The sequence below is a fragment of the Azospirillum sp. genome, assembly GCF_035627195.1.
Taxonomy (GTDB): Bacteria; Pseudomonadota; Alphaproteobacteria; order Azospirillales; family Azospirillaceae; genus Azospirillum.
In genome coordinates, this window is sequence record NZ_DASPMG010000408.1 from 1 (window position 1) to 40,735 (window position 40,735).

Annotated in this window: 38 protein-coding genes, 3 pseudogenes and 1 other annotated feature; of the genes and pseudogenes, 17 read left to right on the forward strand and 24 right to left on the reverse strand. The window is 71.6% G+C overall.

Annotated features, from left to right (window positions below):
- Positions 1-3,337: pseudogene (locus VED21_RS35025) on the forward strand (hypothetical protein); the annotation flags it as partial.
- Between the two features lie 309 nt (positions 3,338-3,646).
- Positions 3,647-4,555: a calcium-binding protein gene (locus VED21_RS35030; protein WP_324890549.1), complete on the forward strand. Its 909-nt coding sequence runs from the start codon at positions 3,647-3,649 to the stop codon at positions 4,553-4,555.
- A gap of 132 nt (positions 4,556-4,687) precedes the next feature.
- Here VED21_RS35030 and VED21_RS35035 read toward each other — a convergent pair whose 3' ends face one another.
- Complete coding sequence (locus VED21_RS35035) at positions 4,688-4,957, reverse strand: helix-turn-helix transcriptional regulator (protein ID WP_324890550.1); 270 nt, start codon at positions 4,955-4,957, stop codon at positions 4,688-4,690.
- Positions 4,958-5,069: 112 nt separating this feature from the next.
- On the opposite strand from VED21_RS35035, the gene VED21_RS35040 reads away from it, so the two are divergent.
- The gene (locus tag VED21_RS35040; RefSeq protein WP_324890551.1) at positions 5,070-5,681 is read left to right on the forward strand and encodes a hypothetical protein; all 612 of its coding nucleotides are present in this window, start codon (positions 5,070-5,072) and stop codon (positions 5,679-5,681) included.
- Here VED21_RS35040 and VED21_RS35045 read toward each other — a convergent pair.
- Both VED21_RS35045 and VED21_RS35050 read right to left on the reverse strand, forming a co-directional pair.
- Positions 5,621-6,145: a thermonuclease family protein gene (locus VED21_RS35045; protein ID WP_324890552.1), complete on the reverse strand. Its 525-nt coding sequence runs from the start codon at positions 6,143-6,145 to the stop codon at positions 5,621-5,623. The two genes, VED21_RS35040 and VED21_RS35045, sit on opposite strands and share 61 nt — an antisense overlap.
- Positions 6,145-6,480 carry a ribbon-helix-helix domain-containing protein gene (locus tag VED21_RS35050; protein WP_324890553.1) on the reverse strand — a complete coding sequence of 112 codons (336 nt, stop codon included), beginning with the start codon at positions 6,478-6,480 and terminating at the stop codon, positions 6,145-6,147. The genes VED21_RS35045 and VED21_RS35050 overlap by 1 nt, the downstream gene beginning before the upstream one ends.
- An 82-nt stretch (positions 6,481-6,562) precedes the next feature.
- On the opposite strand from VED21_RS35050, the gene VED21_RS35055 reads away from it, so the two are divergent.
- A complete protein-coding gene (locus VED21_RS35055) occupies positions 6,563-6,937 on the forward strand; it encodes a hypothetical protein (protein ID WP_324890554.1) in 375 nt (124 codons plus the stop codon).
- A gap of 2 nt (positions 6,938-6,939) precedes the next feature.
- Here the strand turns inward: VED21_RS35055 and VED21_RS35060 are convergent, their stop codons facing one another.
- On the reverse strand, positions 6,940-7,890 hold the full coding sequence (locus VED21_RS35060) for a LysR family transcriptional regulator (RefSeq protein WP_324890555.1): 951 nt from the start codon (positions 7,888-7,890) through the stop codon (positions 6,940-6,942).
- A gap of 92 nt (positions 7,891-7,982) precedes the next feature.
- Between VED21_RS35060 and VED21_RS35065 the strand changes: the two genes are divergently transcribed.
- Together VED21_RS35065 and VED21_RS35070 are read left to right on the forward strand one after the other, a co-directional pair.
- Positions 7,983-8,603 (forward strand): hypothetical protein, encoded by a 621-nt coding sequence (locus tag VED21_RS35065; protein ID WP_324890556.1) that lies wholly within the window; start codon positions 7,983-7,985, stop codon positions 8,601-8,603.
- 63 nt (positions 8,604-8,666) lie between these two features.
- Positions 8,667-9,020 (forward strand): helix-turn-helix transcriptional regulator, encoded by a 354-nt coding sequence (locus VED21_RS35070; RefSeq protein ID WP_324890557.1) that lies wholly within the window; start codon positions 8,667-8,669, stop codon positions 9,018-9,020.
- 136 nt (positions 9,021-9,156) lie between these two features.
- Here VED21_RS35070 and VED21_RS35075 read toward each other — a convergent pair whose 3' ends face one another.
- The gene (locus VED21_RS35075) at positions 9,157-9,318 is read right to left on the reverse strand and encodes a ribbon-helix-helix protein, CopG family (protein ID WP_324890558.1); all 162 of its coding nucleotides are present in this window, start codon (positions 9,316-9,318) and stop codon (positions 9,157-9,159) included.
- A gap of 149 nt (positions 9,319-9,467) precedes the next feature.
- On the opposite strand from VED21_RS35075, the gene VED21_RS35080 reads away from it, so the two are divergent.
- From VED21_RS35080 to VED21_RS35105, 6 genes are all read left to right on the forward strand, one after another.
- Entirely contained in the window at positions 9,468-9,815 is a 348-nt protein-coding gene (locus VED21_RS35080) for a hypothetical protein (protein ID WP_324890559.1), read from the forward strand.
- A 204-nt stretch (positions 9,816-10,019) separates the two neighbouring features.
- Positions 10,020-10,358 carry a hypothetical protein gene (locus VED21_RS35085; RefSeq protein WP_324890560.1) on the forward strand — a complete coding sequence of 113 codons (339 nt, stop codon included), beginning with the start codon at positions 10,020-10,022 and terminating at the stop codon, positions 10,356-10,358.
- 216 nt (positions 10,359-10,574) lie between these two features.
- On the forward strand, positions 10,575-12,317 hold the full coding sequence (locus VED21_RS35090) for a class I SAM-dependent DNA methyltransferase (protein WP_324890561.1): 1,743 nt from the start codon (positions 10,575-10,577) through the stop codon (positions 12,315-12,317).
- Positions 12,314-13,639 carry a restriction endonuclease subunit S gene (locus VED21_RS35095; RefSeq protein WP_324890562.1) on the forward strand — a complete coding sequence of 442 codons (1,326 nt, stop codon included), beginning with the start codon at positions 12,314-12,316 and terminating at the stop codon, positions 13,637-13,639. Before VED21_RS35090 ends, VED21_RS35095 begins: the two co-directional genes overlap by 4 nt.
- Complete coding sequence (locus VED21_RS35100; protein WP_324890563.1) at positions 13,636-14,769, forward strand: Fic family protein; 1,134 nt, start codon at positions 13,636-13,638, stop codon at positions 14,767-14,769. Before VED21_RS35095 ends, VED21_RS35100 begins: the two co-directional genes overlap by 4 nt.
- A 54-nt stretch (positions 14,770-14,823) precedes the next feature.
- Complete coding sequence (locus VED21_RS35105; RefSeq protein WP_324890564.1) at positions 14,824-17,958, forward strand: type I restriction endonuclease subunit R; 3,135 nt, start codon at positions 14,824-14,826, stop codon at positions 17,956-17,958.
- Between the two features lie 646 nt (positions 17,959-18,604).
- Here VED21_RS35105 and VED21_RS35110 read toward each other — a convergent pair.
- The 15 genes from VED21_RS35110 to VED21_RS35180 all read right to left on the reverse strand — a co-directional run bounded on the left by VED21_RS35110 (position 18,605) and on the right by VED21_RS35180 (position 32,295).
- Entirely contained in the window at positions 18,605-19,567 is a 963-nt protein-coding gene (locus VED21_RS35110; RefSeq protein WP_324890565.1) for an LPD7 domain-containing protein, read from the reverse strand.
- Positions 19,568-19,611: 44 nt separating this feature from the next.
- Complete coding sequence (locus tag VED21_RS35115) at positions 19,612-21,732, reverse strand: type IV secretory system conjugative DNA transfer family protein (RefSeq protein ID WP_324890566.1); 2,121 nt, start codon at positions 21,730-21,732, stop codon at positions 19,612-19,614.
- Between the two features lie 11 nt (positions 21,733-21,743).
- Positions 21,744-22,775, reverse strand: coding sequence for a P-type DNA transfer ATPase VirB11 (virB11, locus tag VED21_RS35120; protein WP_324890567.1), 1,032 nt, complete (start codon positions 22,773-22,775; stop codon positions 21,744-21,746).
- The gene (gene virB10, locus VED21_RS35125) at positions 22,775-23,902 is read right to left on the reverse strand and encodes a type IV secretion system protein VirB10 (protein WP_324890568.1); all 1,128 of its coding nucleotides are present in this window, start codon (positions 23,900-23,902) and stop codon (positions 22,775-22,777) included. The genes virB11 and virB10 overlap by 1 nt, the downstream gene beginning before the upstream one ends.
- On the reverse strand, positions 23,899-24,750 hold the full coding sequence (locus VED21_RS35130; RefSeq protein WP_324890569.1) for a TrbG/VirB9 family P-type conjugative transfer protein: 852 nt from the start codon (positions 24,748-24,750) through the stop codon (positions 23,899-23,901). The genes virB10 and VED21_RS35130 overlap by 4 nt, the downstream gene beginning before the upstream one ends.
- Positions 24,747-25,478: a virB8 family protein gene (locus tag VED21_RS35135; RefSeq protein ID WP_324890570.1), complete on the reverse strand. Its 732-nt coding sequence runs from the start codon at positions 25,476-25,478 to the stop codon at positions 24,747-24,749. Before VED21_RS35135 ends, VED21_RS35130 begins: the two co-directional genes overlap by 4 nt.
- Positions 25,475-25,666: a hypothetical protein gene (locus VED21_RS35140; protein ID WP_324890571.1), complete on the reverse strand. Its 192-nt coding sequence runs from the start codon at positions 25,664-25,666 to the stop codon at positions 25,475-25,477. The genes VED21_RS35135 and VED21_RS35140 overlap by 4 nt, the downstream gene beginning before the upstream one ends.
- Before the next feature lie 51 nt (positions 25,667-25,717).
- Positions 25,718-26,779 carry a type IV secretion system protein gene (locus tag VED21_RS35145; RefSeq protein ID WP_324890572.1) on the reverse strand — a complete coding sequence of 354 codons (1,062 nt, stop codon included), beginning with the start codon at positions 26,777-26,779 and terminating at the stop codon, positions 25,718-25,720.
- Positions 26,780-26,785: 6 nt separating this feature from the next.
- Complete coding sequence (locus tag VED21_RS35150; RefSeq protein WP_324890573.1) at positions 26,786-27,205, reverse strand: EexN family lipoprotein; 420 nt, start codon at positions 27,203-27,205, stop codon at positions 26,786-26,788.
- Positions 27,206-27,207: 2 nt separating this feature from the next.
- Complete coding sequence (locus VED21_RS35155; protein ID WP_324890574.1) at positions 27,208-27,933, reverse strand: type IV secretion system protein; 726 nt, start codon at positions 27,931-27,933, stop codon at positions 27,208-27,210.
- 24 nt (positions 27,934-27,957) lie between these two features.
- Positions 27,958-30,345: a VirB4 family type IV secretion/conjugal transfer ATPase gene (locus VED21_RS35160; protein ID WP_324890575.1), complete on the reverse strand. Its 2,388-nt coding sequence runs from the start codon at positions 30,343-30,345 to the stop codon at positions 27,958-27,960.
- Positions 30,338-30,676, reverse strand: a complete 339-nt coding sequence (locus tag VED21_RS35165) for a type IV secretion system protein VirB3 (RefSeq protein WP_324890576.1) — start codon at positions 30,674-30,676, stop codon at positions 30,338-30,340. The genes VED21_RS35160 and VED21_RS35165 overlap by 8 nt, the downstream gene beginning before the upstream one ends.
- 97 nt (positions 30,677-30,773) lie before the next feature.
- The gene (locus VED21_RS35170; protein WP_324890577.1) at positions 30,774-31,109 is read right to left on the reverse strand and encodes a TrbC/VirB2 family protein; all 336 of its coding nucleotides are present in this window, start codon (positions 31,107-31,109) and stop codon (positions 30,774-30,776) included.
- A gap of 52 nt (positions 31,110-31,161) precedes the next feature.
- On the reverse strand, positions 31,162-31,881 hold the full coding sequence (locus VED21_RS35175) for a lytic transglycosylase domain-containing protein (RefSeq protein ID WP_324890578.1): 720 nt from the start codon (positions 31,879-31,881) through the stop codon (positions 31,162-31,164).
- Positions 31,882-31,914: 33 nt separating this feature from the next.
- Positions 31,915-32,295 carry a hypothetical protein gene (locus tag VED21_RS35180; protein WP_324890579.1) on the reverse strand — a complete coding sequence of 127 codons (381 nt, stop codon included), beginning with the start codon at positions 32,293-32,295 and terminating at the stop codon, positions 31,915-31,917.
- A gap of 469 nt (positions 32,296-32,764) precedes the next feature.
- On the opposite strand from VED21_RS35180, the gene VED21_RS35185 reads away from it, so the two are divergent.
- The 3 genes from VED21_RS35185 (at position 32,765) to VED21_RS35195 (ending at position 35,378) form a co-directional block, all read left to right on the forward strand.
- Positions 32,765-33,508: a ParA family protein gene (locus tag VED21_RS35185; RefSeq protein ID WP_324890580.1), complete on the forward strand. Its 744-nt coding sequence runs from the start codon at positions 32,765-32,767 to the stop codon at positions 33,506-33,508.
- Positions 33,505-34,506: a ParB/RepB/Spo0J family partition protein gene (locus VED21_RS35190; protein WP_324890581.1), complete on the forward strand. Its 1,002-nt coding sequence runs from the start codon at positions 33,505-33,507 to the stop codon at positions 34,504-34,506. The genes VED21_RS35185 and VED21_RS35190 overlap by 4 nt, the downstream gene beginning before the upstream one ends.
- A gap of 224 nt (positions 34,507-34,730) precedes the next feature.
- Positions 34,731-35,378 (forward strand): plasmid mobilization protein, encoded by a 648-nt coding sequence (locus tag VED21_RS35195; RefSeq protein ID WP_324890582.1) that lies wholly within the window; start codon positions 34,731-34,733, stop codon positions 35,376-35,378.
- A gap of 78 nt (positions 35,379-35,456) precedes the next feature.
- Here the strand turns inward: VED21_RS35195 and VED21_RS35200 are convergent, their stop codons facing one another.
- Positions 35,457-36,551, reverse strand: coding sequence for a relaxase/mobilization nuclease domain-containing protein (locus VED21_RS35200; protein WP_324890583.1), 1,095 nt, complete (start codon positions 36,549-36,551; stop codon positions 35,457-35,459).
- 439 nt (positions 36,552-36,990) lie between these two features.
- Here VED21_RS35200 and VED21_RS35205 point away from each other — a divergent pair.
- Positions 36,991-37,287, forward strand: a pseudogene (locus tag VED21_RS35205) (type II toxin-antitoxin system VapC family toxin); the annotation flags it as partial.
- 119 nt (positions 37,288-37,406) lie between these two features.
- Here the strand turns inward: VED21_RS35205 and VED21_RS35210 are convergent.
- The 3 genes from VED21_RS35210 to VED21_RS35220 all read right to left on the reverse strand — a co-directional run bounded on the left by VED21_RS35210 (position 37,407) and on the right by VED21_RS35220 (position 39,491).
- On the reverse strand, positions 37,407-38,219 hold the full coding sequence (locus VED21_RS35210) for a hypothetical protein (protein WP_324890584.1): 813 nt from the start codon (positions 38,217-38,219) through the stop codon (positions 37,407-37,409).
- Positions 38,220-38,723: 504 nt separating this feature from the next.
- The gene (locus tag VED21_RS35215) at positions 38,724-39,149 is read right to left on the reverse strand and encodes a hypothetical protein (RefSeq protein WP_324890585.1); all 426 of its coding nucleotides are present in this window, start codon (positions 39,147-39,149) and stop codon (positions 38,724-38,726) included.
- 75 nt (positions 39,150-39,224) lie between these two features.
- A complete protein-coding gene (locus VED21_RS35220; RefSeq protein WP_324890586.1) occupies positions 39,225-39,491 on the reverse strand; it encodes a PilZ domain-containing protein in 267 nt (88 codons plus the stop codon).
- 54 nt (positions 39,492-39,545) lie between these two features.
- On the opposite strand from VED21_RS35220, the pseudogene VED21_RS35225 reads away from it, so the two are divergent.
- Positions 39,546-40,735: pseudogene (locus VED21_RS35225) on the forward strand (IS3 family transposase); the annotation flags it as partial.
- Positions 39,830-39,946 (forward strand) — a sequence feature (AL1L pseudoknot). Its footprint overlaps the pseudogene before it by 117 nt.

The following is a 40,735-nucleotide window of genomic DNA, read 5'->3' on the forward strand; positions in this document are numbered from 1 at the left end:
CGGCAACGACGGCAACGACACCCTGTCCGGCGGGCTGGGCAACGACACCCTGCACGCCGGCGACGGCAACGACCGGGCCGACGGCGGGGCCGGCGACGACCTCGTGTCCGGCGGCACCGGCGACGACTGGGTCGGCGGTGGCGAGGGCAACGACACGGTGGACGGCGGCGACGGCAACGACACCGTGGTGGGCGGTTCCGGTGACGATGACCTCGCCGGCGGCACCGGCAACGACGCGGTGTCCGGCGAGGCCGGGACCGACACGCTGTCCGGCAGCGACGGCGACGACACGCTGAGCGGTGGCGGCGACGGCGACCGGCTGCTGGGCGGCGGCGGGGCCGACTGGGCGGACTACCGCGGCTCCGGGGCCGGGGTGGAGGTCAACGTCGGCACCGGCACCGGCCACTACGGCGAGGCCGAGGGCGACACGCTGGACGGTGTCGAGAACGCCTTCGGTTCCGCCTACGCCGACACCCTGATCGGCGGGATGCAGGGGGATGTCGGCAACGCCCTGGTGGGCGGTTCCGGCGACGACATGCTGATCGGCAACTTCGGCGACGATACGCTGTCCGGCGAGGCGGGCAACGACACGCTGTGGGGTGGCCGGGCCGAGGACCACAAGGACGACGATCCGGACGGTGCCGACGTGCTGGACGGCGGCGACGGGTCCGACCTCATCTACGGCAACCAGGGCAACGACACGCTGTCCGGTGGGGCCGGCGACGACTGGGTGCACGGCGGCAAGCAAGACGACGTGGTCGACGGCGGCACCGGCAACGACCAGGTGTACGGCGGCGAGAACAACGACGTCCTCTACGGCGGCGACGGCGGCGACACGCTGGAAGGCCACCGCGGCGCCGACACCCTCTACGGCGGCGACGGCGTGGACACCGCCGATTACCGCTCCTCGGAGGACAACACGTACGTCAACCTGGAGACGCACGTGGGCACCGGTCTCGGCAAGAGTCACGCGATTGGCGATCGCGTGTACGGCGTCGAGAACGTGATCGGTTCCGGCAACCGCGACACGCTGATCGGTGATGGTGGGGACAATCTGCTCGATGGGCGCGATGAGAGCGATCAACTGTCCGGCGGCGATGGCCGTGACACCTTGTCGGGCGGCAGCGGCCATGATCTGCTGAGCGGGGGTAATGGCAGCGATAAGCTGGATGCCGGTGATGATTCGGACACTGCTTATGGCGGCGAAGGTGATGACGAAATTTTGGGCGGAGTCGCCGATGACCGGCTTTTCGGCGAGAGCGGCAACGATTACGTCGACGGTGGTGAGCATCGTGACTTCATCGACGGCGGCTCCGGCTCCGACACGCTGACCGGTGGCTTTGGTGACGACACGCTGTTCGGTGGCGACGATGCCGATTTGCTGGTCGGCGGACTCTACACGCAGCCCGACAACCAAGGCGGCGACGGCGGCGAGACCGGCCGCGACGTGCTGTCGGGCGGCGGCGGCGGCGACACCCTGTACGGAAACGGCGGCGACGACACCCTCGACGGCGGCGACGGCTCCGACATCGTGGTCGGCGGCCAGGGCAGTGATATCGTCAGCGCGGGCAGCGGCGACGATATCGTCTTCGGCGGCCAGGACCAGGACACAGTCTATGGCAACGACGGCAACGATCTGCTCTACGGTGGCCTTGGCGCCGACCTCATCTACGGCAACATCGGCAGCGACCGGGTGCAGGGCGACCAGGGCGCGGACTCGCTGTGGGGCGGCCAGGGCGACGACACCATGTCCGGCGGCGAGGACGACGACCGGCTGTACGGGCAGCTCGGCTCCAACCAACTCTACGGTGACGCCGGCGACGACATCTTCTACGTCGGCAGCCGATTGGGGGGGCGCGACACCGTCTTCGGCGGCACCGGCAACGATGAGGTCAGGATCGAGGGGAACTCGCCGGCCGCTGACGAGAACTTCTCGAGTCGAGATGGCAACTATTCCGCGATCTGGGGGACCTGGAAGGAATGGAATTCCAGCGACGGTAAGGTCTCCGAATATTCCATCCACATCGACAGCAGCGTGGAATGGGTGAGCGCGGTCTCGGGCGGGACGTGGTCCTTCAAGGACCTGCGGGAGCGCTGGACCGGCAACCGCTACGACGATCCGCTGGTGCTCGACCTCAACGGCAACGGTGTCGAACTGGTCGATCGCACGGACACCGACGTCGCCTTCGACGTCGACGCCGACGGTACGGCCGACGATACCGGCTGGGTCGCAGGCGGCGACGCCCTGCTGGCCTGGGACCGCAACGGCGACGGCATCATCAACGACGCCTCCGAACTGTTCTCCGAATACACCTGGGACGGCGTGAGCAGCGGCTGGGAGGCGCTGGCGCGCCTGGACGCCAACGTCGACGGCGTGTTCGATGCCGCCGACGAGGCGTTCTCGGCGCTGGCGGTGTGGCGTGGCGACACGGCCTCCGGTGAGAGCGGCGGGCTGGCCTCGCTGTCGGCCTACGACATCGCCTCGATCAGCCTGACCGGCTGGGACCGCACGGTGACCGACGTCGGCAAGAACGCCGTCACCGGCCAGGGCGCCTTCACCTACGCCGATGGCTCCACCGGCACGATCGCCGAAGTCGCCTTCGGCTACAAGACTGGCACCCCGGTCCCGGCGGTGCCCGACGGCGATGCCCCGGCGCTCGATCCGCTGACCGGCCTGCCGCTCGACCCGTCGCTCGATCCGGCGGAGTCGCTCGATGCGGCCGGTGATGGCGCTGACGCCGCCGCCCTGGAGGACGACGAGGAGACACCCGTTGACGAGGGGGCGGCACCGGCGAAGGCCGCCGGGGATACCGCCCTGGCGGATGCCGATGCCGGGCTGAACGGCAATCCGCCCGGAGAGGCGTCCTCCAGCGCGCCGGATCCGGCTGTTCCGGCGACCGCGCCGGCCGGGGAAGCCGCGGTCACGGAGGATCCCACCGAGTGCCTCGCCGACACCGAACCGGACGCCGGGTCTCAGGACGATGCGGTTCCCGCCGCTTCGGACGGCGGCGTGGCGGCGCCGGACGACGCCGCGGCCGATGCCCCGTCCGACGCGCCGGACGGGGCCGGTGCCGGGGCGGAGGATGCCGAGGGCGGGACGGCGGTGCCGGAGGTCCCCGTGGGGACGGGGGCGGCCGGGGACAAGGCACCGGCCACCTCCGCCGTGCCGGACGACGGCACGACGGAGACCAGCGCGGCGCTGGACAGCCTGGTGTCGGCGATGGGCAGCTTCGACGCCGCCGAGAGCCGTGCGGTGGCCGAGGAGCCCGAACCCGCCCCGGCCCCCGAACCGGCGCCTGAGCCCGCCGCGTACGACGAGGTGAAGCAGCCGGGCTGACGCCGCGTCTTTCGGCGGTCCCGATGCATCCGGCGGGCTCTATGGCCCGCCGGATGCGGGGGCACGCAAAGCAGAGCAAAACGTTGCTGTCCGGTAATCCTCTCCTGCTTTGGCCAAAAACCAGACGGCATTTGAGAGAAGATCGAGGTACATCATGCCTTATATTGCATAACGGCATAAACTGTTGCTGCTGATCTCGGCGCTGATTGTCGATTTCCCCTCGCCGTCTGGTTTAGCGAAGTGCTATGGTGTGTTGACAACCGGGGCGTGCTTGTTGCCGCCGGGGATCGCACAGCAAGGATTGTCGCCATGAGCGTTGACCATTTATTCGCCGCGCGCGCCGCCCTGCCGGCCGGCCTCACCAAGGTGCAGGTCACCGGCGACTTGTTGACCCCCACCAGCAACGCCTACAGCTACGACCCCGACGGCAACGTCTGGGGTGCGGTGTGGGGCGGCAAGGGCCCGAACCTCTTCATCGGCTCCGAGGAACCGGAGTACCTGGACGGCCAGGAGGGCGACGACACCCTGTTCGGCGGCGCCGGCAACGACCGCCTCGACGGCTACTACGGCCGCGATCTGCTGTACGGCAACCAGGGCAACGACACCCTGGATGGGGCCGATGACAACGACACGGTCTATGGCGGTCAGGACGCAGATCGATTGCATGGTTACTACGGTGAGGATCTCCTCTTCGGCAACATGGGTAATGACAACATCGGGGGGGGGGCCGGGAACGACACCCTTTATGGCGGTCAGGGGGACGACGTGTTGTCCAGCGAATGGGGTGATGATCTTCTCTTCGGCAATCTCGGCAGCGATTCGCTGCGAGGCTACGACGGCAATGAGCTTCTGGATGGAGGTTCGGGGGATGACCAGCTCTGGGGTGGCTATGGCAACGACACGCTGGAAGGCGGTGCCGGGCGCGACACGCTGATCGGCGGTAATGGTGACGACGTGTTCGTCTTCCGCTCCAACAGCGGCCAGGACCAGATCGAGTTCCTCACCGGCTCGGGCGGGGTGGGCGTCAACGGCCACGACCGCATCCTGGTGGAACGCTTCATCAACGGCGCCGGCTACGAGACGGTGGAGGACCTGCTGGCCGACGCCGACTTCGGCGCGGACGGCAAGGTCGTCCTGCACTTCGGCGGCGACAACCAGGTGACGCTCTACTTCCCCGCCGATTATCTGCGCACCCCCGGCGTCATCGAAATGTTCTGACGCCCGGTCGCCGCCCACCCCTCTCCGCCTCCCGCCGCGCCGGTCCGGGCGGAGAGGGGCGCGGCATTTGCCTGTCCGCTTTCCCCAAACCGAAACACCACACCCTCCACCTGACGTCGCTCCAGCGCACCGTCAGGCGGCGCCCGGCCGCGCCGCGTGCGCCTGCTCGGCCGTCCTGGTCAGGCGCACGCCGGCGCCCTCGCCGTCGCTGGCGATGAAGATCACGCCGGCCGCTTCCAGCGCCTGACGCAGGGCGCGCAGGTTGGCCGGAATGGGCGCCCGCTCGCCCTTCTCGAAGTGCGCGATGGTGCGCAGGCTGACGCCGCTGGCAGCGGCGAGCTGCTTCTGGGTCATGTCGACGAGGCCGCGGGCGGCGCGGCACTGGGCGGGCGTCAGGCTCATCGCCGCGATGGTAGACCAGTGCCGAATTTGCGCAAGGCGGCACAAAATACGCTTGCACGTAAAACGCAAGGGTGCAAGAAATGCGCAGGCATTGTCCGCGGATGGAGCCGTCATGTCGCCACGGCCGCGCCTGCCGAACACCAGCCGGGCCTCGCGCCGCGCGACTCTGGCGGCCGCGGCGCGGGTGCTGATGGTGCAACCGGAGGAGGCCGCCGATCCGATGGTCGCCCTCTGGCGGGACTGGCGGCGGGCCGTGCGATTGGCGCGGCGGCTCGGCCGGCGGGCGGAGCGGCTGGAGATGCACCTCGTCGCGCGCCTCGGCGTTCCCGGCGTCGCCGTGCCGGTGAGCGATCCCGCGCAGCCGGCCGTCTTCGCCCGCGACGCGCGGACGATCGACGCGCTGCTGGGTGACGGCCCGGCCAGTGAGGGCGTGCGCCGCCGGCTGAAGGGCGAGTTGGCCGCCGTGCGGGCGCGCTGGGACGCCGAGGCGCGGGCCTGCGGCCTTGCCGACCTGCGCGCGCGGGCGGCGGCGGCCGAGCAGCGGGCCGACGCGCTGCTGCGCACGGCCGCCGTCACGCCGGTGCGCTCGCTGCGCGGCGTGGCCGCCACGCTGGCCATGGCCGCCGAATGGGGCGGCCCGGACATGGCCGAGCATCCCTGGCCTCATCTCTGGAAGGCCCTGGCGGCGCTGGCGGCGCTGGTGGCCGAGGAGCCGCCGACCTGATCCCCGGCGAACGGCCACGGCACCGGGTTGGCCCACAGCCCGGCCCGGCGGGCGACGGCGAGCCCCTGCTCGGCTTGGTACTGGCCGCCGCTGACCAGCGGCCGGTCGACGGCGTTGCCGGCCAGCACCTGCGTGGCGGCGAGGTCGAGCCCGGCGCTGACGCACTGCGCCGTCAGACCGTCCTCCGGCGCGGCCGGGCGGACGCGGCACTCCACCACCTGCCCGCGCGTCAGCACCTCCAGCATCAGGGCGGCGAGTCGGCCGCAGCGGACCTCCCGGCCGTCGGCGCCGGGGCACCGCTGATCGGCGGCCAGGGCGCGGATGCCCCACAGGCGGACGCGCGTGCCGGCGACCACCAGCGTGCCGCCGTCCTCGACCGCCTCCACGGTGCCCTGGATGACGTCCTGCGCCCAGGCCGGGCCGGGCAGCGCCAGGGCGAGGACGGCGGCGGCCAGGGCGCGCATCAGCCGAGCGCCGCCAGCACGCTGCGCAGCCGTGCCGACCCATGGCCGTCCGCCGGTGCCTCCGCGTCGCGCGGCGGCGGCGACGCGCTGCGGAAGTAGGTGACGACGAGCAGGCGCAACGCCGGCCCCAGCCCCTCATGGCCCCGCCGGGCGTCGAGGGCGGTGCACAGCGCGTCCAGGGTGACGGCCTCGCGCGCGCAGATATGCCGCAGCTGCTCCCAGAAGCCGGACTCCAGGCGCACCGCCGCCGGGCGGCCGGCAACCCGCACCGTCCGGCGCAGCCGGCGCAGCGGCGAAACCCCGTCCTGGGAAGCTGGCACCGGGAGGTTGGGCATGGATGGCTCGCGTATATGGAGGAACATGAATCCCATTTTATCCCATAGGCGCCTGCCGTCCAGCGCGAACATCCTCGCCGCCATGGGTGATTGGGCGAAACGGCTGAGCGGCCGCATGGCGCATCTGGGGCTGGCGAGCGCGGCGGTGGTCCGCCACGTCGGCATCGACCACAAGACGCTGCGCCGCTTCCTCGCCGGCACGCTGGGCCACGGCTTGCAGCCCGAGCAGTTCCGGCGCCTGTGCGAGATCCTGGCCATCACTCCCAACCAGGCGCTCGGGCTGGAGCCGATGGACGGCGCCGACCCCGTCCCGCCGGACGCCCGGGCGGCGGCGGTGGCGCGCGTGCTGGCCGTCGCGGAGGGCCTGGCGCCGGAGAACCGGGCGCTGGCCGCCGACCTGCTCGACCGTCTGGCCCACCACCGCGCCGGCGCCGGACGGCCCGAATCCGAGGGGTAGGGCTACTCCGCGATGAAGTCGCGCAGCGGCGTGTCGCCGGGCACGGCGGCGTCGAGGTCGAGCAGCCCGCCCTGGCGGAACAGGGCGCTGCGCAGGAAGTCGATCAGCGCGCGCATGCGCGGGATGTCCTTGGTCTCGCGGTGGCAGACCAGCCAGAACGACACCGGGGCCGAATAGCCGTCGAGGTCGAGCACGGTGAGCGTCGATTCGCGCCGGGCGATGGTCGTCGGCTGCATGCTGACGCCGTGCCCGAGCAGCGTCACCATGCCCAAGGTCAGCGAGGAGTTGGTGCGCAGCACCACCGAGCGGTGCCCGGCCACCAGATCCGCCCACGCCGCCCAGGCGCCGCCGCGCGGGTAGTGCAGGTGGTCGCAGATGGCGTGGTGCGTCAGGTCGGCCAGCGTGCGCGGCGTGCCGGCCGCGCGCAGGTAGCTGTGCGCGGCGGTGGGCTTGAAGACCATGCGCGCGCTGGCGATCGGCACGACGTCGGGGTGGGTGGGCTCGTGGTGGGTGACGACCACGTCGGCCTCCAGGCGCGAGACGTCGGGCACGTCGTGCGAGCACAGCATCTCCAGAGCGATGCCGGGGTAGGCGTGCTGGAAGCCGGCCAGCCGCGGCGTCAGCCAGTAGCCGCCGACCCCGTCGGAGGTCCACAGCCGGATGGTGCCGCTCAGCCCCAGCTCCGCCGCCCCCCGGCTGCGGGCGAGGCGCACCAGCCGCTCGATCTCCTCGGCCACGCCCAGGACCTGCGTGCCGGCCGGGGTGAGCACCACGCCGTGCGCCACCCGGCGGAACAGCGCCGTGCCCAGCCGCGCCTCCAGCGCCTCGACGTGGCGCCCCACCGTGGGCTGGCTGCTGTTGAGCCGGCGCGCCGCGGCGGTGAAGCTGCCGCAACGCGCCGCCTCCAGGAAGTAGGGCAGGTGGATCCAGTCGGCGGGGGCGAGGGCGCTCATGCGGATTTGAATGGCATCGGAACGGAATCGGGCGAGGCGGGGCGGACGGCGCCTGCCCTACAGTCCGCCCCGGCAGCAGGGGAGCCGGGGACATGAATGCGGACATGGGCATGGGGACCGATCAGCGGCCGGAAGGGCAGGGCGGCGCCGGCCGGGTGCAGGTGGCGGTGGTGACCGGCTTCGACGGCCTGCAGCAGGCGCTGGCGGTGCGCGCGGCGGTGTTCATGGGCGAGCACGCCACCCCCTACGGGCGCGAGTTCGACGGCAACGACCTGACCGGCACCCACATCCTGGCGACGGTGGATGGCGAGCCGGCCGGGGCGATGCGCATCCGCTACTTCGGCGACTTCGCGATGCCCGAGCGGCTGGCCGTGCTGCCGAAGTTCCGCGCCCCGGCGTTCGCCGGCAACGTCGCCCTGAAGCTGGCGCGCCAGACCTTCCGCTTCCTGGGGCGCAAGGGCTTCACCCGCTTCTACGGGCGCTCGCTGCGCGACGTTCTGCCGTTCTGGACGCTGTTCGGGGCGGAGCCGATGGAGGACGGCGTGTTCCGCATCGGCGGCTACGAATGCGTCGCCATCGCCGGGGTGCGCAAACGGCCGGTGGACGCGCTGACGCTGCATTCCGGGCACCTCCTGCTGATGCGGCCTGAGGGGCAGTGGGACCGGCCGGGCGTGCACGACCGGGCGGCCGGGGTGGCGGCGCCCGAGTCATGACGGGAATTCAAATCTGAACTTATCCCATGGCCGGGGAATGTCCAGCCCGAACATGGTGGGGGCATGCACGCGCTTGCGAAGCGGCTCCGGCGCCGCATGGACTTCCTCGGGCTCGGCGTCGACGAGACGGCGGCGCGCGCCGGCGTGAAGTACAAGGCGTTCAGCCGCTACATCACCGGCACGGCGAAGCAGAACCTGCACCCCGACGTGTTCGTGCGGCTGTGCGCGGTGCTGGCGATCACGCCCGACCAGGCGTTCGGGCAGGCGCCGATGGCCGGGGTGGACGCCGATGTGCCGACCGACGCCGCGACCCGGGAGCGCGAGCGCATCCGTGCCAGCCTGGGCGTGCTGGACGAGGCCGGCCTGTGGCTGGCGGCCGACCTGCTGGAGACGGTGGTGCGCTCGCAGGCGCGGTGAGGACGAACAGCCTTATCCGCGGCACGGGCACACACGAAAACGGACCCGCACCGTCCCGAAGGACAGGGGACCCGCCGTATTGTGAGCACATCTGGCGCCGGACCGGACAGGAGTCAAGCATCCGGCCGCTCGCGGCTCACGTCTCCGGCTTCGGCAGGTAGCCGTTTTCGATCAGCCAGTTCCGCAACACCCGCTCGACCATGAACGACACCGAACGTTCATCGTCCTTCGCAGCGCGCTCCAGGGCTTCCTTGAGTTCGATGGGCACGCGAAAGGAAAGGGCAGCGTCTTTCCGCATCTCACATTCTCACACAATTGCCATTGACCGCCTCGCCAAGCTGTGAGACGGTTTCACACCTTGTATGAGAATGCAAGGCGGCCGAACCGGGAGGGTAGGATCTCCCGGCCCGGCCTGACCACAACCCGAGCTGAGTGGAGCTGCGGATCATGGCTGATTCCGAGAATAGCACAGCTTTGCCTGACGACGGCGATGCCGAACTGCTGCGCCTGGGCGCCGAGCACCAAGTGATGCTGCGCCAGTACGAGGAGACCGACCCCGACGACACCCCGGCGAGCGAGCTGCACATGAACGCGCTGATGGCCCTGGAGACGCGCATCGCGGCGATCCCCGCCACCACCCCGGCCGGCCTGGTGGTCCGCCTGTGGGTGCTGTGGAGCTGGGAGTGCACCGAGAACGGCGTGCTCTTCACCGGCCCCACCGCCGAGGCGTCCGAGAAGGAGCACCTCGCCTGGAGCCTGCTCGAGGACGCCCGCCGCCTCGCCACGGGCCGCTGACGGCGGCCGACCGGCCGGCGCGGATGGGAACTGCGCCGGCCGGCGGCTTCGGCATGAGCCGGCCTGCCGGGTGTCAGGCGGACCTGCCGGCGCGGTCGCCGCCGGTTCGGGGCCAGCGGCGGCGTGTCGGAGGACGTCCACGGGGACAAGGCGCTGGGAGGCCGCCGCGGTCTACGCCGCCATGGCGTCGTCCGGGAAGCCGGTGTGCCCGAGTTCCAGGTGTTCCACCGGTTACACCGCTGCCGTATGGTGCGCCGAACGAAGGCAAAGCTGCGAGGAACCGTGTTCGCGATCCTGAGGGGAAACAACGGCAGGCGGCACGAGGTCGATTTCGGAGACGACGCCGTGGTGGTCGATGTCGCGATGAGCGACATGACGGTGCAGATCACCATGACGGCATCGGGCGACCTGCCGCCTGACCGGGCCCGCTTCATCACGGTCGCTCTTCCACGGGACCAACTGGCGGCAGCGATGGCGGCGGCCACCCGGCAGAAGGCCGACCGTGATGGAACAACCATCCGAAGCATTCCCGGCGGTTCCTGAACCACCGGGAACACCAGAACATCCGGAACACGTCAGGGAAGCCGGCGGGACGCGGTGGCGCCGTTCCGCCAACCAGGAGGGAAGATCGCCTTTGGCGGAGCATCCCCGCCATGCCGACTACCTGTGGCGGTAGGCCCTTCTTGCCGTTCCCCGACGCTCCCCGTACTCTCCGTCGTCCACGTCACCGTCCGGCGCACACCAAAGAGACCCCACGGCATGAACCAACAGGCGCTGTCATCCTTCATCTGGTCGGTCGCCGACCTGCTGCGCGGCGACTACAAGCAGTCCGAGTACGGACGGGTCATCCTGCCCTTCACCGTCCTGCGCCGCCTGGACTGCGTGCTGGAGGCCACCAAGCCCGCCGTGCTGGCCGAGTTCGAGGAAAGACGGAAGCAGGGCATCAACCCCGAACCGTTCCTGCTGCGCAAGGCGGGGCAGAGCTTCTACAACACGTCCCCGCTGGACCTGAAGACGCTGGTCGGCGACCAGGACCACATCCGGGAGAACCTGTTCAGCTACCTCGGCGCGTTCTCCCCTGCCGTGCGCGACATCTTCGAGCGGTTCGAGTTCCACACGCAGGTGGAGCGGCTCGCCAAGGCCGGTCTGCTGTATCAGGTGGCCGAACGGTTCGCGGGCATCGACCTGCATCCGAACCGGGTGGACAACCACCAGATGGGGCTGGTGTTCGAGGAACTGATCCGCCGCTTCGCCGAACTGTCCAACGAGACCGCCGGTGAGCACTTCACCCCGCGCGAGGTCATCCGCCTGATGGTGAACCTGCTGTTCATCGAGGATGACGACGTGCTGTCCAAGCCCGGCGTGGTGCGCACCGTCTACGACCCCGCCGCCGGGACCGGCGGCATGCTGTCCACCGCTGGAGAGTATCTGGCGGAGCACAACCCCGATGCCCGCCTGACGATGTCCGGCCAGGAACTCAACCCGGAATCCTACGCCATCTGCAAGGCGGACATGCTCATCAAGGGGCAGGACGTGGCGAACATCGTGTTCGGCAACACCCTGTCCGAGGACGGCCACGGCGCGCGGCGCTTCGATTACATGCTGTCCAACCCGCCCTTCGGCGTGGACTGGAAGAAGGTCGAAAAGGAGGTCCGGAAGGAGCACGAGGCCCGGGGCTACGACGGGCGCTTCGGCCCCGGCCTGCCGCGGGTGTCCGACGGCTCCATGCTGTTCCTGCTGCACCTGCTGTCCAAGATGCGTCCGGCGGCCGAGGGCGGCAGCCGCTTCGCCATCGTCCTCAACGGCTCGCCGCTGTTCACCGGCGGGGCGGGCAGCGGCGAGAGCGAGATCCGGCGGCACGTCATCGAGAACGACCTGCTGGAGGCCATCATCGGCCTGCCCACCGACATGTTCTACAACACCGGCATCGCCACCTACGTCTGGGTGGTCGGCAACCGGAAGCCGCAACACCGCAAGGGCAAGGTCCAGTTGATCGACGCCAGCGGCATGTGGCGGAAGATGCGCAAGAGCCTGGGCAGCAAGCGCAAGGAACTGTCGGACGAGCACATCCAGGAGGTGACCCGCCTGTTCGGCCGGTTCGAGGAAGCCCGGACCGACGGCAAGCCCATCAGCCGCATCTTCCGGAACGAGGATTTCGGCTACCGCACCATCACCGTCGAACGCCCCTTGCGCGACGACACGGGCAAGGTGGTGCTGGGCCGGAAGGGCAAGCAGAAGGGCAAGCCGCAGCCGGACACCGCGTTGCGCGACACCGAGAACCTGCCGCTGACGGAGGACGTGGAGACCTACTTCAAGCGCGAGGTCCTGCCCCACGCCCCGGACGCCTGGATCGACCACGAGAAGACCAAGGTGGGCTATGAAATCCCGTTCAACCGGCACTTCTACGTGTTCAAGCCGCCGCGGCCGCTGGAGGAGATCGACCGGGATCTGAAGGCCGTGGTGAGCCGGATTCAAACCATGCTGACCGAGGTGATGGGATGAGCTTCCCGCGCTATGCCGACTATAAGGACAGCGGCGTCGAGTGGCTGGGCGAGGTGCCGGGGCATTGGACTCTGACACCCATCAAAGCACTGTATCGTTTTGTAAAAAGGCAAGATAATGTGGACGCGCCAGTTCTATCAGTGTACCGTGAATACGGCGTTGTGCAGAAATCATCAAGAACAGATAACAACAATAAGACGCCAGACGACCTTTCCCTCTACCAAACAGTTCTAGAGGGAGATCTGGTTGTTAATAAAATGAAGGCGTGGCAAGGCTCTCTTGGCATATCTCAGTTTTACGGGATCACCAGCCCTGATTATGCGGTTTTTGAGAAAAGACATTCTGAGATTTCAGGCTATCTCTATAACCTACTTCGTTCACGCGCCATGCCAGACGTTTACAGACTGATATCGAACGGTATTCGCAACGAACAGTGGCGGCTTGAGCCTGATAAATTCCTCCAAATTAAAATTCCTTTGCCGCCATATATCGAACAAGAATCTATCACCGCCTTCCTCGACCGCGAGACGGCAAAGATAGACACGCTGGTGGCCGAGCAGGAGAAACTCATCGACCTGCTGAAGGAGAAACGGCAGGCCGTCATTTCCCATGCCGTCACCAAGGGCCTGAACCCCGATGCCCCCATGAAGGATTCGGGCATCGAATGGTTGGGCGAGGTGCCGGAGCATTGGGAGGTAGTGCCGGTTTCCTATCGTTACGAGGTTCAATTGGGCAAGATGCTGGACTCCAGTAAGATCACGGGAGAGCACCTTCGCCCATACCTTCGTGTCTTCGATGTTCAATGGGGTAAAATTAACATCGAAGACCTTCCGGAGATGGACTTTGACGAGCAGGATCGGGAGAAGTATCGGCTTTTCCCTGGGGATCTTCTCGTTAACGAAGGAGGAAGCTACGTCGGGCGCTCCGCTGTCTGGCTTGGAGATGTTGAGGAGTGCTATTACCAGAAAGCGCTGCATCGACTACGGGCACAAGATTCCGAGAGGGACGACAGCCGTTTCTTCTTCTTCGTTATGGAAAATGCTACCCGCCGGGGAGTGTTCGTAGCCGGAGGTAGTCAAGCCACGATCGAGCACCTAACGGCGGAAGCACTGCGGCGCTACCGCTTTGCGTTCCCTCCGCTCGACGAGCAACTGAGCATTGTCCGCGCTCTGGAGCAGGAAACAATCGGGATCGACGCCCTCATCACTGAAGCGCAATGCGCCATCGACCTCCTCAAGGAGCGCCGCTCCGCCCTGATTTCCGCCGCCGTCACCGGCAAGATCGACGTGCGCGGAGTGGTGGAAGCGGAGGCCGCCGCATGAAGTTCGAGACGTTCCAGGCCGGGCGCTGGCAGCCGCGCTACCAGTACAAGAGCTTCGAACCGGTCCCCGTGAACCACGAATGGACGTGGGAGGACCCGACCGTCAACACGCTGCTGGAGGCCGCCAACCGGGCCCTGGGCGAGTTGAACGCCTTCTCCCTGATCGTCCCCGACATCGACCTGTTCATCCAGATGCACGTGGTCAAGGAGGCCCAGACCTCCAGCCGCATCGAAGGCACGCAGACCGGCATCGACGAAGCCCTGATGCCGGAGGAGCAGATCCAGCCGGAGAAGCGCGACGACTGGCGCGAGGTCCGCAACTACATCGATGCGGTCAACACGGCCATCGCCGAACTCGCATCCCTCCCGCTGTCCAACCGCCTGCTGAAACAGACCCACGCCATCCTCATGCAGGGGGTCCGCGGCGAGCACAAGCAGCCCGGCGAGTTCCGCACCAGCCAGAACTGGATCGGCGGGTCCAGCGTCAGCGACGCCGTGTTCATCCCGCCGCATCCCGACGGGGTGCCGGACCTGATGGGCGACCTGGAGAAGTTCTGGCACAACGACACCGTCGCCGTGCCCCATCTGGTGCGGATCGCCATCAGCCATTACCAGTTCGAAACCATCCACCCCTTCCTGGACGGCAACGGCCGCATCGGGCGCCTGCTGATCCCGCTCTATCTGGTCGGCCACGGGCTGCTGGCGAAGCCGTCGCTGTACCTGTCGGACTTCTTCGAGCGCAACCGGGCCAGCTACTACGACGCCCTGATGCGGGTGCGCGTCTCGAACGACCTGATCCACTGGGTGCGCTTCTTCCTCAACGGCGTGGCCGAGACCGCCACCAAGGGCCGGGACGTGTTCCGCCAGATTCTGGCGCTGCGCACCGAGGTGGAACAGGCCGTTCTGGGGTTGGGCAAGCGCACCCCGAACGCCCGGCAGGCGTTGAACCTGCTGTACCGCAAGCCCATCGTCTCGGCCGCCGACATCGAACAAGCCCTTGGCGTCAGCACGCCGACGGCGAACGCGCTGATCCGTGATCTGATGCAGTTGGGCATCCTGGTCGAGATCACCGGCCAGCAGCGGGGCCGCAGCTACGCTTTCCACCGTTACCTTACGCCCTTCCTAAGTTAAGGGAATCATCGTTTCGTTAACTAACTCCCGCACTCAGTTAAGGGTGGAACGGTCATGAGCCTGCACCGTGAAATCGCCTTCGAGACCGAAATCTGCGCCGTCATGGCGGCCCGCGGATGGCGGTATGCTGATGGCGACGCGGCCCATTACGACCGCGCCCGCGCCCTGTTTCCGGCCGACGTGATCGCGTGGGTTCGGGCGACCCAGCCCAAGGCGTGGGAGACGCTGACCAGGAACCACGGTGCCACCGCGGAATCGGTGCTGCTGGACCGCATCCGGAAGCAGATGGATGACCGGGGCACGCTGGACGTGCTGCGGTACGGTGTCGAACTGCTCGGGTTGCGGCAGCCGCTGATGCTGGCGCAGTTCAAGCCCGCCCTGGCGATGAACGCCGACTTGCAGGCCCGCTACACCGCCAACCGCCTTCGCGTCCTCCGGCAGGTCCGCTATTCCCTGCACAACGAGAACGCCATCGACCTTGTGCTGTTTCTGAACGGCGTGCCCGTCGCGACCGCCGAGTTGAAGTCCGACTTCACCCAGTCGGTTGCCGACGCCGTGGACCAGTACCGCTTCGACCGGCAGCCGCGCCCCAAGGGGCAAGGGGCAGCGGAACCGCTGCTGGAGTTCCCACGCGGCGCCCTGGTGCATTTCGCCGTCAGCAACTCCGAAGTTCGGATGACGACCAAGCTCGACGGCGCGGCCACCACCTTCCTGCCGTTCAACCTCGGCGACGGCGGGGCCGCCGGAAACCCGCCCAACCCCGCCGGTCACCGCACGGCCTATCTGTGGGAGGAGGTATGGGCACCGGACGGGTGGCTGGAGATCCTGGGGCGGTATCTGGTCGCCAAACGAGACAGCAAGAAGCGGATCACCGCCGTCATCTTCCCCCGCTACCACCAACTGGATGCCACACGCAGGCTGGTGGCGGCCGTGCTGGCGGAAGGCGCCGGGAGCAAATACCTCATCCAGCACTCCGCCGGGTCCGGCAAAACCAACTCCATCGCCTGGACGGCGCACTTCCTTGCCGACCTTCACGACGACGCCAACACCAAGGTGTTCGACTCCGTGCTGGTGGTCAGCGACCGGACCGTGCTGGATGCGCAGTTGCAGGAGGCCATCTTCGGCTTCCAGCGCACCGCCGGCGTCGTCGCCACCATCACCGGCGAGAACCAGAGCAAGAGCGGCCAGTTGGCCGAGGCCCTGTCCGGCGGCAAGAAGATCGTCGTCTGCACCATCCAGACCTTCCCCTTCGCCCTGGAGACCGTCCGGCAGTTGGCGGCCACCCAGGGCAAGCGGTTCGCCGTCATCGCCGACGAGGCCCATTCCTCCCAGACCGGTGAGGCCGCGAGCAAACTGAAGCAGGTGCTGTCGCCCGAGGAACTGAACGCGCTGGCCGACGGCGGCGAGATCGGCACGGAAGACCTGCTGGCGGCTCAGATGGCGACCCGCGCCAAGGATGCGGGCATCACCTACGTGGCGTTCACGGCGACGCCGAAGGCGAAGACTCTGGAGCTGTTCGGCCGCCGCCCCGATCCGTCGCAGCCCGCCGGACCCGGCAATCTGCCCGCGCCCTTCCACGTCTACTCCATGCGGCAGGCCATCGAGGAGGGCTTCATCCTCGACGTGCTGAAGAACTACACGCCCTACAAGCTGGCGTTCCGCCTGGCCTCCGGCGGCCAGGAATGGGACGACACGATGGTCGAGCGCAGCGAGGCCATGAAGGGCATCATGCGCTGGGTGCGGCTGCACCCCTACAACATCACCCAGAAGGTCCAGGTGGTGGTGGAACATTTCCGCCAGAACGTCTCCCCGCTGCTGAACGGCCGGGCGAAGGCGATGGTGGTGGTCGCCAGCCGCGTGGAGGCGGTGCGCTGGAAGCTCGCGATCGACGGCTACATCAGGAAGTCCGGCTACGCCATCGGGACGCTCGTCGCGTTCTCCGGCGAGGTGAAGGACGAAGAGTCCGGCCCGGACCCGTTCTCCGAAACCGGCGCGGCCCTGAACCCCACCCTGAAAGGCCGCGACATCCGCGACGCCTTCGCCACCCCGGATTTCCAAATCCTGCTGGTGGCGAACAAGTTCCAGACCGGCTTCGACCAGCCGCTGCTGTGCGGCATGTACGTGGACAAGCGGCTCGCGGGCATCCAGGCCGTGCAGACCCTGTCCCGGCTGAACCGTGCCCATCCTGGCAAGGACACCACCTACGTCCTGGACTTCGTGAACGAGCCGGACGAGGTGCTGAGGGCCTTCCGAACCTATTATGAGACCGCCGAACTGGAAGGCGCGACGGACCCGAACCTCGTGTTCGACCTGCGCGCCAAGCTGGACGCCACAGGCTTCTACGACGACGGGGAGGTGGACCGGGTCGTCAAGGTGGACCTGGACCCGAACGCCACTCAGGGCCAGCTTGCCGCCGCCCTGGAGCCGGTGGCCGACCGCCTGCTGAGGCGCTACAAGGCCGCCACCGAGTCCTTGAAGGAGGCCCGCGCGAGCCAGAACGCCAAGGGCGAGCAGGACGCCAACGACGAAATCGAAGCGCTCATCCTGTTCAAGCGGAACCTCGGCGCGTTCCTGCGGGTCTACGTGTTCCTCTCCCAGATTTTCGACTACGGCAACACCGCCATCGAGAAGCGGGCCATCTTCTACAAGCGCCTGCTGCCGCTGCTGGAGTTCGGGCGGGAGCGCGAGGGGGTGGACATTTCCAAGGTGGTGCTGACCCACCACAAGCTGACCGACCGCGGCAAGCGCGACCTGGCGCTCACCGGCGGCGGCGGCGAAAAGCTCAAGCCGCTGACGGAGCCGGGCAGCGGCGAGGTGCAGGAGAAGGCCAAAGCGCTTCTGGCCGACATCATCGCCAAGGTTAACACCCTGTTCGACGGCGAACTTACCGACGACGACAAGCTCGTCTACGTGAACAACGTCCTCAAGGGCAAGCTGCTGGAATCCGAGATCCTGGTGCAGCAGGCCGCCAACAACACGAAGGAGCAGTTCGCCAACTCGCCTGACCTGAACAGCGAACTGCTGAACGCCGTCATGGACGCCTTCGCCGCCCACACGACCATGAGCAAGCAGGCGCTTGATTCCGAGAAGGTCCGCAGCGGGCTGCTGGACATCCTGCTTGGTCCGGCGCAGCTCTATGAAGCCCTTCGCCTGCGTGGCAGCAATTCCGGAGGAGAGGCTCATCCCTGACCCCGCATCTGTCGTTTCGCGGCTCTCCAACGATCCATCGCGTAGCCCCGGAATTCGCCAACAGTGTCCGTTGCTGCTCAGACCCCGAAATCGGCGCGGCAACGCGAGGATGGTCGCCACACCGACGGTCGCCACCAAGGCGCCCCCTACGGAGACCTGCTGCCTCCTGGCCCGGCGGCGCTCCGCCTCGCGTCGCACCCGCAGGAGATACTGCTGCTCCGAGCTGAGGAACTGACCTGTGTCGGTCGTGGACGGATGCCGTGATGTTCTGCGGGCCGGGCGCGTTGTCGGGGGAAGCGCCTTGATTTCAGACGCCACCTCGTCGCTCCCCGTGCGGGGGCGTGGATGGAAACGTCCGGTCGATGTCGCCGATCGGACCGATGCCGTCCCCAGCGCTCCCTTGCAAGCCCGTTCTTCGGAGCTTGGAAGCTGTCGGCCCGTCCGTGCCAGATCCTCCGGTGCTATTCGTCGGTGCTGCGGCGCCTCCTCACCGAGCCAACGCCGGGGCACCGGCGTCACGGCGGCGCCGTGACCGGCGGCCCCGGCGCCGTCTCGGCCCTCCGGGTGACGCCCCGGGCTGGCGGCACGGTCACGGAGAACAGGGCGGCACGGCTCTGCGCCACCCGTGGCTTGCGCCGTTGCCCCATCACCGGCTGCGGCGCGGCGCTTCCGGTTCCGCGCGGCGCGCCGGACCCGCGCCGTCCGGTGCCGTCCGCGCCGGCTCGGGCGCCAGCACCGCCCGCTTCTGCGTGGCCGACAGCACCACCGGCCCTTCGGCGCGCTCCTTCTTCAGCAGTTCCGTGGCCACGAAGCGCTTCAGGTCGGCCTTGGCGGCGCCGGCGATCCGGCTCATCCGCCGGTCGATCGTCTCCGACAGCGCCGCGAGCACCAGCCGCCCGTCGGCCGAGAGCGCCCGGTGAGCGGCCTGCAGCGCGTTTCCGTTGCCGTCCGGCACCGGCCCGCCCGCCGTCCGGGGGGGCGGAGCCGTTCGGTCCGGCGCGGGGGGCGGCGCGGGCGCCGGCGGTCCGGTTTCGGCCGGGGCCGGCGCCGCGACGGTGGCCGGGCGCGGCCCGTTCGGCGCTCCGCGCTCCGCCCGGCGCCGCTCGGCTTCCTGGCGGTCGAGGGCGGTGGGCCGGTGGCCGTGCGCCTCCAGGCCATGGACCTGCGCCGCGATCCACGCCTCCTGCCGGAACGCGGCGGTGCCTTTGATCTCCACGGCCGTCCAGCCGCGCGCCGCGGCCAGGACTATCATCGCCGCGATGGTCTTGCGATCCTCGCGCCGGGTGCTGATCGTGCGCTCCGTGGCGCGCAGGGCGAGGCTTTGCCCCCGGTGGTCGTCGTAGTAGCGTCGCTCGCCGTCCGCGTCCTCGACGTAGTAGGCGTGCGCGAGGGGATCCGGCGCCGTCCGGGCGGCCGGCCTCGACCGGGGCGCGGGGGCCGGTCCGCCGTCCCCGGCCGCCGGTGCCTGGGATGTCCCCCGGCTCGCGCCCGCGCCAGGGGGCGGGCTTGCACCGTGCACGCCAGGCCCGCGCGGTGGATCGGCCACGGGACGGAGTGCGATGCTGTTGGCCGGGCGCATGCTGTCCGGCAGCCAGTCGGCAAGGCTCATGGCTCACGTCTCCTGTGCCGCGGGGGTGACGGCGGATCCCATGCTCATGCGCCGGCGGCGCCCCGGCCGCCGGAGGGCCGACCGACGGTCGGGACGGCGTCGATGATGGCGGCGACCGCCGCCTTGCCGTCCGCCAGCCCGCAGCCGCTGAGGTCGACCTCGGTGCCGAGGATGGCGGCGATGAGGCCGTCCGCCTGATGCGGCCGCAGGGCCGCCGGGGCCGCCGGGTCGAGTGGCCGCGGATCGGCCGCGGGCGGCGCCCGCCCGGCGCCGCCCACGGCCGATCCGGCATCGGAGGCGCCGGCACCCGTGGCACCGGCACCCGTGGCGGCGCCGTTGCCCGCCGCCCGCCGGCCGCGCGTGGGCCGCGGCGCCGGGCGGGCCGCGGCGCCGGGCGCCTGGGTGGGGGCAGACACGGCGGCGGCGATCGGCTCGAAGCCCTTGCCCTGGTCGAGGCGCACCGGGATGTCGATCGGCGGCACCGCCGGGGCGGGGCGCAGCAGGCGGGTGAAGGCGCGGTCCTGGAAGTGGCGGATGCGCCGCGCCCGGATCGGGTGCATCCCGGGCCGGATCAGGATGGCCTCCGTCGGCGCCAGACGGGCGACCTCCTGCGGCAGCAGCAGGGCGCGGCGCTGGTCCGTCTCGGTCACGCTCAGCCGGTCGCGCCGGAAGACCCGCCAGAAGCGCGGGCCGCTGCGCGCCACGCCGTCCACCGTGGCGTAGCCCAGCCGCGCGCTCAGCTCCTCGCACAGCTTCAGGTCCTTGGTGCCGAACACCACCTCCAGGCCGCAGTTGTCGAGGACGGCCTCGGCCTTGTCGGGGCCGTAGAGGTCGCGGTCGCGCAGCTGCGCCTTGCTCTGCATGATCAGCATCAGCCGCATGCCGTAGCCGGCCACGTAGGCGAAGGCGTCGGCCAGCACCGGCATGGGACCCAGGAGCGGGAACTCGTCGAGCAGCACCAGCACCTGGTGCCGGGCCGCCGGGTCGTGCTGGGGCAGCGTGCGCACCGTGACGTCGACGAGCTGCTGGAAGAACAGCGCCAGCAGCGGGCGCAGGCGGGCGATGTTGTCGGGGCTGACGCCGATGTAGACGGCGTGCAGCGCTGTCCTGAGCGCCCGCAGGTCGAAATCACTCTCGGCGGTCGCGGCGTCGATGCGCGGGTTGAACCACAAGGACAGCCGTGCGGTGACCGTCTTGCGGATCGAGTTCACCAGGTCGGGCGAGCCCTTCAGGTAGTCCTCGAGCGCCTTCACCGTGGCCTCGGTGTAGGGCGCTCCGCGCTGGCGCCGCGCCTCGATGCGCTCGATCATCGCGCGCGCCCCGTCGACGCTGGAGAGCAGCCGCAGCACCTCGCCGAAGGTCAGCGGCAGCTCCGGCGTTTCCGCCAGGAAGCCCGCCACCCCGGTGAAGGCCGAGCGCGCGGCGTCGGTCCAGAACTGCTGGTCGCCGGAGACGTGCGGAAAAACCATCTGGGCGATGCGCTGGATGTCCTCGAAGGCGTCGATGGTGCCGCGCCGCACGTAGGTGAACGGGTTGTAGCGCGCCGTGCGCCCGTCCGGGGCGAGCGGGTCGAACAGCACCACCGTCTGCCCGGCGGCGGCGCGGATGCCGGCCGTCGCCGCCCAGGTCTCCTTCTTGACGTCCAGGCAGACCAGCGACGCCTCGTAGAGCAGCGCGTTGGGGATGACGAGGCCCACCCCCTTGCCCGAGCGCGTCGGGGCGTAGCAGGCGACGTGCTCCGGGCCGCCGAAGCGCAGGTGGCGGCCGCGGCGGTCCTGGCCGACGAAGAGGCCGCCGGCCCCGGCGTAAAAGCCGGCCCGGGCGAGCTCGCGGCGCGTCGCCCAGCGCGTCTCGCCGTGTAGCGGGCGCCGTCCGCCGCCCGGCCGGCCGGCGCGCGCCAGGCGGCCGAGGAGCAGCAGCACCGGGACGGCGGTCGCGGCCCCGCCCGCGATCCTGAGCCACGGCCCGGCGGCCGGGTGGGCGAGGCCGTAGTGGTGCAGGTACAGCCAGTACTGGAGCAGCGGCCACGTGCCGGCGTCGAGCCGGCCGACGCCGAGCAGGAAGACCAGCGACGCCACGACCGACCACAGGACGGCCAGGGCCAGCAGCGCGGCGAGGACGGCCAGGGCCTTGGCCGGCGCCGGCCAGTCGTGGAGGTCGGGCATGGGCGGCTCCCTCATCCGGCGGCGCGGATGGCGGCCGCAGCCTCGGCGATCGCCGCCAGGGGGTCGAAGAAGACCTCCTCGATGGCGAAGCCGTCCGGGCCGCGCCGGCAGTGGGCGATGACGTCGATCCGCTGGCGCAGGAACGCGCGCACGTCGGCATCGGCCAGGTGGCGGCCGGCGTCGTGCTGCTTGACCATCAGGCGCAGCGCGTCGAAGGCGTCCATCGCGCCGCCGGCGTGGCAGGTGGTGATGGAGCCGGGATGCCCGGCGGCGACGGCGCGCAGGAAGGTGAAGGCGGCCCCGTCGCGCAGCTCCTGCATGAGGACGCGGTCCGGGCGCATGCGCAGCGCCGCCTCGATCAGGTCCTCCGGGCGCACGCGCGCCAGGCCCTGGCCGCCCTTGCTGTAGAACAGCGCCACGCGGTTGCGCTGCGGCAGGCCGATGAACTCGGCGGTGTCCTCGATGGTGATCAGGCGCTCGTCCGGTGGAATGGCCTGGATCAGCGCCTTGGCGAAGGTGGTCTTGCCGGACCCGGTGTCGCCGGTGGCGATCAGCGTCTTCCTGGCCCGCACCGCCAGCGGGAAGAAGCGTTCCCAGTCCCTGGCCCGGTGCAGCTCCATCAGCTCGGCGTCGCGCGGGTGGACGCGGCGGGCGGCGCGTTCGGTGCGCGCGAACAGGCCGCCGGCGGCCAGCCCGGCGATGGTCGGGACGAAGCCGGAGGGCCGGCGGATCGTCAGGCTCAGCGTGCCGGCGGCGACGGCGGGCGGGCGGCAGATCTGCACGCGCTGGCCATCCGGCAGCACGGCGGCGCACAGCGGCCGCTCCGGCCCGACGTCCTGCTGCGCGAGCGCGGCGCACAGCGTGGCGACGGCGTCGAGGCGCTCGTAGCCCAGCTCCGGCACCGCGTGCCAGGACCAGCCGCCGCGGCCCTCCACCCCGGCCTCGCCCGGCCGGTTGATCACGACGTCGGTGACGGCCGGGTCCGCCAGGAAGCCGGCGATGGGCTCCAGCAGGAGCCGCAGCGTCGTCTCGCCGGGCCGCATCACCGGACCTCCCCGGGGACCAGGGGCAGGGGCCGGCCGGCCGACGGCGCCACCCGGTAGACGGTGGAGAAGTCGAGGTCGCGGGCGACGAGGATGCTGACCAGCTCGCCCTGGTTCTTGCGCACGGTGGGCGGGATGGCGATGGTGCCGCGCAGCGTCTCGGCGATGACCGACTGCGTCTGCCCGGTGTTGATGGTGGTCGTGCCCGCGCTGGCCGCCGCCGCGACGCCGGCCTGGAGGACGCCGTCGACGGTGGACAGCAGCAGCGCCCCGCCGAAGCGCTGCCAGAAGTGGCGGTCGACCGCGCCCTCCAGGCCGGCGCGCCCGAGCGCGTCGGCGGCCGGGCTGTCCAGCGCGATGACCACCCCTTGCGGCGTTTCCGCCCGCGTCCACACCACGAACATCCGCTCGACCCCCTGGCGGACGCCGCCGCGGAATTGGCCGACCACGCGCGTCCCGCGGTCGAGCAGCGTCAGCCCGGTCGTGCCGGCCACGTCCTCGGGGAGGACGCAGGTCACCAGCCCCGGCAGGGTCGAGTCCATCGCCGTCTGCAGGATGCAGGGAATGAGCGTCCCGGTGGTCAGCAGGTAGGGCCGGTTCCGCAGGACGTCGGCGGTCACGCCGGTGAGCCGGGTGGGCTGGAGGCGCACCGCCAGGTCGTCCGTCTCCATCGGACCGTCTCCGCCGCCCGAGCTTCCGGACAGCCCGGCGCCCGACGGGACGCCGGCGCCGTGTCCGGCCCCGCCGGAGCCGGGGCCGTCCGCGGTGTAGACGAGCAGGCGCGGCGGACGCGGCGGCGGGGACGCCGCCGGCGTGCGGACGATCGCCGGCGGCGCCTCCGGCAGCGGGGGCGGCGGCGGCGCGGCCAGCGTCACCGGCTGGGCGGGCGGCGGGGGCGGGGGTTCGTAGCGGACGGTCGGGCGCGCCGGGGGCGGCGGTCCGTCCGGCGGCGTGAGGTCGGGCCGCTCCGCCGTGAGCAGGATGGCGCCGCAGGCCAGCACCGCCCCGGCGACGATGACGCCGACGCCGGCCTTTCTGCCGATGGCCGGCGGCCGGCCGGCCACATCGGAGACGTGGCGCTCGCCGGCCAGCGCGCCGCCCGGTGGGGGAAGGGGGTCGCCGCTCATCGGCCGGCCCTCCGCACGGTGCGGGTGACGTCCGGTGTGCCGGTGCCGGTGCCCGGGTCGCGGCCGGCCGGGTCGAAGCCCCGGTTGATGATGCGCAGCGCCGCGCGCCCGTCGCGCAGGACGAACGCCCGCGCCGTCGTCTGCACCACGGCGTGGTCGCCGGCCATGGTGTGGGGGACGATGGTCTCGGCGCCGTCCGGGGCCACGGCGTAGAGGGCCGGAACACGCCGGCTGCCGGGAAAACGGAAGGCGGTCTGGCGGCCGTTGTCGCTGACCTCGGCCGGCTCGAGCGCCGCCGCGCCCTGGGCGACGTAGCGCCAGTTGCGCGGTCCCTGCGCCCAGGCGCCGGCAAGCCGGGCCTGGGCGGCCCGTTCGCGGGCGTCGGCCGCGGCCTGCGCCGTGCGGGCCTTGCGGGCCGCGCGCTCGTCCTCGGGGTAGCGGAAGTGGACGGCGAACATGGCCGATGCCTCGCCGTCCGCCGCCTCGGCGACCAGCCGCAGCTGGTAGGAGCGCACCGCACCGTCGGACCGGGTGGTGACGACCTGGGCGTTGGTGGCGGGGCGGACCTCGGTCGGCTTGAGGAACAGCATGTTGCCGGCCGGCTGGGCCAGCCAGGCGTCGGCGTCGCCGATCGCCACCTGGGTGATCGCCTCGGCCGGCCCGAAAGTGATCTGCGTCGAGGTGGTCGGGCAGCCGACGATGCGCACGACGTTCATCGGGTTGTGGGCGACGACCTGGACGCGCGGGTCGTGGCCGCCCGGGCGCGGCGCCTGTTCCGCCCGGGCGGGGCCGGCGGCCAGGGCCGCGGTGGCGGCCAGGGCCGCGGCGGCGAGACGGCGGCGGGTCATGGGGTGACCTCCATGTCGGCCCGGTAGCTGGTGACCGTGAAGCCGAGCGGGTTGACGTTGATGGACGCGGCGCTGACGGCCCCGGGGACGACGTCGAAGCCGATGGTGGCGACCATGCGCTTGACCGGCAGCGCGGTGTCGCCCTTGCGCTCGAGCTGGACGAAGCGGACCTGGGCGAGCTGGGGGCCGAGGAAGCTGGTGGACACCCAGCGCAGCGTGGCGGTGCCGTCGCGGCCGAGCACGACCTGCGGGCTGGCCGGGTTGGAGCCGCGGAACTCGGCGGCGTACTCGGCCTGCACCGGCGGCGCCGACAGCAGGGCCACCGCCTCGAAGTTGGCCTGCGCCTCGGCGGCGCTGTAGCCCTGGCGCAGGCGCACGTACTGCCACAGGAAGTAGCGCCGCTCGGCCTCGCTGGCTTCCATCGGGCCGCCGCGCAGGTCGTAGACGCGCTCGACCGCGCCGGTGGCGTTGTCGACGCGGAAGACCAGAGGGACCACGCTCTTGAGCGGCGCCAGCGCGGCGACGGCGAGCGCCCCGGCCAGTCCAACGAGGGCGCCGACGACGCCGACCGCGACGCCGGCGCGCGCGGCGCGCCGGCAGGCGCGCAGCCGGTCGGCCTCGTAGCTGGCGACGCGGGCGAAATAGGCGTCGAGCAGCGCCGGATCGGCGGGGACCGGGCGGGCCTGGAAGGCGCCGGCGGGGGGCGGGGTGGCGGCGGTCAGGGTCATCGGCCGGCCTCCGTACGCATCGACGGCGCGGCGGCCGGGGCCAGCGGGGTGCGCAGGTCGTCCGCGCCCGGCGTCCAGCGGCCGGGGTTCAGCGCGCGCAGCGGGCCGGACGCGTCGGTGGGTGGCGCGTCGTCGGCGCAGCCCGGCAGGACGAAGAGGAGAAGGGCGAGCGTAAGGCGGTGCATCATGCGGCGTCTCCTGTCGTGAACGGGGCGCGGGCGTTGGTGCCGCGCGGGCGCCTAGAGCAGGGTGTTGCGGTCGGAGAGGGAGCCGCCGGTGGCCGGCCGCGGGCGGTGGTGCGCCGTGCGGCCGGCGGCCCGCGCGCCGCCCCAGGCGGCCGAACCGGCGGCGTGCAGCGCGCCGAGCGCGCCGAAGCGGCCGGCGTGGTGTGTGTTCCCGTGGGCGTCGACGCGGCGCTGGCCGGCCGAGCCGACGGCGCCCCGCGCGGCGCGGGCGAGCGCGCCGGTGTGGAAGGCGAGGCCGCCGGACAGCGAGGCCGCGAAGGCCGGCAGCTGGAAGGCCACGTAGGCGGCGACGGCGAAGAAGATCACGCCGGCCAACAGCACCTGGAGCATCACCAGGGGATCAACCGATCCCATGCGTGTGACGGTGCTAACAACTTCTTGCTCGACAGCAAGGACTATGAAGAGCAGGACGATGGTGGTGACCTGGAGGATGACGCAGGAGATCAGCGAACCGATCCAGCGCTCGAAGACGGCGCGGGTGGCGGCGAACAGCACCAGCGGAACCAGCAGCGGGCCAACGGCGATGTACAGCGCGAGGATCACGCGCGAGATCAGCCAGATGGCGAAGCAGAAGCCGGTCGACAGGATCGCGGCCGCCCAGAACAGCACCACCACCGCCTTCTCGGCGATGTCGCTCCAGCCCAGCGTGCGCCACACCTCGAGGCCGGCCCGCCAGGCCCGCAGCCAGACCTGATCGAAGCTGTTCGCACTGACGATTCTGACAGCACCCGAGGATGTGAGGGCGTCCGACAGGGCGGCGGGAAGCGTCGCGAAGAAGACATCGTAGACGTACTGCTGGTACACCCCGGCCCCCGTGATGACCCAGACCACCAGGATCATCCTGAGCATGCGCCCGAACAGGACGGCACCGGTCTCGCTGACCGCACCGCGCAGGACGAGGATGCCGGTCAAGGCGATGTACAGCACCAGGGCCACCCGCAGCGGCGCCGCCGCGAAGACCAGGAAGGCGTTGAGCACCTCCGTCACGGCGGCGACGAGCGGCGTCTCCACCTGGGAGACGATGTAGGCGAAGATCTGCCACTGAAGTTCGCCCATTGCCGATCACCTCCCTGATGCCCCGGCTTCCATCAGCAGGGAGCGCATTGCTACGTCGCAGTGGTTTAGCTGCGGATTTCGGCGGCACATGATGAGTTTGCTCTGCCGATTTTCCGGATCGCTGGACCAGAAAGCCGGGTCGTTGGGGTCCATGGTGCCGGTGCGCGCGCGGGCCTCGCGAAGGGCGACCTCCACGTTGGCCCGGTGCGCGTTGAGGCAGTCGGCATCGCGTCCCAGCCGGCCCGGATCCTCGAGGCAGGCCAGCTGCACGCTGGCGCGGGCCTGCGGGTGATCGGCGTACCAGCCCACGGTGCGCGGCGGAGCCGCCGAGGGCTTCTGCGCCGCCGCCGGTGCGCCGGACAGCAGCGGCACCAGCAGCGTCAGGGCTTGCACGGTGCAAGCCCATGCCGTCGTGACCGGTCCCATCCTCAGCCTCCCCGCGCTTTGGCCTGCTCGATGAGGTCGTCGATCGACTGGCGGCGCCGTTCCTGCTCGCGCTGCTCTTGGTTGCGCTGCTGCGCCTGCTGCCACAGCGCCAGCGACTGCGCCTGGACCTGCTGGGCCTGGATGTAGGCCTGCTCCGCGCCGATCCGCGCGGCGAGGTCGGCGACCGCCTTGGCGTCCGGGGCGGCGGCGAGCTGCCCCTCGATCCCGCGCAGGGCGGCGATGCGGTCCGCCGCCGACTGGTACAGCTCACTCGCCACCGCCTGCGCCCCGGCGACGCTGGCCGCCGCGCGCCGCATCTCCCCGGCCTGGAAGTCCGGGCCGGCCGGTTCGTAGACGCGGTTGCGTTCGCGGTGGCTCTGGGCGGCCGCGCCCAGGGCGCCGGGGCCGGGGGCGGTGCCGTTCATCACCGGGCCGAGCGCGCCGCTGTCCGGCAGGGCGTTGCGCAAGCGATCCACGTCGAGCTGTTGGCCAAGCCGGTTCAGGGCGTCCGCCGGGGCGTGGGCGACCGCCTGGTAGGTGTCGAGCAGCTGCCGGTACTGCTGCTGCATGACCTGCAGCTGCTGCGCCAGCTGCTCGATCTGCTGGACGCTGCGCGCCAGGTTGGCGGAGTCGATCACCGCGTGCTGCGCCCGCGCGGGGAGCGCCGCGGCCGCGCTGATCGCAACGGTGGCCGCGGCGGCGGCGATGGCCGTGGTGTGTCTGCGCATGGATCCGTCCTCCGTTGTCCGTCCCTACGACGCGGCTTGGCGCCACTGCCGGCGGAAGTGCGGCAGCCAGGCGTCGGGCTCCGGCCCCCATTCGGCGATCAGCCGCTCCATGAGCCGCACCGTGCCGGCGCGCCCCGACAGCACGGCGACCAGGTCGTCCAGCCCGCCCAGGTCCAGCTCGCAGGCCACCGAGGCGGTGCCCTGCTTGAGCAGGAAGCGCCGGCCGCCCGCCGTCAGCTCCTCGCGCACCGCCTGGAACTCCGGCTCCGTCAGCTTCAGCCCGGCGCGGTAGTCGGCGGCGTCGGCGCGCGCGTTGGGCATCAGGATCTGCGTCGGGCACTGCTCGATGATGGAGTGCGCGATCGGGCTCTTCAGCGCGTCGGCCGGCGACTGCGTGCCCAGCATCACCAGCCCGTTGAGCTTGCGGATCGTCTTCAGCTTGTCGTTCACCAACTCGCGGAAGCCGGGGTCGAGCAGCGCCTTCCAGAACTCGTCGATGGCCAGCACCAGCCGGCGGCCGTCCAGCAGGCCCTCGATGCGGTGGAACAGGTAGGCCAGGATCGGGCCGCGGGTCACCGGGTCGTCGAGCACGGCGGTGACGTCGACGCCGAGGAACGGGGCGTCGAGCGCCACCGCGTCGGCGTCGTTGTCGAGCGCCCAGCCCAGGGCGCCGCCCCGGCACCACGTCTCCAGCCGCGCCCCCGGCCCGTCGGCGTCGGCGTGCCCGAGGAACGCCCGCAGCTCGCCCAGCGAGCGCGCCGCCGGCGGCAGCGCCAGCACGGCGCGCAGGCCCAGCTCCAGCCGGCGCTCCTGCTCCGGGGCCGGCTCCCGGCCGGGCTCCAGCATCAGCGGCGTGAGCAGGCCCTTGAGGAAGGCGACGTCGGCCGGGGCCGTGGACAGCGCCTTCAGCGGCGCCAGCCCCGACGGCGCCCCGGCGGGCAGGACCAGGTAGGTGCCGCCCACGGCGCGCGCCAGGATCTCGCCGCCGCGGTCCTTGTCGAAGAACACCACCTGCGCGCCCTGCCGCCCCGCCAGCGCCGCCAGGAACAGCATCAGCGTCGTCTTGCCCGAGCCGGCCGGCCCGGCGACGAAGACGTTGCCGAGGTCCCGCACCGACTCGGTGGGGGCGTGCAGGTGGAAGCGGTAGGCGGTGCCCCCGGTGGTGCGGAACAGGGTGAGCGGCGCCCCCCAGTACCCCTGCGCCGCGCCGGCCGGGTAGTTGTGCAGGCTGGCCATGGCGGCGAAGTTGCGCGAGCTGACGGCGCCCGGCCGCGTGCGCAGCCGCAGGTTGCCCGGCAGCTGCGCCCAGTAGGCCGCCTCGAGCGCCAGGTCCTCGCGCGCCACGACCGCGCCGCTCTCGGCGAGGTCGCGCCGCGCCCGCGCCGCCACCGTGCGCAGGCTCTCCAGGCTGTCGGCGAAGGTGACCAGGGTCAGGTGGTGGTCGCCCATGACGAAGGCGTTGGAGGCCAGCTGGTCGGCGGCCTCGGTCAGCGCCTGCGCCTGGCTGGCCGCCTTGTCCTGCGCGGCCACCATCTGGTTCTGCTTGCGCGTCAGGATGGCCTGCGCCGCCGGCTTGGCCAGGAACCCGAAGGTCTGCGTCAGCACGCAGCGGTAGGGGGCGGCCAGCACCGCGTCGAACATGCCCGGCCAGGTGGTCGCCGGGTATTCGCGCAGGCCGAAGGCGGCGGCGTAGGTGGAACCGCCGGGGCCGCGGATCTCGATGGCCTCGCGCCCGACGATGACGCGGTCGGTGTAGATCGCCGCGCCGAGGGGACCGTCGACCAGCGGCACCGGCAGGCGGCGGCCGGTGAGCACGAGGTGCAGCGCCTCGCCCGGTTCGGAAAACAGCACGCCGCCGGCCGTTCGCAGTGCCAGCCGGCGCGGGGCGTGGTCGTCGAGCTCGGCGAGGATCGCCGCGACCGCCGCGTTGAGCGTGTCGAGGCCGGCCGGGTGGACCGGGCGGGCGCGGTCGCTGCGGGCGCGCCGCGCGAACAGGGCGGCCAGCGGACCGCCCTCGGCGGCGGCCGCCGGGCGCAGCAGGACCGAGAGGAAGAGGTCGTTGCGGTACAGGCGGTTGGCCAGCAGGCGGGCGCGGTAGGCGGCGTCGAGCTCGCGGGCGAAGGCGCTGGTGCAGGGCGCTTGCGGGTCATCGATGCCGTCGGCCAGGGTGCGCACGGTGTGCGTCGCCAGCACGAGCCGCTCCGACGCGATGTTGCGCAGCAGCAGGTTGCGCCGCGCGTGCCGGGCGTTGACCTCGTCCGCGGCGGCCGTCTCGAAGGCGGCGCCGTCCAGCGCGATCATGGCCAGCAATGAGCCGTCGTCGAGCAGCAGCGCGTCGGGTGCTGCGTGGCCGAGGTAGGGGACGTAGGTGTCCGGCTCGCGCTCGCGCGCGATGGCATCGAGCCTAAACATGGATGCGGACCTCCCGGGCGGTGCGGGCCGGGCCGAGCGGGCGCGGGCTGACGGACGAGCCGCCCCAGCGCTCGGTGTTGCGGGCGCGGGCCTTGGTTTCGGCCCACAGCCGCAGGGTGCCGAACAGGTTGCAGTCGTGGCGGACCAGCGCCCGGACCGCGCCGTGCACGACGGCGCCGATGAGCAGGTAGAACGGGTTGCCCATCATCACGAAGACGATGCCGGTGGCCATGCCGTTGAGCGCCACCGCCTCGAGCGGCACGCCGCGCCACATGGCCGGGCGGGTACAGGCGAGGAACAGCGGGTCTTCCGTCAGCGCGTCGGGGTCCATCGGTTGCTCCGCAGGGGCTGTTGCTCCGCAGGGGGACGGCCGCCGTCGGGCGGCGGGAGGACGCGCGGTCGGCCGCGGGCCACACCGCGTGGGGCCGTCAGGCCCCGACGATCTGGTCGACGAGCCAGGCGGAGGAGAAGATCAGCATGACGCCGAGGATGACGCCGCCGGCGGCGCGCAGGCTGAGCGCCCCCATCAGCGCGCCGACGCCGGCGACGCAGATGGCGATGACGGCGACGAGGCGGCCGGCGGTGCCGGTGAGGATGTTGACGATGTTCTGCAGGAAGGTGGTGATGTCGCCGCCGCCGCCGGCCGCCTGGGCGAAGGCCGGGTCGGTGGCCAGGATCAGCGCGGCCGCCGCCAGGGCGGCGATGGCGAGGCGGCGGGCCGGGGACGGCGGGGCGACGGCCGATGACGGGCAGAGCGTGGGCATGCGAGGGTCTCCTCACGTGTGAAACGGGTGGGCGGAGGCCGGTCGGCCGCTCTCAGCGGCCGTCGTCGGCTGGGCTGGGCGGGGCCGTCGGCCGCACGAGACCCGCGGTGCCGGAGGGTGCCGGGCCGTGCGGTTCGGGGGGCCGGCCGTGGGACGGCCACGGCCCACCGGTCCGCGCGTGCTCCCGTGCCTGGCGGGCGCGGCCATAGACGTCCCAGGCGGGCGGTGCCGGCGGCGTGGCCGTGGCCGGCGAGCTTGCACCGTGCAAGCCCCGCTCGGTGCCCGGCGGTGCGTTGCCGCGGAGGGCCGGGACGATGTGCCCGGCGGCGGCCTGCACCTTCGCCACGTAGCCGTTGGCGACGCCGCGCACCGGCGAGCCGGTGTTGTAGCGCGACAGCGCCCGCACCAGCGCGCGCTGCTCGTCCTCGCCCGGCGCCGGCCGGTAGCCGTCGACCAGGACGCGCGCCCCGCCGGCGATGCTCGCGCAGGGATCGAAGGCGTCGGCGACCGTCAGGCCGAGGCCGGCCAGCGTCGCGCTGTTGATCTGCATCAGGCCGAGGTCGAGGGAGTGCCCGCGCTCCAGGAGGGCCTTCGCGGTGGCGACCGCCTCCCCGGCCGTCGCCGGGGCATGCGACCGGCCGGTGGTGTTGTCGCCGATCGCCAGCGCGTCGAAGCGGCTCTCCGTGCGGGCGACCGCCGCCAGCGTGGCGGGGTGCACCGCGGGGCCGCAGCCGGCGGCGAGTTCGAGGAACACGGCCAGGGGGACCATCATGCGCCCCCTCCCGGTCCGGCGACGGCCGCCGCCTCAGCGGAGCGGGACGGCGGGGTCGGGACGGCCGGCCGCCAGACCGCAGTCGGGAGGCACGGCGCCGGTCGCCGCGGCCTCGCGGGCGAGCACCTTGTAGCGGGCCAGCTCCGGGTCGCCCGCGATGTAGACGGGGATGCAGCCGCGGTAGCGGAAGTCCACGCGCAGCAGGGTGAGCAGGCGGTCGAGGTCGCGGTAGGTGCGGTCCGCCCTGTCGTTCCACGTCCGCAGCGGCAGGAAGTCGCGCCGCCAGCTCGGCCGCAGGTAGGCCAGGTGCTCGACGAACCCGCCGACGCACTTGGAGACGACGAGGACGTTGCGGATGCGCCCGCCCTCGGCGAGCGCCTGCCTGATCTCCCCCTCCTGCAGTCCGCTCTCCAAGCCTCGCTCCTGCTGTCCAGCCGCGGTTGCGCGGATGGAACGGCCCGATGGGCCGGGCGCGCCCCGCCGGCGGCGGCGCGGCGCCGGTCCGCGGAGCCTTTCATAGCAGCGAAAAGAGGGTAGGGGCGAGCGGACTTAGCGGATAGGCGTGTCGTCATTCCCGGGGTCTCCCGCGTTGGACGCCGGACACACAGAGGCGTGATGTTAAAAGCGATTTTGCAAAAAGGCGTCTTATGGTGCGGTCGGTGCCGCGCCGGTGGTCCCGGAAGGCTCCGGCATGCGGCGCGCCGTCTGTTGTGACATACAGCGGACGGAGACCGGAATCACGGACTCTTTCGCGCCATGGTGGCGCGAAAGGCGGTCGCCATCGTAGTCGTGCGACTCGCATGGACAGTTCATCAGCGACGAAAGCGATTTTATAAAATCACCAGCGCCGTTCCGGGCGCGGGTGTCCACGCGGAGGCCGATCATGAAGACGCTGGTCGTGATGAACGAGAAGGGCGGGGTGGGCAAGACCAACCTCGTCGCCCATGCCGGCTGGTACCTGGCGGAGCGCTTCCGAACGCTGGTCATCGACCTCGACCAGCAGGCGAACCTGACCGCCACGCTGGGCGCGCACGTGGCGCACGTCGACAGCGTGGCGCTGTTCGCCCGGCCGACGCGGGTGCCCGGCGCCGGCGCCCTCACCGTCACCCGCTCGACCCGCGACCTGCTCGGCGTCGAGGGCGTCGACCGGGCGTGCATCGAGACGTTCCGCGACAGCCTCGCCGGCATGGACGCCGACTACGACGTGTGCGTCATCGACACGCCGCCGGCGCTGACCAACCGCACCTTCGGGGCGCTGCTGGCCTGCGACGCGGTGCTGGCGCCGATCGGCATCAACGACTACTCCATCCAGGGTGTCGCCGAGCTGCTGCGCGCCGTCAAGGGGGTGTCGCGCCACTACGGCCGGCCCGAGCCGCTGTTCCTCGGCCTGCTGCCCTCCATCTTCGACCGCCGGAGCCGGCGCGAGCGGGAGCTGTTCGAGAGCCTGGCCGAACAGGCCGGCACGCTGCTGTTCCCGGGCATCGTCGCCAAGCGCGACCCCTACGCCCGCGCCGCCAGCGACCGGGCGCCGGTGTGGGCGATGGCCGGCGCGGCGGCGCGCGACGCCGGCCAGGAGATCCGCGGCGTCTTCGCCACCGTGGCGGAGCGCATGGAGCTGCGCCGATGAGCGGTCCGGCCCGATCCCGTGCGGCGTTTTCCGAGGCCGCCTTCGGCGCGCTCCGCGCCGCCACCGGCGAGGGGCAGGGGGAGGCGTTGCGCATTCCGCTGGCCGACATCGACGAGGATCCCGGCCAGCCGCGCACCGTCTTCGACGACGACGGGCTGGCGGAGCTGGCGGCGTCGATCCGGGAGCATGGCGTGGTGCAGCCGGTCGTCGTGCGTCCGCCGGTGGACGGGCGCTACACGCTCGCCGTCGGCGCCCGCCGGCTGCGTGCCTCCCGGCTGGCCGGGCTGGCCGACATCCCGGCGGTGATCCGCCGGGGCGGCGGCGACGCCTTCGCCGCCCAGGTGATCGAGAACCAGCAGCGCGCCGCCCTGTCCAACGGCGACCTCGCCGCCGCCATCGCGCGGCTGGCCGGCGCGGGGCACAGCAACCGGCAGATCGCCACCATCTGCGCGCTCAAGGACTACCAGGTCGCGGCGTTCAAGCAGGCGGGCCACTTCCCGCCGGAGCTGCGCGCGCGCCTCGACCGCGGCGACATGCGCGCGCTCTATGACCTGTACCGGCAGTGGCGGAAGACGCCCGGCGCGGTGATCGCCGCGCTGGCCGAGGCCGAGGCGTTCCTCACGGTGACCGAGGCGCGCCGGATCATCGGCGGCATCACCGGCGCGCCCACCGGCAGCCTGGTGCTGGAGCGGCCGGTGGCGGCGCGGCCGACCGGGGATGCGGTCGCGGCCGCGCCCGGCCCGGCGGCGGACGGGGGCTTGCACGGTGCAAGACCCGCAGCGCCGGAGACGGGCCGCCGCGGCGCCGCCGGGACGCCCGACCCGGCGGCGGACGCGCCGCGCGGGGCGCCGGTGTTCCGCGTGGCCACGGGCGACGGGCGCACGGGCCGTCTGGTGGTGGACCGCAAGGCGGCGCGGCCCGGCGCGGCGCTGGTCACCTTCTCCAGCGGCACCGAGGCGGTGGACGCCGCGGAGCTGCGGATCGTCGGCGTTGATTGACGGGCCGCCCCGCGCGGAGCGGGGCCTTGCACCGTGCAAGACGCCCCGGTCCCTCGCCCAGGCTTGCACGGTGCAAGACAAGCCGCCCGGTGAGGCGGTGCCTCTCGCCGGTCCGGCCGTCCCGATGGGTCGAACTCTCCGCGAACTCTCCGGAGCGGAGAGGGGCGTGAGGGAAGAGGGGGCAGGATAGGTTTGCTGGGAGCAGTGTCATACAAGGAGAGCCGATGGCGGCACGGAACGGGCAGGAACTGCTCTCGGTCTGGGTTCCGGCGGAACTGGCGGCCGTCTTCAAAGCACAGGCGCGCGTCACCGAAGGCGGCACGTCGGCCGCGCTCCGGCGGCTGGTGTGCGAGGCGGTCCGGGGATGCCCCCCGGCGGCCCCGCGCGGTGCTGGGGCCGGCGCGCAGGTGGGGGTGCGGTTCAAGGAGGCCGAGCGCGCGGCGTTGGCTGAGGCGGCGCGGGCGCGCGGCTGCAGCCCGGCGAACTGGCTGCGCTCGCTGGCGCTGGTGCATCTGGCGCGCCGCCCGCAATGGACCCCCGCCGAGGTCGAGGCGTTGCGCGCCGTGTTCCGGGAACTGCGGGCCATCGGCCACGGCGTGGACCGCATCGCCCGTGCCCTGGAGGACGCCGGGGGACCGGCGCCGCCGCACGCCGACGCCGTGCGCGAGGCGGGCGCGGAGGTCCGGGCCGGAATGCGCCGGGTGGTGGCGGTGATGACCGGGAACTTCGACTACTGGGGCCTGCCGGACGCCGAGCGCCCAACCGCCGCGCCGGGCGCGGCCGGGCGTGCCGGGGCCGAGGTGCTGGCCGCCGAGGTGCGGCGCCGGAACCGGCCACGGCGGCGGGCGGCCCGCTTCGACGCCGGGGAATGACACCGGTTTGCACCGTGCAAGCCGGTTGGCGGACGGCGGGGAACTGCTGCGGGGCCAGCGGACGCCGGCCGGGTGGCGTCAGCCGCGCCCGCGCGGGCGCGGCGGGGCGGGCTCGCGGCGCTCCGGCGCGGGAAACGGGCTTGCACGGTGCAAGCCCGGCGCGGGCTCCGGAGCGGACGGGCCCGGGAGCGGGGCGTCACGGCCGGGCTCGCCGTGGCGGGCGTGCCGCAGCGCCGCGGCGAGGGCCTGCCGGCGGGGCAGTGGCACCGGCATGTCGGCGACGAACCGCCGGATGTCCCGGGCCAGCTGGCGGTCCGCCGCGTCCCCGCGTTCCAGCTGTTCGGCGTGACCCAGGTAGGCGCTCCGGATGGCCTCCTGGCGCGCCTGAAGGGCGCGGCTCCATCCGGGCGGTGGCGGGGCATCCGTCCGGGCGTCCGCCTCGGCCGCGCGGCGGATCGCTTCGGTGGCGTACGGGGCGATCCCACGCCCCTCCGCCTTGCTGGCCGGCTGGCGCTCGGCCTTGCGCACCTGGCCGCGGGCGAAGCGCGGTGTCGCTTCGGCCTCGACGCCGAGCCGCCGCAGCTCGCGCGCGAACCGCTCCCGCCACTGCCGGAGGTCGGCCGGGCCGGGCGCCAGCCGGCGGCCATCGGCGCCGACCGCGCGGATCGCGATGTGGACGTGCGGGTGCCCGGTGTCGTCGTGGCGGGCCAGAATCCAGTCGTGCGTGCCGGTGAAGGTGGCGCGCGCCCAGTGGCGGGCCGCGGCCTCGACCCGGTCGGGCGGGGTGCCGGGCGGCATGGAGAGCGTGAGGGCGACGCTCTGCGCCGCGTTCGGCCCGGCTCTGCCGCGGCCCTCCGCCGCGTTGGCGAGCAGCCAGTCGTCGTGAAGCTCCAGAAGCCGCGCGCGGCCGGTGATGCGCTCGCCGTCCTGCGTCTCGGCGGCCAGCGTGCCGTTGCGGGTGAGGTAGTCGAGCTGGGCGATGAGGTGGCCGGCCGCGCCGCGTGCCCGTCCGGTCAGCTTCACCATGGCTTCCGGCGCCTTGGTCACGATGCGCCGCAGCCGGGCCTTGCCGGTGGCGGAGAGCGGCGCCGGCCCGCCGCCCGGCGCCAGCCGGACGTCGCGGCCCCGGAGGGTCGGCGGCAGCCGCCAGACGTCGTCATCGCCATCGCTCATGGTGTGGGCTCCGGTCCGAAGAGGATTCGCAGCGCGCGTTGCTGAGCGGATTACGATGTTTCATTCCACCGCCGCGTTTTCCAGGCCGCCGACGCGATGACACAGGGCCCTGTCCGGAATCGCCGCCCGGCATCTGCCGGTCCGGTGATCCGGGTTGGCGGTGAAGCGGGCATCATCATGGATATACAATGGGAGGGGTGGTCCATGACGGTTCGCACGACGCTGTTCCGGTCCAACCGCAGCCAGGCCGTCCGGCTGCCGAAGGACGTGGCGGTTCCCGTTCACGCGCGGGAGGTCGTCATCCTGCGCAAGGGGGGCGCCGCGTCATCGTTCCGGCCGACGGCGTCTGGGACGATTTCTTCTACTCCTCCGGCATCGCCTTTCCGGACCGCGATCAGCCCGCCGTGCCGGAGCGCGAGGCGTGGTGAGGCTGCGCTGCATGCTCGACACCACCGTCTGCATCCTGCGCGACCCTCCGCAAAGCGCGCGCACGCGGTTCAACGCCGAGGCGGGCGGCCCGTGCATCTTGGCGGTCACGTTCGCCGAATTGCTGCATGGCGCTGCAAAATCGGACCGGCCGGCCGAAAAACGCCACGAGGTCGAGCGGCTGGCCGCCCGTATCGAGGTGTTGCCCCTTGACGAGGACGTGGCCGGACATTTCGGCGACATCCGGGCCGGGCTGGAGCGCCAGGGGCGCGTGATCGGTCCGTACGATCTGATGATCGCCGGCCATGCGCGCAGACGTGGCCTCGTCCTGGTCACCGGCAACCCGGGCGAATTCAGCCGGGTGCCCGGGCTGCGGTGCGAGGGCTGGCTGGTTGAGCCGGGCGGGCGCTGGCCGGCGCGGGCGTCCGGTCAGTTCGCCGGGCGGGCGGCGAGCAGGTCCTCCAGGCTCGCCGCGTCCAGCACCCGGTCGAGCCAGCCTTCCACCGTCTCGGGATCGGCGGCGGCGATGCGCTCGCGCACGTCGGCGGGCAGCGGGCCGAAGCGGCGCTCCGCCACGCGCAGAAGGGCCGCGGCTTCACCTTGCACCCGCCCCCGGTCGACCAATCCGGCCAGATAGGGATCGCTTTCGACATCGACCTGCAGCGGCATGGCCCGCACCTCCTCGAGAACCTGTCGGGTGACCCCGCGCAGCCCGGCCAGGATCAGCAGCCGGGTCAGCGCGTCGCGCCGCGCCCGCTCGTCGAGCGGCGCCAGCCGCGCCAGGATTGCGCGCACCGTGGGTGTAAGGTGATCCCGGCCGCACAGAATGGCAAGCAGGTTGTCCTCCACCGCCGGGCTGGCCAGCAGCGGCGCCGGGTCGAGGCTGCGGCTGTCCACCACCCGGTAGGCGAAGGACAGCCCCGGCGCCTCCAGGCGGCCGGCGATCGGCGCAGCGCCCCCGGCCTGGATGACCACCTGCTCCACCGGGACGCCCGGGTGGGCCTCGGTGATGAGCAGCCAGTACCACAGCATGCGCCGGGGCATCGCCGGATCGGCCCTGGCCTGCCACTCCAGATGCAGGATGCGGCCGTCGTCCAGGCGCACCAGCGTGTCCACCCGGCGGTCCCGGGCGTCGGGGAACTCGGTCGGCAGGCTGCCGGCAACGCCGGCCCCGGCGAGCATCCGGATCAGCGCCGGGGTGCCCGGCCCGGTCAGCGTGCGCAGCGTGATGTCCAGCGTCATGGCTCCTCATAGCACACCCAAGGCCGGCGGTGCAGGCGTTGTCGGTCGCCGTCGGGCTATGGGGACGGCCGACCGTCACGGCGAGCCGGAGTTGGTTGGCCAAACAACGGCTCGCGAGGCGGGCCAACGATGAGAGCCGCCGGGTTGGCGCCGGGGGTGGTTCGGCCATTCACCCTGGTCAAGAGATGCCTCGGTTCAGGATACTCGCTAGTCGGCTTCAGGAGGGTGTCGCCGGCCGCGTCCTCCTGGGCGTTGGCGATGGCCATCTTGCCGATGCCGCGCAGCGCCACGGTGCCGATGCCGGGAACTGCGGCGGCCCTCGGCGTCAAGGGCCAGGTCTTGCGGCGCTCCGGCATTGAACAAGATTTCCACGGGCCGGCGCGGATCCTCCCGTAGCCGGGACCGCAGGCGCCCGCACAGGAACAGCTTCATGCATTGGCCGTGCATCGGCGCGGATGCCGACGTCCTTGGTCGTGGCGTTGGATGCTCGGTCCGCCATGACGGTCACGTCCCAACATCGGGTGGCTTCCGGGTCAACGGCCGGAACGCGTCCGGCGGATCGCAACACGCGGCCGCATCAGCCGGCGCCCGCTCCATCAGGGTGACGTTGTAGAGGGGCACGGTGTCAGCCTCAAACTCGGCCTGGGCCTGCTCTGCCGGCAGGATGCGCACGCCAATGGCGTGCAGGTCCCGCGCGGCGCGGTCTCGGTCGGGACCATCGTCCAGCAGCGCATGCCGCACGGTGCGAGATCCCGCGGGAATGCCGGCGACAAACAGCCACGCCCCCGTGTCGGGTATCCGCACGAGAAACGAGCCGTCCAGCTTGTAAGCGTGAAGGGCGACAACACCAGGGTCCATGGCGCACTCGATCAGATGGCCGCCGTCTTTCAGCAGCAGCTTTCCGGCGAATGCAACCTCGAGCGTCTGCATGGCGGTTCTCGTCACATCATCGGTCATGGGGCAACGCCCGGTGCCGGGCGGTAGGGGAATCAGGCGCCGCCGCAGTCAGCATAGCGCTCCGGATCGACGCTGTCCTCGGCGTCCACCGCCGTGCCCGTCCAGGCGCAACGTTCCGCGGGCGAACGGGGCGCCATCGGCCGGCAGCCCGGCGATCATGGCGCCGCCCGCCGACAGATTCACCACCCGGCACGCCTGCGCCCGCCCGCCGGCGGTGACCGACACCCGCTCCTCCACATCGTAGCGCTTCTGCCGGCGCCGGTCGGCGTCGTTGGTCGAGGTGCGCACCACCCGCACCAGCAGGCTCTGTTGCAAATGAACCGCGCCGGGTTTCGCGGAGGCCCCATTTCTTGAGAAGATGGGGTTACCATGACGAAGCAGGCATCACCCAAATACGCCCCCGAGGTCCGCGAGCGCGCGGTGCGGATGGTGTTCGAGCACGCCGGCGAGCACGCCTCGCAATGGGCGGCGATCAGCTCGATCGCAGCGAAGATCGGCTGCAATCCCGAGACGCTGCGGGGCTGGGTCCGGCAGGCCGAACGCGACCAGGGCAAGCGGCCGGGGCCGACGACGGACGAGCGCGAGCGGATCAAGGCGCTGGAGCGCGAGAACCGTGAGCTGCGCCAGGCGAACGAGATCCTGCGCAAGGCCTCAGCGTATTTCGCCCAGGCGGAGCTCGACCGCCCGTTCAAGAAATGATCGCTTTCATCGACGCGCATCGCGCCGTCCACGGGGTCGAGCCGATCTGCAGGGTGCTGCCGATCGCCCCGTCGACCTACCACGCCCATGCCGCCCGGCGGGCCGATCCGTCCAAGGCGCCGGCCCGCGTGCAAAGCGACGCCGAACTGAGGGGGGCTATCCGACGGGTCTGGGATGCGAACTTCCAGGTCTATGGGGTGCGGAAAGTGTGGCGGCAATTGCGGCGGGAACGCCTCGACGTGGCGCGCTGCACGGTGGCCCGGCTGATGCGGCGGATGGGCCTGAAGGGGGCGACGCGCGGCAAAGCGGTGCGCACCACGCTCAGCGACCGGGCGGCGCCCTGTCCACTCGACCGGGTGAACCGCCAGTTTCAGGCACCCCGCCCGAATGCCTTGTGGGTCGCGGACTTTACGTACGTCGCGACGTGGCAGGGCTTCGTCTATGTGGCCTTCGTCATCGACACGTTCGCCCGCCGGATCGTCGGCTGGCGGGTGTCGCGCACCGCCCACGCCGGGTTCGTCCTGGACGCTCTGGAGCAGGCGCTCCACGACCGTCGGCCAGCCAAGGGCGGCGGCCTCGTTCATCACTCCGACCGCGGGGCGCAATACGTGGCGATCACGTACACCGAGCGTCTCACCGAAGCCGGCGTCGAGCCCTCCGTGGGCAGCGTCGGCGATTCCTACGACAACGCCTTGGCTGAGACCATCAACGGCCTCTACCAGGCTGCGGAAAAAGGTCTCCGTGCGGGAGCATTCTCTCCGCTGAAGGCTGAAATTTGCGGTATCCCCACGCCTTTTGGTGGAAACCTGCGGGAATTGCCCCGCTTTCGAGGCCCGGAGCCGCCCAGCGGGCGGACTCCG

Bases quoted from the DNA above. Each gene is read 5' to 3' on its own strand.
- VED21_RS35030 (WP_324890549.1), top strand. From the start codon at position 3,647: ATGAGCGTTGACCATTTATTCGCCGCGCGCGCCGCCCTGCCGGCCGGC.
- VED21_RS35035 (WP_324890550.1), bottom strand. From the start codon at position 4,957: ATGAGCCTGACGCCCGCCCAGTGCCGCGCCGCCCGCGGCCTCGTCGAC.
- VED21_RS35040 (WP_324890551.1), top strand. From the start codon at position 5,070: ATGTCGCCACGGCCGCGCCTGCCGAACACCAGCCGGGCCTCGCGCCGC.
- VED21_RS35045 (WP_324890552.1), bottom strand. From the start codon at position 6,145: ATGCGCGCCCTGGCCGCCGCCGTCCTCGCCCTGGCGCTGCCCGGCCCG.
- VED21_RS35050 (WP_324890553.1), bottom strand. From the start codon at position 6,480: ATGCCCAACCTCCCGGTGCCAGCTTCCCAGGACGGGGTTTCGCCGCTG.
- VED21_RS35055 (WP_324890554.1), top strand. From the start codon at position 6,563: ATGGGTGATTGGGCGAAACGGCTGAGCGGCCGCATGGCGCATCTGGGG.
- VED21_RS35060 (WP_324890555.1), bottom strand. From the start codon at position 7,890: ATGAGCGCCCTCGCCCCCGCCGACTGGATCCACCTGCCCTACTTCCTG.
- VED21_RS35065 (WP_324890556.1), top strand. From the start codon at position 7,983: ATGAATGCGGACATGGGCATGGGGACCGATCAGCGGCCGGAAGGGCAG.
- VED21_RS35070 (WP_324890557.1), top strand. From the start codon at position 8,667: ATGCACGCGCTTGCGAAGCGGCTCCGGCGCCGCATGGACTTCCTCGGG.
- VED21_RS35075 (WP_324890558.1), bottom strand. From the start codon at position 9,318: ATGCGGAAAGACGCTGCCCTTTCCTTTCGCGTGCCCATCGAACTCAAG.
- VED21_RS35080 (WP_324890559.1), top strand. From the start codon at position 9,468: ATGGCTGATTCCGAGAATAGCACAGCTTTGCCTGACGACGGCGATGCC.
- VED21_RS35090 (WP_324890561.1), top strand. From the start codon at position 10,575: ATGAACCAACAGGCGCTGTCATCCTTCATCTGGTCGGTCGCCGACCTG.
- VED21_RS35095 (WP_324890562.1), top strand. From the start codon at position 12,314: ATGAGCTTCCCGCGCTATGCCGACTATAAGGACAGCGGCGTCGAGTGG.
- VED21_RS35100 (WP_324890563.1), top strand. From the start codon at position 13,636: ATGAAGTTCGAGACGTTCCAGGCCGGGCGCTGGCAGCCGCGCTACCAG.
- VED21_RS35105 (WP_324890564.1), top strand. From the start codon at position 14,824: ATGAGCCTGCACCGTGAAATCGCCTTCGAGACCGAAATCTGCGCCGTC.
- VED21_RS35110 (WP_324890565.1), bottom strand. From the start codon at position 19,567: ATGAGCCTTGCCGACTGGCTGCCGGACAGCATGCGCCCGGCCAACAGC.
- VED21_RS35115 (WP_324890566.1), bottom strand. From the start codon at position 21,732: ATGCCCGACCTCCACGACTGGCCGGCGCCGGCCAAGGCCCTGGCCGTC.
- virB11 (WP_324890567.1), bottom strand. From the start codon at position 22,775: ATGCGGCCCGGCGAGACGACGCTGCGGCTCCTGCTGGAGCCCATCGCC.
- virB10 (WP_324890568.1), bottom strand. From the start codon at position 23,902: ATGAGCGGCGACCCCCTTCCCCCACCGGGCGGCGCGCTGGCCGGCGAG.
- VED21_RS35130 (WP_324890569.1), bottom strand. From the start codon at position 24,750: ATGACCCGCCGCCGTCTCGCCGCCGCGGCCCTGGCCGCCACCGCGGCC.
- VED21_RS35135 (WP_324890570.1), bottom strand. From the start codon at position 25,478: ATGACCCTGACCGCCGCCACCCCGCCCCCCGCCGGCGCCTTCCAGGCC.
- VED21_RS35140 (WP_324890571.1), bottom strand. From the start codon at position 25,666: ATGATGCACCGCCTTACGCTCGCCCTTCTCCTCTTCGTCCTGCCGGGC.
- VED21_RS35145 (WP_324890572.1), bottom strand. From the start codon at position 26,779: ATGGGCGAACTTCAGTGGCAGATCTTCGCCTACATCGTCTCCCAGGTG.
- VED21_RS35150 (WP_324890573.1), bottom strand. From the start codon at position 27,205: ATGGGACCGGTCACGACGGCATGGGCTTGCACCGTGCAAGCCCTGACG.
- VED21_RS35155 (WP_324890574.1), bottom strand. From the start codon at position 27,933: ATGCGCAGACACACCACGGCCATCGCCGCCGCCGCGGCCACCGTTGCG.
- VED21_RS35160 (WP_324890575.1), bottom strand. From the start codon at position 30,345: ATGTTTAGGCTCGATGCCATCGCGCGCGAGCGCGAGCCGGACACCTAC.
- VED21_RS35165 (WP_324890576.1), bottom strand. From the start codon at position 30,676: ATGGACCCCGACGCGCTGACGGAAGACCCGCTGTTCCTCGCCTGTACC.
- VED21_RS35170 (WP_324890577.1), bottom strand. From the start codon at position 31,109: ATGCCCACGCTCTGCCCGTCATCGGCCGTCGCCCCGCCGTCCCCGGCC.
- VED21_RS35175 (WP_324890578.1), bottom strand. From the start codon at position 31,881: ATGATGGTCCCCCTGGCCGTGTTCCTCGAACTCGCCGCCGGCTGCGGC.
- VED21_RS35185 (WP_324890580.1), top strand. From the start codon at position 32,765: ATGAAGACGCTGGTCGTGATGAACGAGAAGGGCGGGGTGGGCAAGACC.
- VED21_RS35190 (WP_324890581.1), top strand. From the start codon at position 33,505: ATGAGCGGTCCGGCCCGATCCCGTGCGGCGTTTTCCGAGGCCGCCTTC.
- VED21_RS35195 (WP_324890582.1), top strand. From the start codon at position 34,731: ATGGCGGCACGGAACGGGCAGGAACTGCTCTCGGTCTGGGTTCCGGCG.
- VED21_RS35200 (WP_324890583.1), bottom strand. From the start codon at position 36,551: ATGAGCGATGGCGATGACGACGTCTGGCGGCTGCCGCCGACCCTCCGG.
- VED21_RS35210 (WP_324890584.1), bottom strand. From the start codon at position 38,219: ATGACGCTGGACATCACGCTGCGCACGCTGACCGGGCCGGGCACCCCG.
- VED21_RS35215 (WP_324890585.1), bottom strand. From the start codon at position 39,149: ATGCAGACGCTCGAGGTTGCATTCGCCGGAAAGCTGCTGCTGAAAGAC.